The 56,657-nt window shown below is 70.4% G+C and carries 49 protein-coding genes (1 of these 49 running past the window's edge); 26 read left to right on the forward strand and 23 right to left on the reverse strand.

Going from position 1 to position 56,657, the window contains the following annotated elements; all coding sequences use genetic code 11:
• The coding region (locus tag D9C15_RS25990) for a propionate--CoA ligase (protein WP_128001609.1) at positions 1-1,873 on the forward strand (1,873 nt) is incomplete at its 5' end.
• A 116-nt stretch (positions 1,874-1,989) separates the two neighbouring features.
• On the forward strand, positions 1,990-2,847 hold the full coding sequence (locus D9C15_RS25995) for a DNA ligase (protein ID WP_128001611.1): 858 nt from the start codon (positions 1,990-1,992) through the stop codon (positions 2,845-2,847).
• 12 nt (positions 2,848-2,859) lie between these two features.
• Here D9C15_RS25995 and D9C15_RS26000 read toward each other — a convergent pair whose 3' ends face one another.
• The 3 genes from D9C15_RS26000 to D9C15_RS26010 form a co-directional block, all read right to left on the reverse strand.
• A complete protein-coding gene (locus tag D9C15_RS26000) occupies positions 2,860-4,548 on the reverse strand; it encodes a PhoH family protein (protein ID WP_128001613.1) in 1,689 nt (562 codons plus the stop codon).
• A 191-nt stretch (positions 4,549-4,739) separates the two neighbouring features.
• Positions 4,740-5,207, reverse strand: coding sequence for a peroxiredoxin (locus D9C15_RS26005; protein WP_128001615.1), 468 nt, complete (start codon positions 5,205-5,207; stop codon positions 4,740-4,742).
• A gap of 93 nt (positions 5,208-5,300) precedes the next feature.
• Positions 5,301-5,681 (reverse strand): Mth938-like domain-containing protein, encoded by a 381-nt coding sequence (locus D9C15_RS26010; protein WP_128001617.1) that lies wholly within the window; start codon positions 5,679-5,681, stop codon positions 5,301-5,303.
• Positions 5,682-5,728: 47 nt separating this feature from the next.
• Here D9C15_RS26010 and D9C15_RS26015 point away from each other — a divergent pair, with 47 nt between their 5' ends.
• The 9 genes from D9C15_RS26015 to clpB all read left to right on the forward strand — a co-directional run bounded on the left by D9C15_RS26015 (position 5,729) and on the right by clpB (position 15,231).
• Positions 5,729-6,955: a pyridoxal phosphate-dependent aminotransferase gene (locus tag D9C15_RS26015; RefSeq protein ID WP_128001619.1), complete on the forward strand. Its 1,227-nt coding sequence runs from the start codon at positions 5,729-5,731 to the stop codon at positions 6,953-6,955.
• 5 nt (positions 6,956-6,960) lie between these two features.
• Entirely contained in the window at positions 6,961-8,271 is a 1,311-nt protein-coding gene (locus D9C15_RS26020; RefSeq protein WP_128001621.1) for a homoserine dehydrogenase, read from the forward strand.
• Complete coding sequence (gene thrC, locus D9C15_RS26025; protein ID WP_128001623.1) at positions 8,268-9,674, forward strand: threonine synthase; 1,407 nt, start codon at positions 8,268-8,270, stop codon at positions 9,672-9,674. Before D9C15_RS26020 ends, thrC begins: the two co-directional genes overlap by 4 nt.
• On the forward strand, positions 9,675-10,280 hold the full coding sequence (gene mobB, locus D9C15_RS26030) for a molybdopterin-guanine dinucleotide biosynthesis protein B (RefSeq protein ID WP_128001625.1): 606 nt from the start codon (positions 9,675-9,677) through the stop codon (positions 10,278-10,280).
• Positions 10,222-11,442 (forward strand): molybdopterin molybdotransferase MoeA, encoded by a 1,221-nt coding sequence (locus D9C15_RS26035; protein ID WP_128001627.1) that lies wholly within the window; start codon positions 10,222-10,224, stop codon positions 11,440-11,442. The genes mobB and D9C15_RS26035 overlap by 59 nt, the downstream gene beginning before the upstream one ends.
• A complete protein-coding gene (locus D9C15_RS26040; RefSeq protein ID WP_128001629.1) occupies positions 11,439-11,690 on the forward strand; it encodes a MoaD/ThiS family protein in 252 nt (83 codons plus the stop codon). The genes D9C15_RS26035 and D9C15_RS26040 overlap by 4 nt, the downstream gene beginning before the upstream one ends.
• A gap of 2 nt (positions 11,691-11,692) precedes the next feature.
• The gene (locus D9C15_RS26045; RefSeq protein WP_128001631.1) at positions 11,693-12,175 is read left to right on the forward strand and encodes a molybdenum cofactor biosynthesis protein MoaE; all 483 of its coding nucleotides are present in this window, start codon (positions 11,693-11,695) and stop codon (positions 12,173-12,175) included.
• Positions 12,172-12,561 (forward strand): fluoride efflux transporter CrcB, encoded by a 390-nt coding sequence (crcB, locus tag D9C15_RS26050; protein ID WP_128001632.1) that lies wholly within the window; start codon positions 12,172-12,174, stop codon positions 12,559-12,561. Before D9C15_RS26045 ends, crcB begins: the two co-directional genes overlap by 4 nt.
• Before the next feature lie 78 nt (positions 12,562-12,639).
• On the forward strand, positions 12,640-15,231 hold the full coding sequence (gene clpB, locus D9C15_RS26055; RefSeq protein WP_128001634.1) for an ATP-dependent chaperone ClpB: 2,592 nt from the start codon (positions 12,640-12,642) through the stop codon (positions 15,229-15,231).
• Between the two features lie 24 nt (positions 15,232-15,255).
• On the opposite strand, the gene D9C15_RS26060 is transcribed toward clpB, so the two are convergent.
• Positions 15,256-16,590: a hypothetical protein gene (locus D9C15_RS26060; protein ID WP_128001636.1), complete on the reverse strand. Its 1,335-nt coding sequence runs from the start codon at positions 16,588-16,590 to the stop codon at positions 15,256-15,258.
• A 176-nt stretch (positions 16,591-16,766) separates the two neighbouring features.
• Here D9C15_RS26060 and nadB point away from each other — a divergent pair, with 176 nt between their 5' ends.
• From nadB to dnaB, 6 genes are all read left to right on the forward strand, one after another.
• Positions 16,767-18,401 carry an L-aspartate oxidase gene (nadB, locus tag D9C15_RS26065; protein ID WP_128001638.1) on the forward strand — a complete coding sequence of 545 codons (1,635 nt, stop codon included), beginning with the start codon at positions 16,767-16,769 and terminating at the stop codon, positions 18,399-18,401.
• Between the two features lie 105 nt (positions 18,402-18,506).
• Positions 18,507-18,869, forward strand: a complete 363-nt coding sequence (gene rpsF / locus D9C15_RS26070) for a 30S ribosomal protein S6 (RefSeq protein ID WP_112183784.1) — start codon at positions 18,507-18,509, stop codon at positions 18,867-18,869.
• 11 nt (positions 18,870-18,880) lie between these two features.
• The gene (priB, locus tag D9C15_RS26075) at positions 18,881-19,150 is read left to right on the forward strand and encodes a primosomal replication protein N (RefSeq protein WP_310734504.1); all 270 of its coding nucleotides are present in this window, start codon (positions 18,881-18,883) and stop codon (positions 19,148-19,150) included.
• Positions 19,151-19,174: 24 nt separating this feature from the next.
• Positions 19,175-19,465 carry a 30S ribosomal protein S18 gene (gene rpsR / locus D9C15_RS26080; protein WP_128001642.1) on the forward strand — a complete coding sequence of 97 codons (291 nt, stop codon included), beginning with the start codon at positions 19,175-19,177 and terminating at the stop codon, positions 19,463-19,465.
• 12 nt (positions 19,466-19,477) lie between these two features.
• Complete coding sequence (gene rplI, locus D9C15_RS26085; RefSeq protein WP_128001644.1) at positions 19,478-19,930, forward strand: 50S ribosomal protein L9; 453 nt, start codon at positions 19,478-19,480, stop codon at positions 19,928-19,930.
• A 139-nt stretch (positions 19,931-20,069) separates the two neighbouring features.
• Entirely contained in the window at positions 20,070-21,491 is a 1,422-nt protein-coding gene (gene dnaB / locus D9C15_RS26090; protein ID WP_128001646.1) for a replicative DNA helicase, read from the forward strand.
• Here the strand turns inward: dnaB and D9C15_RS26095 are convergent.
• From D9C15_RS26095 to D9C15_RS26105, 3 genes are read right to left on the reverse strand one after another with little or no spacing between them, the layout of a single operon-like run.
• On the reverse strand, positions 21,485-21,706 hold the full coding sequence (locus tag D9C15_RS26095; RefSeq protein WP_128001648.1) for a vWA domain-containing protein: 222 nt from the start codon (positions 21,704-21,706) through the stop codon (positions 21,485-21,487). The two genes, dnaB and D9C15_RS26095, sit on opposite strands and share 7 nt — an antisense overlap.
• A 9-nt stretch (positions 21,707-21,715) precedes the next feature.
• Entirely contained in the window at positions 21,716-22,510 is a 795-nt protein-coding gene (locus D9C15_RS26100; RefSeq protein WP_128001650.1) for an IclR family transcriptional regulator, read from the reverse strand.
• A gap of 17 nt (positions 22,511-22,527) precedes the next feature.
• Complete coding sequence (locus D9C15_RS26105; RefSeq protein ID WP_128001652.1) at positions 22,528-23,574, reverse strand: Gfo/Idh/MocA family protein; 1,047 nt, start codon at positions 23,572-23,574, stop codon at positions 22,528-22,530.
• A 101-nt stretch (positions 23,575-23,675) separates the two neighbouring features.
• Between D9C15_RS26105 and D9C15_RS26110 the strand changes: the two genes are divergently transcribed.
• From D9C15_RS26110 to D9C15_RS26120, 3 genes are all read left to right on the forward strand, one after another.
• Positions 23,676-24,836, forward strand: coding sequence for an acyl-CoA dehydrogenase family protein (locus tag D9C15_RS26110; RefSeq protein WP_128001654.1), 1,161 nt, complete (start codon positions 23,676-23,678; stop codon positions 24,834-24,836).
• A 117-nt stretch (positions 24,837-24,953) separates the two neighbouring features.
• Positions 24,954-26,294, forward strand: coding sequence for an argininosuccinate synthase (gene argG / locus D9C15_RS26115; RefSeq protein ID WP_128001656.1), 1,341 nt, complete (start codon positions 24,954-24,956; stop codon positions 26,292-26,294).
• A 37-nt stretch (positions 26,295-26,331) separates the two neighbouring features.
• Positions 26,332-27,438 carry a PA0069 family radical SAM protein gene (locus D9C15_RS26120; RefSeq protein ID WP_128001658.1) on the forward strand — a complete coding sequence of 369 codons (1,107 nt, stop codon included), beginning with the start codon at positions 26,332-26,334 and terminating at the stop codon, positions 27,436-27,438.
• 21 nt (positions 27,439-27,459) lie between these two features.
• On the opposite strand, the gene D9C15_RS26125 is transcribed toward D9C15_RS26120, so the two are convergent.
• The 4 genes from D9C15_RS26125 to grpE form a co-directional block, all read right to left on the reverse strand.
• Positions 27,460-29,091, reverse strand: a complete 1,632-nt coding sequence (locus D9C15_RS26125) for a response regulator (RefSeq protein WP_128001660.1) — start codon at positions 29,089-29,091, stop codon at positions 27,460-27,462.
• Between the two features lie 47 nt (positions 29,092-29,138).
• The gene (dnaJ, locus tag D9C15_RS26130) at positions 29,139-30,296 is read right to left on the reverse strand and encodes a molecular chaperone DnaJ (protein ID WP_128001662.1); all 1,158 of its coding nucleotides are present in this window, start codon (positions 30,294-30,296) and stop codon (positions 29,139-29,141) included.
• Between the two features lie 109 nt (positions 30,297-30,405).
• Entirely contained in the window at positions 30,406-32,352 is a 1,947-nt protein-coding gene (gene dnaK, locus D9C15_RS26135) for a molecular chaperone DnaK (protein WP_128001664.1), read from the reverse strand.
• 86 nt (positions 32,353-32,438) lie between these two features.
• On the reverse strand, positions 32,439-32,996 hold the full coding sequence (gene grpE / locus D9C15_RS26140) for a nucleotide exchange factor GrpE (protein ID WP_128001666.1): 558 nt from the start codon (positions 32,994-32,996) through the stop codon (positions 32,439-32,441).
• An 82-nt stretch (positions 32,997-33,078) separates the two neighbouring features.
• Here grpE and D9C15_RS26145 point away from each other — a divergent pair, with 82 nt between their 5' ends.
• Positions 33,079-34,065, forward strand: a complete 987-nt coding sequence (locus D9C15_RS26145) for an alpha/beta hydrolase family protein (RefSeq protein WP_128001668.1) — start codon at positions 33,079-33,081, stop codon at positions 34,063-34,065.
• Between the two features lie 13 nt (positions 34,066-34,078).
• Here D9C15_RS26145 and D9C15_RS26150 read toward each other — a convergent pair whose 3' ends face one another.
• From D9C15_RS26150 to D9C15_RS26160, 3 genes are read right to left on the reverse strand one after another with little or no spacing between them, the layout of a single operon-like run.
• Positions 34,079-34,519 (reverse strand): Hsp15 family ribosome-associated heat shock protein, encoded by a 441-nt coding sequence (locus D9C15_RS26150; RefSeq protein WP_240668604.1) that lies wholly within the window; start codon positions 34,517-34,519, stop codon positions 34,079-34,081.
• Positions 34,516-35,913 (reverse strand): sensor histidine kinase, encoded by a 1,398-nt coding sequence (locus tag D9C15_RS26155; RefSeq protein WP_128001670.1) that lies wholly within the window; start codon positions 35,911-35,913, stop codon positions 34,516-34,518. Before D9C15_RS26155 ends, D9C15_RS26150 begins: the two co-directional genes overlap by 4 nt.
• Positions 35,910-36,581 (reverse strand): response regulator transcription factor, encoded by a 672-nt coding sequence (locus D9C15_RS26160; protein ID WP_128001672.1) that lies wholly within the window; start codon positions 36,579-36,581, stop codon positions 35,910-35,912. The genes D9C15_RS26155 and D9C15_RS26160 overlap by 4 nt, the downstream gene beginning before the upstream one ends.
• A 138-nt stretch (positions 36,582-36,719) precedes the next feature.
• Between D9C15_RS26160 and D9C15_RS26165 the strand changes: the two genes are divergently transcribed.
• The 3 genes from D9C15_RS26165 to D9C15_RS26175 are packed head-to-tail and all read left to right on the forward strand — an operon-like array spanning position 36,720 to position 39,673.
• Complete coding sequence (locus D9C15_RS26165; protein ID WP_128001674.1) at positions 36,720-37,679, forward strand: Bug family tripartite tricarboxylate transporter substrate binding protein; 960 nt, start codon at positions 36,720-36,722, stop codon at positions 37,677-37,679.
• Positions 37,679-38,173 carry a tripartite tricarboxylate transporter TctB family protein gene (locus D9C15_RS26170; protein ID WP_128001676.1) on the forward strand — a complete coding sequence of 165 codons (495 nt, stop codon included), beginning with the start codon at positions 37,679-37,681 and terminating at the stop codon, positions 38,171-38,173. The genes D9C15_RS26165 and D9C15_RS26170 overlap by 1 nt, the downstream gene beginning before the upstream one ends.
• 9 nt (positions 38,174-38,182) lie before the next feature.
• Entirely contained in the window at positions 38,183-39,673 is a 1,491-nt protein-coding gene (locus tag D9C15_RS26175; protein ID WP_128001678.1) for a tripartite tricarboxylate transporter permease, read from the forward strand.
• 14 nt (positions 39,674-39,687) lie between these two features.
• Here D9C15_RS26175 and hemH read toward each other — a convergent pair whose 3' ends face one another.
• From hemH to argA, 9 genes are all read right to left on the reverse strand, one after another.
• Positions 39,688-40,776, reverse strand: a complete 1,089-nt coding sequence (gene hemH, locus D9C15_RS26180; RefSeq protein ID WP_128001680.1) for a ferrochelatase — start codon at positions 40,774-40,776, stop codon at positions 39,688-39,690.
• Positions 40,773-44,603, reverse strand: a complete 3,831-nt coding sequence (locus D9C15_RS26185; RefSeq protein ID WP_128001682.1) for a hybrid sensor histidine kinase/response regulator — start codon at positions 44,601-44,603, stop codon at positions 40,773-40,775. Before D9C15_RS26185 ends, hemH begins: the two co-directional genes overlap by 4 nt.
• A complete protein-coding gene (locus D9C15_RS26190) occupies positions 44,600-45,553 on the reverse strand; it encodes an adenylate/guanylate cyclase domain-containing protein (protein ID WP_128001684.1) in 954 nt (317 codons plus the stop codon). The genes D9C15_RS26185 and D9C15_RS26190 overlap by 4 nt, the downstream gene beginning before the upstream one ends.
• A gap of 4 nt (positions 45,554-45,557) precedes the next feature.
• Positions 45,558-47,825, reverse strand: a complete 2,268-nt coding sequence (rpoD, locus tag D9C15_RS26195; protein WP_128001685.1) for an RNA polymerase sigma factor RpoD — start codon at positions 47,823-47,825, stop codon at positions 45,558-45,560.
• A gap of 315 nt (positions 47,826-48,140) precedes the next feature.
• The gene (gene dnaG, locus D9C15_RS26200) at positions 48,141-49,862 is read right to left on the reverse strand and encodes a DNA primase (RefSeq protein ID WP_128001687.1); all 1,722 of its coding nucleotides are present in this window, start codon (positions 49,860-49,862) and stop codon (positions 48,141-48,143) included.
• Between the two features lie 38 nt (positions 49,863-49,900).
• Positions 49,901-50,206, reverse strand: coding sequence for an H-NS histone family protein (locus D9C15_RS26205; protein ID WP_128001689.1), 306 nt, complete (start codon positions 50,204-50,206; stop codon positions 49,901-49,903).
• A 43-nt stretch (positions 50,207-50,249) separates the two neighbouring features.
• A complete protein-coding gene (locus D9C15_RS26210) occupies positions 50,250-51,284 on the reverse strand; it encodes an extracellular solute-binding protein (protein WP_128001691.1) in 1,035 nt (344 codons plus the stop codon).
• A 78-nt stretch (positions 51,285-51,362) separates the two neighbouring features.
• Positions 51,363-51,635 (reverse strand): oxidative damage protection protein, encoded by a 273-nt coding sequence (locus D9C15_RS26215; RefSeq protein WP_128001693.1) that lies wholly within the window; start codon positions 51,633-51,635, stop codon positions 51,363-51,365.
• Positions 51,636-51,646: 11 nt separating this feature from the next.
• Entirely contained in the window at positions 51,647-52,984 is a 1,338-nt protein-coding gene (gene argA / locus D9C15_RS26220; RefSeq protein ID WP_128001694.1) for an amino-acid N-acetyltransferase, read from the reverse strand.
• A 115-nt stretch (positions 52,985-53,099) separates the two neighbouring features.
• Here argA and D9C15_RS26225 point away from each other — a divergent pair, with 115 nt between their 5' ends.
• Positions 53,100-53,489 (forward strand): VOC family protein, encoded by a 390-nt coding sequence (locus tag D9C15_RS26225; protein ID WP_128001696.1) that lies wholly within the window; start codon positions 53,100-53,102, stop codon positions 53,487-53,489.
• Between the two features lie 37 nt (positions 53,490-53,526).
• Positions 53,527-56,657, forward strand: the 5' portion of a protein-coding gene (gene hrpA, locus D9C15_RS26230) for an ATP-dependent RNA helicase HrpA (protein ID WP_240668605.1). Its footprint extends 694 nt past the window's final position; 3,131 of the gene's 3,825 nt are visible here — the first part of the coding sequence; its start codon is at positions 53,527-53,529; its stop codon lies off the right edge, out of view.

Here is a 56,657-nt window from a genome sequence, read left to right on the forward strand (position 1 = left end):
GGGTCGAAGGAGCCGCCACCTCAGCTCATGCGTTCAACAGACTCCGGGACATCGCCGGCAGCAACCCTTCGAGCAGGTTTGCGACTACGCCAACGCGCCGTTCGCGCGCTGGTTCGTCGGCGGCAAGACCAACCTGTGCCACAACGCGGTCGACCGCCACCTGAAGGATCGCGCCGACCAGAACGCGCTGATCTTCGTCTCCACCGAGACCGGGCAGGAGAAGGCCTACAGCTTCCGCGAACTGCACGCCGAGGTGCAGCGCATGGCCGCCATCCTGCAGGACCTCGGCGTGCGCCAGGGCGACCGGGTGCTGGTCTACATGCCGATGATCCCCGAGGCCGCGTTCGCGATGCTGGCCTGCACGCGCATCGGTGCGATCCACTCGGTGGTGTTCGGCGGCTTCGCCAGCCACAGCCTGGCCAGCCGCATCGACGATGCCGAGCCGGCCGTGATCGTCAGCGCCGACGCCGGCATGCGTTCGGGCAAGGTGGTGGCCTACAAGCCGCTGTTGGACGAGGCGATCCGCCTGGCGAGCCACAAGCCGGCCAAGGTGCTGCTGGTGGACCGCGGCCTGAGCCCGATGGAGACCAGCCCCGGGCGCGACGTCGACTACGCTGCGCTGCGCGAGAAGCACCGCTCGACCGCGGTGCCCTGCGCGTGGGTCGACGCCACGCATCCGAGCTACACGCTCTACACCAGCGGCACCACCGGCAAGCCCAAGGGCGTGCAGCGCGACACCGGCGGCTACGCCGTCGCGCTGGCCGCGTCGATGAAGCACATCTTCTGCGGCAACGCCGGCGAGACGTACTTCTCCACCAGCGACATCGGCTGGGTGGTCGGCCACAGCTACATCATCTACGGCCCGCTGATCGCCGGCATGGCGACCATCATGTACGAGGGCCTGCCGACACGTCCCGACGCCGGCATCTGGTGGAGCCTGGTCGAGAAGTACAAGGTCACGGTGATGTTCAGCGCGCCGACCGCGGTGCGCGTGCTGAAGAAGCAGGACCCGGCGTTCCTGAGCAAGTACGACCTGAGCTCGCTGCGTGCGCTGTTCCTGGCCGGCGAGCCGCTCGACGAGCCGACCGCCAAGTGGATCGCCGAGTCGCTCGGCAAGCCGATCATCGACAACTACTGGCAGACCGAGACCGGCTGGCCGATCCTGACCATCGCCAACGGCGTGGAGAAGGCGCCCAGCAAGTTCGGCAGCCCCGGCGTGGCGATGTACGGCTACGACGTGCGCCTGATCGACGAGACCACCGGCGAGGAAGTGACAGCGCCGAACCAGAAGGGCGTGGTGGCGATCGCCGGGCCGCTGCCGCCGGGCTGCATGCAGACCGTCTGGCGCGACGACGCGCGCTTCGTCAAGACCTACTGGCAGAGCATCCCGGGCAAGCTGCTCTACAGCACCTTCGACTGGGGCATCAAGGACGAGGACGGCTACTACTTCATCCTCGGCCGCACCGACGACGTGATCAACGTGGCCGGTCACCGGCTCGGCACGCGCGAGATCGAGGAGAGCATCTCCAGCCATCCGGCGATCGCCGAGGTGGCGGTGGTGGGCGTGGCCGACCAGCTCAAGGGCCAGGTGGCAATGGCCTTCGCGGTGCTGAAGGATCCGTCCGTGGCCGCCGACCCGGCGGCGAAGCTGAAGCTCGAGGGCGAGGTGATGAAGACGGTGGACGGCCAGCTCGGCGCGGTGGCGCGCCCGGCGCGCATCCACTTCGTCGCGCTGCTGCCCAAGACTCGTTCGGGCAAGATGCTGCGCCGCGCGATCCAGGCCGTGTGCGAGCAGCGCGACCCGGGCGACCTGACCACCATGGACGACCCGACCGCGCTGCAGCAGATCAAGGAGCTGGTGACGCCGCGCTGAGTAAGTCGTCTGCCGGGGCCCCCGCGCGGGGGCCCCAGTTTCTCGTTCTCCGGAGGGATGGCAGGCGGCTCGTCCGTCGCCGAGCATGCAGGCATGCACCCACATGGAGGCGAGACATGGACATCCGCGGATTCACGCTCAGCCGCCGCCGACTGATCGGCGCCTGCGCCGCCTGGCTGGCGGCACCCCTGACCGCACGGGCGGCGCCGCTGGTGCTGCTGGCGCAGGAGGCCGACACGGAGATCGACCCGTCGGGCTGGCTGGTCAGCGAGAAGCTCGACGGCGTGCGCGCCCTGTGGGACGGGCGCGCGCTGCGCTTTCGCAGCGGTCGGGAGGTCGCGGCCCCGGCCTGGTTCCTGGAGCGCCTGCCGTCGCGTGCGCTGGACGGCGAGCTGTGGCTCGGGCGCGGGCGGTTCGACGAGCTGTCCGGGCTGGTGCGGCGTGCCGCGCCGGATGACACGCTCTGGCGCGACATCCGCTACATGCTGTTCGAACTGCCCGGGGCCCCTGGCGGCTTCGCCGAACGGTCGGCCGCGCTGGTGCGCCTGGCCGTGGCCGCACGCTGGGCGCAGCTGCAGGCCGTGCCGCAGGAGACGCTGCCGGACCGGGCCGCGCTGCGCGACCGGCTCGACGCGGTGGTTCGCGCCGGCGGCGAGGGCCTGATGCTGCACCGGGCCAACGCACCATGGCAGACCGGCCGCAGCCGGGTGCTGCTGAAGCTCAAACCGGTGCAGGATGCCGATGCGGTGGTGATTGGCCATGTGCCGGGCCGTGGCCGCCACGAGGGCCGGCTCGGCGCGCTGGTGCTGCGGCGCGACGACGGGGTCGTGTTCCAGCTCGGCAGCGGGCTCACCGACGCGCAGCGCGACGCGCCGCCGCGCGTGGGCAGCGTCGTCACCTACAGCTACCGTGGCGTCACGCCGCAGGGCGTGCCGCGTTTCGCGAGCTTCCTGCGCGTGCGGCCGGACGCCTGAGCCGGGCCCGCCTCAGAGCACTTCCGACGCGTAGTCCGCCAGGCGCGAACGCTCGCCGCGTGCCAGCGTCACGTGGCCGCTGTGCGGCCAGCCCTTGAATCGGTCCACGGCGTAGGTGAGGCCCGAGCTGCCCTCGGTCAGGTAGGGCGTGTCGATCTGCGCCAGGTTGCCCAGGCAGACGATCTTGGTGCCCGGGCCGGCGCGCGTGATCAGTGTCTTCATCTGCTTGGGCGTCAGGTTCTGCGCCTCGTCGATGATGACGAACTTGTTCAGGAAGGTGCGCCCGCGCATGAAGTTCAGGCTCTTGATCTTGATCTTCGAGCGCACCAGGTCGTTGGTGGCGGCACGGCCCCACTCGCCGCCGCCGCCGTCGCCGCGCGACAGCACCTCGAGGTTGTCGTCGAGGGCGCCCATCCACGGGCCCATCTTCTCCTCCTCGGTGCCGGGCAGGAAGCCGATGTCCTCGCCCACCGGCACCGTCACGCGCGTGACGATGATCTCGGTGTAGCGCCGGTCGTCCATCACCTGGGAGAGCCCGGCGGCGAGTGTCATCAGCGTCTTGCCGGTGCCGGCGGTGCCGGTCAGCGTGATGAAGTCGCACTCCGGGTCCATCAGCAGGTTGAGCGCGAAGTTCTGCTCGCGGTTGCGCGCGGTGACGCCCCACACCGCGTTCTTGGTGTGGGTGTATTCGCGCAGCGTGCGCAGCACGGCGGTCTTGCCGGTGATCTCGGTGACCTTGGCGTACAGCGGCGCGGCGCCCGGCGCCTCGAGGTAGACGAACTGGTTGACCAGCAGCACCGGCACCATCGGGCCGCTGATGCGATAGTAGGTGAAGCCGCCCTGCTGCCAGCTCTCCATCGTCTTGCCGTGGCGCTCCCAGAAGTCGGGCGGCAGCGGCAGCACGCCGGTGTAGAGCAGGTCGCCGTCTTCCAGCGTCTTGTCGTTGAAGTAGTCCTCCGCCGGCAGGCCCAGGGCACGCGCCTTGATGCGCATGTTGATGTCCTTGGACACCAGCACGACCTCGCGGCCCGGCTGCTGCGCGCGCAGCGCCTGCACCACGGCCAGGATCTGGTTGTCGGCCTTGCCCTGCGGCAGGCCGGCGGGCAGGCTCACGTCGACCAGGTTGGTCTGGAAGAACAGCTTGCCCTCGGCCTCCTTGTGCCCGGTGGCGTTCAGCGGCAGGCCGTCGCTCATGCCGGCGGCGTTGCGGCTGGTCATCGTCGCGGCCAGGGCGTCGAGGTCGCGGCTGACCGCGCGCGCGTTGCGCGCCACCTCGGTCATGCCCTTCTTGTGGTTGTCGAGTTCCTCGAGCGTGATCATCGGCAGATACACGTCGTGCTCGGCGAAGCGGAACAGCGAGGTCGGGTCGTGCATCAGCACGTTGGTGTCGAGCACGAACAGGCTGCTCGGCCCGTTCCCGCGCGGCTTGCGCGCCCGGGGCTCAGGCGCGTGGCGCGGGGCGCGCAGCGGCGCGTGGCCGGCCGGCACGGCCGGGGCCGCGGGCTTGGGCGGCGCGGCCTTGGCCACCACCGGGGCGGCCTCGGCGTTGGCGTCGAACAGGTCCATCACGGCGGGCGAGGCGGGTTCGGCCGCGGGACGGGTCTTGGGGGCGCGTTTGCCCGGTTTGGGCGCGGCCTGCGATTCGAAGTCGGCGGGGGAGAGGAGGGCGGCTCGTTTGGCAGGCGGCTTGGGCAGGGGCATGAGGCTCAGCTCGGGTGGCAAACAAAAAAGCCGCACAGTCGGCTGTGCGGCTTGGTGGGCAGAGGTCGGTCACGACGCTCGGGCATGCAAGGATTATGCACAAGCCCCGGGAGGCATCAACTCCAGGGCGCGCCAGGGAAAAGGGGCGCCCGCCTCGACGGCGCGACGGCCCGCGCGACCGGTCACGGCAGTTACTTCAGCGCCTTGACGGCCTTGAGCACTTCCTCGACGTGGCCGGCGACCTTCAGGCCGCGCCACTCGGCGCGCAGCACGCCGCTGCCGTCGATCAGGAAGGTGGAGCGCTCGATGCCCTTGACCTTCTTGCCGTACATGATCTTGTTCTTGACCACGCCGAACATGTGGCAGAGCTTCTCTTCGGTGTCGGCGATCAGCTCGAAGGGCAGTTCGAGGTTCTGCTTGAACTTCTCGTGCGAGGCCATGTTGTCGCGCGAGACGCCGAACACCACGGCGCCGGCCTTCAGGAAATCCTTGTGATGGTCGCGGAACTGCATCGCCTCGGTGGTACAGCCGGGTGTGTTGTCCTTCGGATAGAAGTACAGCACGACGATCTTCCCGGCATAGGCCTGCGGCGTGAACTTCACGCCGCCGGTCGCTAGCGCTTCAAATTCCGGGAGAGGCTTATTGAGGGCTGGCGTCATCGAGTATGCTCTTTTGTTCCGCCCCGGCGGGCGTAGCCGCAGATTATAAGGCGTGCGGCCGTGCCGCCCGGGAGCGCTGCTGCCGCCCCGGCCTCATCCCCCCAGTTCGAAGAGCAGCGCCGCGACCACCGCGCGGCCCTCGGCCAGCAGCACGTTGTAGGTGCGGCAGGCGGCCGGCGTGTCCATGGTCTCGACGCCGATGCGCGCGGCCATCAGCGGGGCGAGCAGCGCTGGCCTGGGAAAGCGCAACCGCGCCCCGCTGCCCAGCAGCACCAGTTCGGGCTTGAGTGCCGCGAGCGCCTCGAAGGCCGCCTCGTCCAGCGCGTCGAAACGCGGCACGCCCCAGGGCCGGATCTCGCCGCGCCAGGGCACGATGACGCTGGCGCGGTACTCGGTGCCGTTGACGATCACGCCCTCGGGGCCGTGACGGGAGATCGCGTTGCCGCCTTCGAGGCGGTCGGCCTGCATTTTCATGGTCAAATTCTAGATTCGCTGCCACCTTCCCCCCTGCCGGAGGCCTTTTGAAGCCCATCGCGAAATCGAGCAAGCTCGCCAATGTCTGCTACGACATCCGCGGACCCGTGCTCGACAAGGCCCGCCAGATGGAGGAGGAGGGCCACAAGATCATCAAGCTGAACATCGGCAACCTCGCCGTGTTCGGCCTCGAGCCGCCCGACGAGATCGTGCAGGACATGATCCGCAACCTGCCGCACGCAGCCGGCTACACCGACAGCAAGGGCCTGTTCGCCCCGCGCAAGTCGGTGGTGCACTACACGCAGGAGAAGCACATCGCCGGCGTGACGGTAGACGATGTCTACCTCGGCAACGGCGCCTCCGAGCTCATCACGATGAGCATGAACGCGCTGCTCAACAGCGGCGACGAGATCCTGGTTCCGGCGCCCGACTACCCGCTGTGGACGGCCTCGGTGTCGCTTTCGGGCGGCACGCCGGTGCACTACCTGTGCGACGAGCAGGCCGGCTGGCTGCCCGACCTCGACGACATCCGCCGCAAGATCACGCCGAACACGCGCGGCATCGTCGTCATCAACCCGAACAACCCGACCGGCGCGCTCTACCCCGAGGCCTTCCTGAGGGAACTGGTCGAGGTGGCGCGGCAGCACAGGCTGATCGTGTTCGCCGACGAGATCTACGACAAGACCCTCTTCGACGGCAACACCCACACCAGCATCGCATCGCTGGCCGACGACCTGCTCTTCGTCACCTTCAACGGCCTGTCGAAGAACTACCGTTCCTGCGGCTACCGTGCCGGCTGGATGGTGGTGTCGGGCGACAAGCGCCAGGCGAAGGACTACATCGAGGGCCTGAACATGCTGGCCTCGATGCGCCTGTGCGCCAACACGCCGGGGCAGCTCGCGATCCAGACCGCGCTGGGCGGCTACCAGAGCATCAAGGACCTGGTCGCCCCCGGCGGGCGGCTGTGCCGCCAGCGCGACCTGGCCTACGAGTTGCTGATGCAGATCCCGGGCGTCAGCGTCGTCAAGCCCAAGGCGGCGCTGTACATGTTCCCCCGGCTCGACCCCAAGGTCTACCCGATCGAGGACGACCAGCAGTTCGCCTACGACCTGCTGGCCGAGGAGAAGGTGCTGATCGTGCAGGGCACCGGCTTCAACTGGCCGACGCCCGACCACTTCCGCCTCGTCTTCCTGCCCAATTCGGACGACCTCACCGAGGCCGTGGGCCGCATCGCCCGCTTCCTCGAGCACTACCGCAAGCGCCACTCCCAGTAAACGTCATGCAACCCATCCAAGTCGGCCTGCTCGGCATCGGCACCGTCGGCAGCGGCACCTTCAAGGTGCTGCAGCGCAACCAGGAAGAGATCCAGCGCCGCGCCGGCCGGGCCATCCGCATCACCATGGTGGCCGATCTCGACACCGCCCGGGCGCGCGCCATCGTCGGCGACGCCGCCGAGGTGGTGAACGACGCACGCGCGGTGATCGCCAATCCGGCGATCGACGTGGTGGTCGAACTGATCGGCGGCTACGGCATCGCCCGCACGCTGGTGCTGGAAGCCATCGCGGCCGGCAAGCACGTGGTCACGGCCAACAAGGCGCTGCTGGCGGTGCACGGCAGCGAGATCTTCGCCGCGGCGCGTGCCAAGGGCGTGGTCGTCGCCTTCGAGGCCGCGGTGGCCGGCGGCATCCCGATCATCAAGGCGCTGCGCGAGGGGCTGACCGCCAACCGCATCGAGTGGATCGCCGGGATCATCAACGGCACCACCAACTTCATCCTGTCGGAGATGCGCGCCAAGGGGCTCGACTTCGACACCGTGCTGAAGGAGGCGCAGCGCCTGGGCTACGCCGAGGCCGACCCCACCTTCGACATCGAGGGCGTGGACGCCGCGCACAAGGCGACCATCATGAGCGCCATCGCCTTCGGCGTGCCGGTGCAGTTCGACAAGGCACATGTCGAGGGCATCACCAAGCTGCAGGCGGCGGACATCCGCTACGCCGAGCAGCTCGGCTACCGCATCAAGCTGCTGGGCATCACCAAGCGGCGCGAGCACGGCATCGAGCTGCGCGTGCACCCGACGCTGATTCCGGCGACGCGGCTGATCGCCAACGTCGAGGGCGCGATGAATGCGGTCGTCGTGCAGGGCGATGCGGTCGGCAGCACGCTCTACTACGGCAAGGGCGCAGGCTCCGAGCCCACCGCCTCGGCCGTGATCGCCGACCTGGTGGACATCGCCCGCCTGGCCACCGCCGACCCCGACCACCGCGTGCCCTCGCTCGCCTTCCAGCCCGGGGCGATGCAGGACACGCCGATCCTGCCGATGGAAGAGGTGGTCACCGCGTTCTACCTGCGCCTGCGCGTGGTCGACGAAGCCGGCGTGCTGGCGCGCATCACCGGCATCCTGGCCGAACACGACATCTCGATCGACGCGCTGCTGCAGCGCGAGCCCGGCGAGGGCGAGAACCAGACCGACGTGATCATCCTGACCCACGACACGCTCGAGGGCGAGATGAACAAGGCCATCGCGCAGATGCAGGCGCTGCCGACGGTGCTGGCGCCGATCGTGAAGATCCGCAAAGAAGAACTGAAGTGAAGTACATCAGCACCCGCGGCGACCGCACGCCGCGCGGCTTCTCCGAGATCCTGCTCGAGGGCCTGGCGCCGGACGGCGGCCTGTACCTGCCGACGCACTACCCGACGGTCGACAGCGCGACGCTGGCGCGTTGGCGCGGCCTGCCGTATGCGGAACTCGCCTTCGAGATCCTCTCGCTCTACATCGACGACGTTCCGGCCGCCGACCTGAAGCGGCTCGTCTCGAGCACCTACACCGAGCAGGTCTACGGCACGAAGGAGATCACGCCGCTGAAGCAGCTCGAGGACGGCCTGTACCTCGAGGCGCTGTCCAACGGGCCGACGCTCGCCTTCAAGGACATGGCGATGCAGCTGCTCGGCGCCTTGTTCGAGTACGAGCTCGGCCGGCGCGGGCAGACGCTCAACATCCTCGGTGCCACCTCGGGCGACACCGGCAGCGCGGCCGAGTACGCGATGCGCGGCAAGCGCGGCGTGAAGGTGTTCATGCTCAGCCCACACGGCCGCATGAGCCCGTTCCAGCAGGCGCAGATGTTCAGCCTGCAGGACCCGAACATCCACAACCTCGCCGTCGAGGGTGTGTTCGACGACTGCCAGGACATCGTCAAGGCCGTCTCGAACGACCTGGAGTTCAAGCGCCGCTGGAAGATCGGAACGGTCAACTCCATCAACTGGGCGCGCCTGCTGGCCCAGGTCGTCTACTACTTCGCCGGCTACTTCCAGGCGACGAAGACGAACGACGAGCGGGTCAGCTTCGCGGTGCCCTCGGGCAACTTCGGCAACATCTGCGCCGGCCACGTGGCGCGCATGATGGGCCTGCCGATCCGCCGCCTGGTGCTGGCCACCAACGAGAACAACGTGCTCGACGAGTTCTTCCGCACCGGCACCTACCGGGTGCGCGGCGGCGCCGAGACCTACGAGACCTCGAGCCCGTCGATGGACATCAGCAAGGCGAGCAACTTCGAGCGCTTCGTGTTCGACCTGCTCGGCCGCGATGCGGCGCGCACGCGGCAGCTGTTCCACGACGAGATCGGCGCCAAGGGGTCGTTCACGCTGGCGCCGGCCGAGTTCGCGCGCATCGCCGACTACGGCTTCGTCTCCGGCAGCAGCACGCATGCCGACCGCCTGGCGACGATCCGCGACACCGCGCAGCGCTGCGGCGTGGTCGTCGACACCCACACCGCCGACGGGCTGAAGGTGGCGCGCGAGCACCGCGAGGCCGGCACGCCGATGATCGTGCTGGAGACCGCGCTGCCGGCCAAGTTCTCGGCCACGATCGTCGAAGCGCTCGGGCGCGAGCCCGACCGGCCCGCCGCGCTCGTGGGCATCGAGCAACTCCCCAAGCGGTTCAAGGTCATGCCCGTCGATGTGCAGGCGGTGAAGGACTACATTGCCAACAATGGCTGAATGAAGGTCATCGGCTTCTGCGGCTACTCCGGGTCCGGCAAGACCACGCTGGTCGAGCAGCTGATCGCGCGGCTCAAGCTGGCCGGCCAGCGCGTGTCGGTGGTCAAGCATGCGCACCACGACTTCGACATCGACCACCCGGGCAAGGACTCGTACCGGCACCGCGACGCGGGCGCCTTCGAGGTGCTGATCGCGTCGGATCGCCGCCTGGCCAAGATCCGCGAGTACGAGCTGCGCAGCGACCCGACGGTGCACCAGCTGGTCGCCGAGCTCTACGAATGCGATTGGGTGCTGGTCGAGGGCTTCAAGCATGCCGACGTGCTCAAGCTCGAGGTCTGGCGTGCGGACACCGGCAAACCGGTGCAGTATCCGTACGATCCGTACGTCGTCGCGTTGTGCACCGACAGCCCTGACCGTCTGCCGGAGCCGACCGGCCTGCCGCTGCTGGATCTGAACGATCCGGACGCGGTGACCCGCTTCCTGCTCGCGAGTGCCGACCGATATGAGTACCGTTCCCCCTACGACCTCGGCCGCGAGCCGGCCGCCGATGCTGAGCCTGGACGAGGCGCTGAGCCGCCTGCTCGGCGCGATCCGGCCGCTGGCTGAGACCGAGCAGGTCGCCACCTTCGACGCGCTCGGCCGTGTGCTGGCCGAGGACGTGCCGTCGGTGCTCGACGTGCCGCCGCAGGACAACACCTCGATGGACGGCTACGCGCTGCGCTGCGCCGACGTGCCGGCCGCCGGCACGCTGCTGCGCGTGACGCAGCGCATCCCGGCCGGGCAGGTGGGCCGGGCGCTCGAGCCGGGCAGCGCCGCGCGCATCTTCACCGGTGCGCAGATTCCGCCCGGCGCCGATGCGGTGGTGCCGCAGGAGCAGTGCGTGGCCGAGGGCGAGAACGTGCGCGTCGGCATCGTGCCCGTGCCCGGCCAGTGGATCCGTCGCCGCGGCGAGGACGTGCAGCGCGGCGCCGTGGTGCTGGCGGCCGGCCAGCGGCTCGGCCCGGCGGGCATGGGGCTGGCGGCCTCGGTCGGCGCGGCGCGCCTGCGCGTGGCGCGCCGGCCGCGCGTGGCGGTGTTCTCCACCGGCGACGAGCTCGTGATGCCGGGCGAGGTGCCGCCCGAGCAGATGCGACCGGGCGCGATCTACAACTCCAACCGCTTCACGCTGCGCGGGCTGGTGCAGGCCCTCGGTGCCGAGTGCAACGACCTGGGCATCGTGCCGGACCGGCGCGAGGCCACCCGCGCCGCGCTGCGCGAGGCGGCGCTGGGCAACGACCTGATCGTCACCTCCGGCGGCGTCTCCGTCGGCGAGGAGGACCACCTGCGCCCCTCGGTGCAGGCCGAGGGCCACCTCGACCTGTGGCAGGTGGCCATCAAGCCCGGCAAGCCGCTCGCTTTCGGGGCGGTGCGCCGCCCGGACGGCTCGAGTGCCTGGTTCGTCGGCCTGCCGGGCAACCCGGTGTCGAGCCTGATCACCTTCGCGCTGGCGGTGCGGCCGCTGCTGCTCAAGCTGCAGGGGGCCACCGCGCTGGCCCCCGTGCCGCTGCGCCTGCGCGCCGATTTCGACTGGCCCGGGCCCGACAAGCGGCGCGAGTTCCTGCGCGTGAGGCGCAATGCCGAGGGAGGACTGGACCTGTTCCTGAACCAGAGCTCGGGCGTGCTCACCTCCACGGTCTGGGGCGACGGCGTGGTCGACAATCCGCCCAACCAGGTGATCCGGCGCGGCGACCTCGTGGCCTACCTCGCCTTCTCGGAACTGCTGGCATGAAGATCCAGGTGCGCTACTTCGCCTCCCTCCGCGAGGCGCTCGGCCCGGGCGAGATGATCGAGTTGCCCGCTGGCAGCACCGTCGGCGTGGCCCGCGATGCGCTGATCGGGCGCGGCGGCGCGCATGCGGCGGCGCTGGCGCGCGGCAGGGCCGTGCGCAGCGCGCTGAACCAGGCGCTGTGCGACGAATCGGCCGCGCTGGCCGATGGCGCCGAACTCGCCTTCTTCCCGCCGGTGACGGGAGGCTGAGCATGGGCGCCCCGCGGGTGACCATCCAGACCGCCGACTTCGACCTCGGCGTCGAGGTGGCGGCGCTGCGCGCGCACGACCCCGGCGTGGGGGCCGTGGCCAGCTTCGTCGGCACGGTGCGCGACCGCAACGACGGCAGCGGCGTCAGCGCGATGGAACTGGAGCACTATCCCGGCATGACCGAGAAGTCCATCGAGGCGATGATCGACGAGGCCTTCCGGCGCTTCGACATCCGCGCCGCGCGGGTGATCCACCGGGTCGGGCCGCTCAAGCCGCTCGACCAGATCGTGCTCGTGGCCGTGACCTCTGCGCACCGCGGCGCGGCGTTCCAGGCCTGCGAGTTCCTGATGGACTACCTGAAGACCCAGGCGCCGTTCTGGAAGAAGGAGACCACGCCCGAGGGCGCACACTGGGTCGATGCCCGCGTGGCCGACGACGCCGCGCTGGCGCGCTGGGGCATCGAGGCGGGCAACGCGGCGCCATGAACTCGGCCGCGCTCGGCTGGCAGGTGGCCGCGGTGGCGGCCGGGTCGGCCGTCGGCGCGCTGGCGCGCTGGGGCGCCGGGCTGTGGCTGAACGCCCGCTGGGGCGGCTTCCCGCTCGGGACGCTGGCCGTGAACGCCGTCGGCGGCCTGCTGATCGGCATGGCGCTGGCCTGGTTCGAGCGCAGCCCGAACGAGATGCTGCGCCTGCTGCTGGTCACCGGTTTCCTCGGCGGGCTGACCACCTTCTCGGCCTTCTCGGCCGAGTCGCTGCTGATGCTGCAGCGCGGCCAGTTCGGCCTGGCTGCGGGCCACACGCTGGCCCATGTGCTGGGGGCGCTGGCCTGCGCGGCGCTGGGATTCGTGGCGCTCGACCGGCTGCTCGGTTGATCTGAATCACCCCCGGCCACGGTGCGGCTTGAAATGCCGGCCGGGCCGCCTCAAATCCGACGCAATCGGAGGTTATCCATGCGACCGGACAAGTTCACCAGCCCCTTCCAGCAGGCCCTCAGCGAGGCCCAGAGCCTCGCCGTGACGCGCGACAACCCGTACATCGAGCCGGCCCACGTGCTGGCCGCGATGCTGGCGCAGGACGACGGACCCAGGGCCCTGCTGCAGCGCGCCGGCGTGCGTGTGCAGCCGCTGCAGACGGCAGTGGAGACGGCGCTCAACGGCCTGCCCCAGGTGCAGGGCGGCGAGCCGGTCGGTGCGGGTCGCGATCTGGTCTCGCTGCTGCAGGCGGCCGAGAAGGAGGCCAGCAAGCGCGGTGACCAGTTCATCGCCAGCGAGATGTTCCTGCTCGCGCTGGCCGACGCGAAGACCGACCTGGCCGGCATCGTGCGCGGCCACGGCCTGACGCGCAAGGCGCTCGAGGCGGCGATCGACGCGGTGCGCGGCGGCCAGACCGTCGACAGCCCCGAGGCCGAGGGCCAGCGCGAGGCACTCAAGAAGTACACGCTCGACCTGACCGAGCGCGCCCGCAACGGCAAGCTCGACCCGGTGATCGGCCGCGACGACGAGATCCGCCGCGCCATCCAGGTGCTGCAGCGGCGTACCAAGAACAACCCGGTGCTGATCGGCGAGCCGGGCGTGGGCAAGACCGCGATCGTCGAGGGCTTGGCCCAGCGCATCGTGGCCGGCGAGGTGCCGGATTCGCTCAAGGGCAAGCGCGTGCTGGTGCTCGACATGGCGCTGCTGCTGGCCGGTGCCAAGTACCGCGGCGAGTTCGAGGAGCGCCTGAAGAACGTGCTGAAGGAGCTGGCGCAGGACGAGGGCCAGACCATCGTCTTCATCGACGAACTGCACACGATGGTCGGTGCCGGCAAGGCGGAAGGCGCGATGGACGCCGGCAACATGCTCAAGCCGGCGCTGGCGCGCGGTGAACTGCACTGCATCGGCGCGACCACGCTCGACGAGTACCGCAAGTACATCGAGAAGGACGCCGCGCTCGAGCGCCGCTTCCAGAAGATCCTGGTCGGCGAGCCGACGGTGGAGGCGACCATCGCCATCCTGCGCGGCCTGCAGGAAAAATACGAGGTGCACCACGGCGTGGAGATCACCGACCCGGCGATCGTCGCCGCGGCCGAGCTGAGCCACCGCTACATCACCGACCGCTTCCTGCCCGACAAGGCGATCGACCTGATCGACGAGGCGGCCAGCAAGATCAAGATCGAGATCGACTCCAAGCCCGAGGCGATGGACAAGCTCGACCGCCGGCTGATCCAGCTGAAGATCGAGCGCGAGGCCGTGAAGAAGGAGAAGGACGAGGCGTCGCAGAAGCGCCTGGGCCTGATCGAGGACGAGATCGCCAAGCTCGAGCGCGAGTACGCCGACCTGGAGGAGATCTGGAAGTCGGAGAAGGCGGCCGCACAGGGCTCGGCGCATGTCAAGGAAGAGATCGACCGCATCCGCACGCAGATCGAGGAGTTCAAGCGCAAGGGCGACTTCAACAAGGTGGCGGAGCTGCAGTACGGCAAGCTGCCCGAACTCGAGAAGACGCTCAAGGACGCGCAGGCCAAGGAGCTGAAGAAGGGCGCCGACAAGAGCAAGCCGCAGCTGCTGCGCACGCATGTCGGCTCGGAGGAGATCGCCGAGGTGGTGGCACGTGCCACCGGCATCCCGGTGTCCAAGCTGATGCAGGGCGAGCGCGAGAAGCTGCTGCAGATGGAAGGCAAGCTGCACGAGCGCGTGGTCGGCCAGGACGAGGCGATCGGCGCGGTGGCCAACGCCATCCGCCGCTCGCGCTCGGGCCTGTCGGACCCGAACCGGCCCACCGGCTCGTTCCTGTTCCTCGGGCCCACGGGCGTGGGCAAGACCGAGCTGTGCAAGGCGCTCGCCGCATTCCTGTTCGACAGCGAGGAGCACCTGATCCGCCTGGACATGAGCGAGTTCATGGAGAAACACTCGGTCGCGCGCATGATCGGCGCGCCGCCGGGCTACGTGGGCTACGACGAGGGCGGCTACCTGACCGAGGCGGTGCGGCGCAAGCCCTACAGCGTGCTGCTGCTCGACGAGGTGGAGAAGGCGCACCCGGACGTGTTCAACGTGCTGCTGCAGGTGCTCGACGACGGACGGCTCACCGACGGCCAGGGCCGCACGGTGGACTTCAAGAACACCGTCATCGTGATGACCAGCAACCTCGGCTCGCACCAGATCATGCAGATGGCGGGCCGGCCGAGCGAGGAGATCCGCGACGCGGTGTGGGTCGAGGTCAAGCAGCATTTCCGGCCCGAGTTCCTGAACCGGATCGACGAGACCGTCGTGTTCCATGCGCTCGATGCGAAGAACATCGAGGCGATCGCGAAGATCCAGCTCAAGGTGCTCGAGTCGCGCCTGGAGAAGATGGACATGCGGCTGGACGTGTCGCCCAAGGCGCTGGCCGAGCTGGCCAAGGCCGGCTTCGATCCGGTGTTCGGCGCGCGGCCGCTCAAGCGGGCGATCCAGCAGCGCATCGAGAACCCGGTGTCGAAGCTGATCCTCGAGGGCCGGTTCGGGCCCAAGGACGTGATCCCGGTCGACGTCGAGGACGGCGAGTTCCGCTTCGGGCGCGTGGTGCACTGAGCACCCGCGGAAGCCGGCGGCGGTTCAGGCGGCCGTCGGCTCGTCGAAGATCGCGTCCATGCGCTGGACCTGCAGCCGCGCCAGCGTCAGGTTGGCGTGGCTCTTGTCCAGCACCGCGTGCAGCGCCAGCCCCGGGTGCTTGGGCACGGCGCGCAGCAGCAGGTGGTGCGCGCCCAGCGTGATCGCCGCGTCGGGCAGGGCATGGCCCAGGCCGAGCTGCCGGCAGGTCGCGCTGATCGACGCGAGCAGTTCGGTGCCGGCGGCCGCCAGGTCGGCCGGCCCGGGGCTCGCGCCGGCATGGGCCACCGGCCGGCCGCTCGACAGCTCGAGCACGCAGACGCTCACCATGCCGGTCAGCTCGCCGAGCTGGTGCACGTAGCGGTCGAGCAGGCCCGAGGCCGTGGCACGCGCCTGGGCCTGTGCCTTGGTGGTGGGCACCTCCGGCATCGGCCGCATCTCCAGCGGCATCGGCATGGTCGGCGCCATGGCCCGTTCGGGCATCGGCGGCGGGGCGCCGCGTACCGGCATGACCGGCTCTTCCGAGATGCGCGGGAAGCGGCTGCCCGCCGCCGGCGCGCTCGGGGCCCGGGCCGGCGCAGGGGACTGCTCGCGGATGCGCGCCCAGGTGCCGTTGATGAAGCTCCAGGCGTCGGCCGGGCGTGTCACCAGCGGGGTGGTGCGCACCTCGACGCGGGTGTCGCGGCCCAGTTCGGCGCCCTGGCTGGACACCGCCGCCGCGCCGGCCAGCGGCAGCAGCAGCAGGTGACGGTTGTGCCAGGTGCCGCCCAGCATGTCGTCGCGCAGCGGCTTGAAGGCCGCCTCCAGCGCATGCACGGGCAGGTCGCCCACCATCACCACGCCGAGGCGGCTGAAGGCGAGCAGGGTGCGCGCCAGGCCATGGCGCGACACGGTGTCGGCGTCCGCCTCGGTCGAGTACATGCGCAGCGCCGAGCCGTCGGCGGTCGGCAGCTCGACGTATTCCAGCGTCGCCAGCGGGGTGCCGTAGCCCTGGCGGCGGATGAACAACCGCTGCACCGAGCGCTTGCTCGCCGCCGCGATGCCGGCCAGCAGCTTGCGCGACGAGGTGGTGCCGATGTCGTGGACCGCGATGAACTCGGGGTTCAGGTGCTCGAACTGCTGCTGCAGGGCCTCCGGCGGGGCGCAGGAGACGAACAGTTCGCGTTCGTTGTTGCCGACCTGGCGGCCGATGTCGCGCGGGCCGAGGGACTCGAGTTCCTCCGGCCGCATGATCTGCGTGGCCAGCGCGGTCTGGGCCCGCGTGGCCTGCCACGCCTCCGGCGTGTCCTGGCTGCCGGCCTCGTTGCCGATCCACGGGCTGCCGGGGGGGCTGCTGCTCATCGTGGTCTCCCTCTCCAAACCTGCGCCCAGCCCAGTGTAAGCGGCTGGCGCCGCCCCGATCGTCGCCGGCGCGCCGCATTTGACGTGCATTTCCCCGTTTCGGCCCCGGCGCCGTTGCACCCTGGCCCCGCAGTGGTGCGTCGATAGAATGCCCCGTTCCGCTGCCCGATCCTTCCATGAACCGACCTGCCGACACCTCCTCCCAGCCCGTGGTGATCGTCGGCGCCGGGCTGGCCGGGCTGACCGTTGCGCTGCACCTGGCAAAGACCCTGCCGGTGGTGGTGCTGGCCAAGCGGCAGCTCGACGAGGGCGCGACGGCCTGGGCCCAGGGGGGCATCGTCGGCGTGCTGGGCAGCGACGACAGCATCGAATCGCATGTGCGCGACACCCAGGAGGCCGGCGCCGGGCTGGTCGACGAGGACACCGCACGCTACATCGCGCGCCACAGCGCCGAGGCGGTGGCCTGGTTGGTGGAGCGCGGCGTGCCGTTCTCGGCCGACCCGGAAGGCCCGCTCGGCCTGCACCTGACGCGCGAGGGCGGCCACGCGGTGCGTCGCATCGCCCATGCCGCGGATGCGACGGGCAAGGCCATCCACGACGTGCTGCTCGCCGAGGTGAAGCGCCACCCGAACATCACGCTGCGCGAGCGCTGGATGGCGCTGGACCTGATCACCTCGCGCCACCTGCGGCGCGAGGAGTCGCCGCGCTGCTACGGCATCTACGCGCTGGACATCGACCGCCAGCGGGTCGAGACGCTGCCCGCGCGCGCGGTGGTGCTGGCCACCGGCGGCGCCGGCAAGGTGTACCGCTACACGACGAACCCGGACACCTCCACCGGCGACGGCATCGCGATGGCCTGGCGGGCCGGCTGCCGGGTGGCGAACATGGAGTTCGTGCAGTTCCACCCGACCTGCCTGTACCACCCGCAGGAGCGCAACTTCCTGATCACCGAGGCGCTGCGCGGCGAGGGCGGCCAGCTCAAGCTGCCCGACGGCACTCGCTTCATGCCGAACCACGACGCGCGCGGCGAACTCGCGCCGCGCGACATCGTGGCCCGGGCGATCGACTTCGAGATGAAGAAGCATGGCCTGGACTACGTGCTGCTGGACGCGACCCAGCTCGGCGCCGCGTTCCTGAAGGAGCATTTCCCGACCATCCACTCGCGCTGCCTGCAACTCGGCATCGACATCACGAGCCAGCCCATCCCGGTGGTGCCGGCCGCGCACTACACCTGCGGCGGCGTGGTCACCGACCTGAGCGGGCGCAGCGACCTGCCGGGCCTGTATGCCGTCGGCGAGACCACCTACACCGGCCTGCACGGCGCCAACCGGCTGGCCAGCAACTCGCTGCTCGAGTGCGTGGTGCTCGGGCGCAGCTGCGCCGACGACATCCTCTCGCATCCCGCCGCCGACGAGCCCGGGCTGCCGCCCTGGGACGAAAGCCAGGTCGAGAACGCCGACGAGCAGGTCGTCATCGCGCACAACTGGGACGAGCTGCGCCTGCTGATGTGGAACTACGTCGGCATCGTGCGCACCACCAAGCGGCTGGAGCGGGCGCTGCACCGCATCAAGCTGCTGAAGACCGAGATCGACGACTACTACGCCAACTTCCGAGTCAACCGCGACCTGCTCGAGCTGCGCAATCTGGTCGACTGCGCCGAGCTCATCGTGCGCTCGGCGCTGATGCGGCAGGAGAGCCGTGGCCTGCACTACAGCCGCGACTTCCCGAACACGCTGCCCGTGAGCTTTCCCACGGTGCTGGTGCGGCGCGCCCGCAGCCGCAAGGACAAGGTCTACGGCCTGTCGGGCTGAACCGGGGTATACTCGCAGGCTTTTCCTGCCACACCTACCTTGCCACACCTGCGAAACGACGCTGCGGGGTGGCTTCCAAACCCCTTGGAAACCCGAAGGAGAACCATGCGTCACTACGAAATCGTCATGCTGATCCATCCGGATCAGAGCGAGCAGGTTCCAGCCATGCTGGAGCGCTACAAGGGCATCGTCACCGCCGGCGGCGGCAAGGTGCACCGGGTGGAGGACTGGGGCCGGCGCCAGCTGGCCTACATGATCCAGAAGCTCGCCAAGGCGCACTACCTGTGCATCAACATCGAGTGCGGCAAGGCCGTCCTCGACGAGCTGGAGACCGCCTTCCGCTTCAACGACGCGGTGCTGCGCCACCTGACCGTCGTGAAGGCGCAGGCCGAGACCACGCCCTCGGTGATGATGAAGATGGTCGAGAAGGAAGAAGCCCGTAAGGCGCCGCAGGAGTCGGCGGCCTGAACCGGCTGCTGCTGACGGCCACGCTGGTCGAACGCGCCGCACTGCGCTTCACCCCCGCCGGACTGCCCGCCCTCGATCTCGTGCTCCGGCACGAATCCCAGGTGACGCAGGACGGACAGCCCCGCAAGGTGTCCCTGGACATCAAGGCAAGGGCGATCGGAGCGGAGATCACGCAGCGGCTCGCCGGCCTGGACCTCGGAAGCGAACACGGTTTCTCCGGCTTCCTCGGTTCGCAGCGCAACGGCCGCGGCATCGTCTTCCACGTCACCGAACTCGATTGAACAGATTTCTGAAAGAGGTACACCATGCCCCCGCCCCGTGGTAAAGGCCGTTTCGGCAAGGATCGCAAGCCCAAGCGCAACCAGCAGTCGCTGCTCTTCCGTCGCAAGCGGTTCTGCCGCTTCACCGTCACCGGCGTGAAGGAGATCGACTACAAGGACATCGACACGCTGCGCGACTTCATCAGCGAGAACGGCAAGATCACGCCCGCCCGCCTGACCGGCACGCGCGCGTTCTTCCAGCGCCAGCTGACCACCTGCATCAAGCGCGCGCGCTTCCTGGCCCTGCTGCCCTACAGCGACCAGCACAAGGTCTAAGGAGCCGACACCATGCAAGTGATCCTGCTCGAGAAGGTGCACAACCTCGGCAACCTCGGCGACGTCGTCAAGGTCAAGGACGGTTATGCCCGCAACTTCCTGATCCCGACCAAGGCCGCGCGCCGTGCGACCGAGGCCGCGATCAAGGAATTCGAAGCCAAGCGCGCCGAACTGGAGAAGGCGGCCGCCGACAAGCTGGCCGCCGCGCAGGCCCTGGGCGAGAAGCTCAACGGCCGCACCGTGCACATCACGCAGAAGGCCGGCGTGGACGGTCGCCTGTTCGGCTCGGTGACCAACTTCGACATCGCCGAGGCGCTGAACCGCATCGACTTCAAGGTGCAGAAGTCGCAGGTGCGCCTGCCCAACGGCCCGCTGAAGCATGTCGGCGAGCACACGGTCGGCGTGGTGCCGCACAGCGACGTGGTGGTCGAGGTCAAGGTGGTGGTGGTCGGCGAGACCGACTGACGCCGTCGACCGCAACGCGCGAACGGGGCCGGCCATGCCGGCCCCTTCTCTTTTCGGGGCACGGTTTTCAACAGATGACCCCCGAATTTCCACAGGCTTGCGCACAGGCGATCCGCTCCGTGCGCCCTATGATGTCCTGATGTCCGCAGTGTTCTCCTCCAGCGCGTCGAACGACGTGCGGACCGACGACGACGTCGCCCGCCTGCGCATCCCGCCCCACTCGATCGAGGCCGAGCAGAGCGTGCTCGGCGGCCTGCTGATCGACAACAGCGCATGGGACCGCGCCGGCGACCTGCTCACCGAGAGCGACTTCTACCGCTACGAGCACCGCCTGATCTACCAGGCGATCGGCGGGTTGGTGAATGCCACCAAGCCGGCCGACGTGATCACCGTCTACGAGCAGCTGCAGAGCCTGGGCAAGGCCGAGGAGTGCGGCGGGCTCACCTACCTGAACGCGCTGGCGCAGAGCGTGCCGAGCGCGGCCAACCTGCGCCGCTATGCCGAGATCGTGCGCGAGCGCGCGGTGCTGCGCAAACTGGTGGCCACGGCCGACGAGATCGCCACCAACGCGTTCAACCCGCAGGGCCGCGCGGTCTCGGAGATCCTCGACGAGGCCGAGGGCAAGATCTTCCGCATCGGCGAGGAAGGCTCGCGCTCGAAGCAGGGTTTCCAGAGCATGGACCAGCTCGTGGTGCAGCTGATCGACCGCGTCAACGAGCTGCACGAGAACGGCGCCGAGGAAGTGACCGGCGTGCGTACCGGCTTCTACGACCTCGACCGCATGACCGCCGGCCTGCAGCCCGGCGACCTGATCATCCTGGCGGCGCGCCCGTCGATGGGCAAGACCGCGTTTGCGCTGAACATCGGCGAGCACGTGGCCGTCAACGAGGGCCTGCCGGTGGTGGTGTTCTCGATGGAAATGGGCGCGGCGCAGCTGGCGCTGCGCATGGTCGGCTCGCTCGGCCGCATCGACCAGCAGCACCTGCGCACCGGCGCGCTGCGCGACGACGAATGGGGGCGGCTGTCGGAAGCGGTCGAGAAGCTCGGCAAGGTCAGCCTCTACATCGACGAGAGCCCAGGCCTGACGCCCAGCGAGGTGCGCGCGCGTGCACGTCGCCAGGCGCGGCAATGCGGCCAGCTCGGCCTGATCATCGTCGACTACCTGCAGCTGATGAGCGGCAGCGGCGGCACCAGCGAGGAGAACCGCGCCACCGTGATCGGCGAGATCTCGCGCGGCCTGAAGTCGCTCGCCAAGGAGCTGAAGTGCCCGGTGATCGCGCTCTCGCAGCTCAACCGCAGCGTCGAGACGCGTACCGACAAGCGCCCGATGATGAGTGACCTGCGCGAGTCCGGCGCCATCGAGCAGGACGCCGACGTCATCATGTTCATCTACCGCGACGAGTACTACACCAAGGAAGCCTGCAAGGAGCCGGGTGTGGCCGAGATCATCATCGGCAAGCAGCGCAACGGGCCGACGGGCACCTGCAAGCTGACCTTCCTGAAGCCGCTGACCAAGTTCGACAACCTCGCGCCCGGCAGCGCCGGCAGCGACGACTACTGAGCCCCTCGCCCCGGGGCCGATGCCGGGTTCGACGGCTCGGTCAGGCCGGGCAGCGAGCGCGCGCCGTCAACCATGCCGATCGCGGCGCTGTGCACCCGCATGTCGCCGACGATCGGCACCAGGGCAGCCCCGAGCCGGCGCGAGAGGGATTCGATCTCGCCGGCAAACTGCGTCGGTAGCGGCGTCTCGACCGAGCCCGACACGTCCACCACCACGAGCGACGTTCAGCGGGCGGGGGCGTAGGCGCGGTCGAACAGCGGGGAGGCCGCGCTCGCGTTCGCGATGTCGGCCGCGGCGGCCAGCAGGTCTGGCGCCAGGGCGAGCATCTTCTGCTCGGTCAGCCGCACCGAGGGCCCGGAGATCGCCAGCACCCCGACCGCCCCGCGCCCGGCCGGCCGGATGGTGGTGGCGATGGCCGACAGCCCCTGCGCATAGGATTCGGCCGTGATCGCATAGCCCTGCTTGCGCGCCTGGCGGATCGCCTTGAGCACCGCCTGGATCGAGCCGGGGGCGTTGGGGCCGAACTGCGCCGGCTTCGCCAGGCCCTGCCGCGACAGCAGCGCGATCGCGTCGTCCTCGGGCAGGGTGGCGAGCCAGGCGTGGCCGGAGGAGGTGCAGGACAGCTGCACGTCGGTGCCCATGTCCGGGTCGTAGCGCAGGCCCTGGCGAGCGCCCTGCGACAGCGCCACCCACGTGATGTGGTCCACGTCGACCACGCCGAGCCGGCACAGCTCGCCGCTGGCCTCGGCGAGCCGGTCGAGGATGGGCTGCGACAGGTCGACCACGCCGGAATGCTTCAGGTAGTTCAGCCCGAGCGAGACCAGCTTGGTGGTCAGCACGTAGTCGCCGCGCTCGCGCGTCTGGCGCACGTAGCCCTGGGCGGCGAGATCCGACAGCAGACGGTGCATCGCGCTGCGCGGGATGTCGAGCTCGTCGGCCAGCGTGGCCAGCGGCACGCCGCGCACGTCGCCGGCGAGCCGCTCGAGGATCGCTAGGGTCCGTTCCATCACGCCGGACATCGTCGGCCCCCGCTCGTTCAGCCGGCCGCAAGGCGCACCGGCGCCTGCGTGCGGGCCGCCTCGAGCACCGCGAGCGTGGCCTGCAGCGTGCGCAGGCCGTCGCGGCCGGGGCACAGCGGCGCCTCGGTGCCCTCGGCCACGGCGCGCAGGTGGCGCAGCTGCTCGAGGTAGGGGTCGGCGCGGTGCACGATGGTGCGCTCCTGCGTCAGCTCCTCGTGCCAGCCGCGCCGCTCGCGGTAGCGGTAGATGTTCAGCCGCGGCAGCGTCAGCGACGCCTCGGTGCCGCTGAAGTAGTGCGAGTCGATGTCCTGCGGCGGGTAATGCGCGGCCTCGCCGGCGGCCAGGTCCCAGTTCCAGGGCGCAACCGCCGCATCGGTGACGCCCATCGTGCCGAGCGCGCCGTTGGCGAAGCGCAGCGCGATCGCCGCGGTGTCTTCCACCGCGAAGCCGCGTTGCGCGTTCGAGGCGATCGCCTGCACCTCGACGATCTCGCCGACCAGCCAGCGCAACATGTCGACGTCGTGGATCAGGTTGATCAGCACCGGCCCGCCGCCCGGCTCGCGCCGCCAGGCCACGTCGAAGTAGGCATCGGGCTTGAGCCACACCGCCATCGCATGCACGCTGACCGGCCGCCCGAGCACGCCGCCCACGATCAGCTGCTTGGCGCGCCGCAGCGTCGGGCTGTGGCGGCGCTGGTGGCCGACGAGCAGCGGCACGCCGGCAGACTCGGCCGCGGCGCACAGGCGCTCGCCCTCGGCCACGCTGTCGGTGATCGGCTTTTCCACCAGCACCGGCACGCGGTGCTCGATGCAGGCGAGTGCCGCGTCCGCATGTGCCTGGTTGGGCACGGCCACGATGGCCGCGCGCACCGGCACCGCGTCGAGCAGCGCGCGGGCGTCGGCGAAGTGCGGCACGCCGAGCTGCGCACCGAGTGCGGCGGCGGCGGGGCCGGGGTCGCAGACCGCGGCCACACGCACGTCCTGGCCGCGCAGCGCATGCCCGGCATGGGCCCGGCCGATCTGGCCGCAGCCGATCAGCGCGACGGGGAGGGGAGGGGTGTTCATGGGTGCATTATGGAACATACTTCGAAAGTGGAAAACTATTCCAAGAATGCCCGACAACTGCTACCCTGCGCGGCACGCTCCACCTTTCGAAGGCCCACGGCATGGATTTCTCGCTCGACGACGAGCAGCGCATGCTCATCGACACGCTGCGCCGCTTCATCCGCACCGAACTGCAGCCGCTGGAGGAGCGGGTCGAGCGCGACGGCGCACTCGACCGCGACAGCGCGCTCGCGATCCAGGAAAGGGCCCGCGCGCTCGGCCTGTACGCGCTGAACATGCCGGCCGAACACGGCGGCGGCGGCCTGTCCTGCGTGGACCGCATCCTGTGCGAGGAGCAGTTCGGCCACACCACCGACATCCTGGTGCGGCGCGCGTTCGGCAATGTCTACGAGCCGCTGCTGGAATGCCGCGGCGAGCAGGTCGATCGCTGGCTCAAGCCCACGGTGGCCGGGCGGCGCACCTGCTCGATCGCGATCACCGAGCCGGGCGCCGGTTCGGACGCCGCCGGCATCACGACCCATGCCCGGGAAACGCCCACCGGCTGGGTGCTCAACGGCGCCAAGCATTTCATCAGCGACGGCGAGTGGTCCGACTTCTTCCTCGTCTCGGCCCGCACCGGCGAGAAGGAGATCAGCCTGTTCATGGTCGACAAGGGCCTGCCCGGCTTCGACGTCGGCAAGGACCAGCAGATGATGGGCCTGCGCGGCACCCCGCACGTGGCGCTGTACTTCGCCGACGTGCCGCTGGAGCGCATGGCGCTGCTGGGCGAGCGTGGCCAGGGGTTCAGGCTCGCGATGGGTGCGCTGAACGTGGTGCGCCTGGCGCAGGTGGGCGCCCGTGCGGTCGGCAAGGCCTCGCACGTGCTGGAACTGATGACCGCCTACGCCGCCGAGCGCCGCCAGTTCGGCCAGCGCATCGGCGACTTCCAGATGGTGCAGCAGCAGATCGCCGACAGCGTGATCGAGGTGAACGCGGCGCGCTGGATGGTGCTGCACGCGGCCTGGCTGATCGACCAGGGGCACGACGCCCGCGAGCAGATCGCGATGGTCAAGGTGCATGCCGCCGAGACGCTCGGCCGCGTGGTCGACCGTGCGGTGCAGGTGTTCGGCGGCATGGGCTACTGCAAGGAGCTGCCGATCGAACGCTACTACCGCGACGCGCGCGTCTACCGCATCTTCGACGGCACCTCCGAGATCCACCGCGGCGTGATCGCCCGGGCGGCGATGAAGACGGGCGCTGCCCTGCACGACCTGCACCGCTGAAGAGCACGTTCGCCGAGCGGCGCTTCCTGGCCACCGGCGCGCGCTCGAACCTCGCCTGACCGGCGGGGCGCGGCTTTTGGCGACAATCGGGGGTTCGCTCCCGAGGACCGCATTTCCATGTCAGCCACGATCCTGCAATCGCTTCCCGCCGGCCAGCGTGTCGGCATCGCCTTCTCCGGCGGCCTGGACACCAGCGCCGCGGTGCACTGGATGCGCGCCAAGGGCGCCATTCCCTGCGCCTACACCGCCAACCTCGGCCAGCCCGACGAGAGCGACTACGACGCGATCCCGAAGAAGGCGCTGGCCTACGGTGCCGAGACGGCGCGCCTGGTCGACTGCCGCGCGCTGCTGGTGGCCGAGGGCATCGCGGCGATCCAGTGCTCGGCCTTCCACATCAGCACCGGCGGCTCGACCTACTTCAACACCACGCCGCTCGGCCGCGCGGTCACCGGCACCGCGCTGGTGGTGGCGATGAAGGAGGACGGCGTCAACGTCTGGGGCGACGGCAGCACCTACAAGGGCAACGACATCGAGCGCTTCTACCGCTACGGCCTGCTCGCCAACCCGGCGCTGAAGATCTACAAGCCCTGGCTGGACCAGACCTTCATCGACGAGCTCGGCGGCCGCAAGGAGATGAGCGAGTACCTCATCGCGCACGGCTTCGACTACAAGATGAGCGTCGAGAAGGCCTACTCGACCGACAGCAACATGCTCGGTGCCACGCACGAGGCCAAGGACCTGGAGTTCCTGAACGCCGGCATGGCCATCGTCAACCCGATCATGGGCGTGGCCTTCTGGAAGGACGAGGTCGAGGTCAAGCGCGAGACGGTGTCGGTGCGCTTCGAGGAGGGCGTGCCGGTGGCGCTGAACGGCCGCACGTTCGCCAGCGCCGTCGAGCTGTTCGCCGAGGCCAACGCCATCGGCGGCCGGCACGGCCTGGGCATGTGCGACCAGATCGAGAACCGCATCATCGAGGCCAAGAGCCGCGGCATCTACGAGGCCCCGGGCATGGCGCTGCTGCACATCGCCTACGAGCGCCTGGTCACCGGCATCCACAACGAGGACACGATCGAGCAGTACCGCATCAACGGCCGCCGGCTCGGCCGGCTGCTCTACCAGGGCCGCTGGTTCGACCCGCAGTGCCTGATGCTGCGCGAGACCGCGCAGCGCTGGGTGGCGCGCGCCATCACCGGCGAGGTGTGGCTGGAGCTGCGGCGCGGCAACGACTGGTCGCTGCTCGACACGCAGAGCCCGAACCTGACCTACGCGCCCGAGCGGCTGTCGATGGAGAAGGTGGAAGGTGCGTTCACGCCGGCCGACCGCATCGGCCAGCTGACCATGCGCAACCTCGACATCCAGGACACACGCGGCAAGCTCGGCGTCTACACGCGCTCCGGGCTGCTCGGCGGCGCGTCGGACGGCGCGATCCCGCTGCTCTCGGGGCCCGGCAGCGAGTGAGCTGGCGCCGCCGGCGCATACTGTATATATTCACAGCATGCGTCACCGCCGCCACATCGAGCTGATCCCGGCCGAGTCGATCAAGGGCCGCGGCACGGCCGGGCGCATCGAGCACCGCTTCAGCGCCGCCACCCACGTGCCGGAGGACGACGGCTGGGGCCTGCTCGACCAGCAGGCGAGCGAGCAGCACCTGCCGCCTCGCACCCAGGTGATCGAGGAGCAGGTGAAGAGCATCGTCGCGAGCAACGACTCGCCCGACATCTCGTTCGACTTCTCCATCAACCCCTACCGCGGCTGCGAGCACGGCTGCGTGTACTGCTACGCGCGGCCCACGCACAGCTACCTGAACCTCTCGCCCGGGCTCGATTTCGAGACCCGCATCATCGCCAAGGTGAACGCCGCCCAGCGCCTGCGCGAGACCTTCGGCAAGCGCGGCTACCGGCCCGCGCTGATCAACATCGGCGCGGCGACCGACGCCTACCAGCCGGTCGAGCGCGAGCTGCGCATCACGCGCTCGATCATCGAGGTGATGCACGACTGGCAGCACCCGTTCTCGGTGGTCACCAAGTCGGCCGGTGTCGAGCGCGATCTCGACTTGATCGCCCCGATGGCCGCGCAGCGCCTGGCCGCGGTCTACGTCTCGGTCACCTCGCTGGACGGGGAGCTCGCGCGCATCCTCGAGCCGCGCGCCGCCGCGCCGCACCGCCGGCTGCGCACGATCGAGACGCTCGCCAAGGCCGGCGTGCCGGTGGGCGTGAGCGTCTCGCCGATGATCCCGTTCATCAACGAGCCCGAGCTCGAGCGCATCCTCGAGGCTGCCGCCGCGGCCGGCGCCAGCTCGGCGTTCATGGTGGTGCTGCGCCTGCCCTGGGAGGTCAACCCGATCTTCCAGGACTGGCTGCAGCGCCACTACCCGCAGCGTGCCGAGCGCGTGATGGCGCGCGTGCGCGAGATGCGCGGCGGGCGCGACTACGACGCCGATTTCTCGCAGCGCATGACGGGCGAGGGTGTCTGGGCGCAGCTGCTGGCGCAGCGGTTCCGCAAGGCGGTGGCGCGCCTGAAGCTCGACCGCGAGCGCGAGGCGCTCGACACCACGCGGTTCCGCCCGCCGCCGGGCGCGCACCCGCAACGCGAACTGTTCTGAACGGCGAGCGGGGCGGCGCGCTCAGGAGCGCAGGGTCAGCCCGCCGGCGGACCGGCCGACGGCCGAGCCCAGCGCCACCTGCGTGCCCTGGTGGCAGAAGCGCCGGCGCAGGTCGCCGATCATCTCGCTCAGGTCCGCATGCGCGGCCACCTTCTCGCCGTGGCGCTGCAGCATCAGCGCGGCCATCTCGATGAGCTTGCCGTTCAGCGTCTCGCGGCCGCGCACCAGCAGCGCCTTCACTGCCGCCTCGGGCGAGCCGGTGACGCTGTGGGTCATGGCCTTCTCGGCCATGCCCATCACACCCTGGTGCGCGGCGCGCACCAGCGCCTCGACCGTTCCGTCGGCGCGGGACGCCTGGCACAGCAGTTCCGTGGCGGCGCGCGAGACGCAGAAGCGCAGCGCGATGCGGTTGATCCACTCCTCCCGGTCGGGCAGGGCGATCTCGGTGCTCGCCAGGCGCGCCAGGGTGGCCAGCAGGTTGCTCGCGGCTTCGAAGTCGAAGTCCTCGGCGCCGATCTCGGCGCTCAGTTCCCGCACCTTGGCCACCGCCTCGGGCACCTGGCGCTGCATCAGCGCCCGGAACACCTCGGCCGTGCGCAGGAAGCGGCGCAGCCGCGCACTCTCCGGCCGGCGCTCGACGGCCTGCGACAGGTTCGCGATGTCGCGGCCGAAGGCCTTGCTGTCGCGCTTGTCGAAATGGATCAACGCCAGCAGCAGCAGCGATTCGCAATCGAACATCTTCGAGCTGATGCCGATGCGCACGGCACGCTCCAGGCAATCCTGCGCCTCGTCGGCCTGGCCGACGAGAAAGGCCAGCAGCCCCTGCTTCTGCAGCCGGGTGATGCTGGCCGGGGTCAGCTTGGTGGCGTTGCGGTAGGTGTCCAGCGCCGCGTCGAACTTGCCCTGCTCGAGCTGTGCGCGCCCCATCACGTCGTAGGCGTCGGCGTACGACGGCTGCTCGGCGATCAGGCTTTCTAGCGTGCGGCGGGCCTGCGTGTGCTGGCCGGTCTCGATCTCGACGCGTGCGATGCCGAGCTTGGCCCAGGGCAGGGCGCGTGTGTCCTGCACGGCCTCGTACAGGCGGCGCGCGGACGGGTGGTCGCCCAGGCGCAGGAACAGCTCGGCGCCGATGCGGGCGGCATACAGCCAGTACTCGCCGCGCTGCTCGAAGCGCTGCTGGCACAGCGCCGCCGCGGTGGCGAAGTCACCGGCCTCGATGGCCTCGAACACCCCCGCCAGCACCTTCTTGCGGTGGCGCGCCTGCAGCAGGCGCTCCTCCAGGGCGGTGGCGGTGTGCGGCTTGAGCAGGTAGCTGTCGAGCGCTGCCTCGGCGGCCTCGGCCACGCGCGCGTACGAGGCCTCGCCGGTGACCATCACGAACACCGTGGAGTAAGGCAGCAGCTGGGCGCGGCGCAGGTCGTCCAGCAGGTCCTGGCCCGACATCGCCGACTGGTCGAAGTGGTAGTCGCACAGCACGATGTCGAAGCGGCGGTGTTCGAGCACCCGCCGGGCATCGTCGGCCTTGGCGGCCTGCGCCACCTCGCCCACGCCCATGTCGCGCAGCATCGCGGCGAGGATGCTGCGCGAGGTCGGGTTCGGGTCGACGATCAGCGCGCGGCAGTCGCCGATGTCGGGGTAGAGCAATCGGGCCATCGAGGCGGGGCAGGGTGCCAGTGCCTCGATATCGGCGCCCGGCGCGCTTACTTGAACAGGTCGCGCACCCGGTCGGTCCAGCTCTTGGCGTTGGGCGAGTGTTTCTCCCCGCCCTTGCGGAACGACTCGTCGAGTTCCTTCAGCAGCTTGCGCTGGTGTTCCGTCAGCTTGATCGGCGTCTCCACCTGAACGTGGCAGTACAGGTCGCCCGGGTAGCTGGAGCGCACACCCTTGATGCCCTTGCCGCGCAGCCGGAAGGTCTTGCCGTGCTGGGTGCCCTCGGGCAGCTCGATCTCGGCCTTGCCGTTGAGCGTCGGCACCTCGATGCTGCCGCCCAGCGCCGCGGTGGTCAGGCCCACCGGCACGGTGCAGTGCAGGTCGTCGCCGTCGCGCTCGAAGATGTCGTGCTGCCTGATGCGGATCTCGATGTAGAGATCACCCGGCGGGCCGCCGTTGGTGCCCGGCTCGCCGTTGCCGACCGAGCGGATGCGCATGCCCTCGCCGATGCCGGCCGGGATCTTCACCTCCAGCGTCTTGTGGCGCTTGATCTTGCCCTGGCCGCTGCAGGTGGTGCAGGGCTCGGGGATGATCTTGCCGCTGCCGTGGCAATGCGGGCAGGTCTGCTGGATGCTGAAGAAGCCCTGGCGCATGTGCACCGTGCCGGCGCCGCCGCAGGTGCTGCAGGTCTTCGGGCTGGTGCCCGGCTTGGCCCCGCTGCCGTGGCAGGTGTCGCAGGTGTCCCAGCTCGGGATGCGGATCTGCGTCTCCTTGCCGGAAGCGGCCTCCTCGAGCGTGATCTCCATCGCGTAGCTCAGGTCGCTGCCGCGGAAGACCTGCTGGCCGCCCGCGCCGCGCCGGCCGCCCTGGCCGCCGCCGAAGATGTCGCCGAAGATGTCGCCGAAGGCCTCGGCGAAGCCGCCGAAGCCGTCCGCGCCCGGGCCGCCGGGGCGGAAGCCGCCGCCGGCCATGCTCGGATCGACCCCGGCGTGGCCGTACTGGTCGTAGGCCGCGCGCTTCTGGGCATCGGAGAGCATCTCGTAGGCCTCCTTGGCCTCCTTGAACTTCTCTTCCGCCGTCTTCGCGTCGTCACCCTGGTTGCGGTCAGGGTGGTACTTCATGGCCAGCTTGCGGTAGGCCTTCTTGATGTCGTCCTCGCTGGCGTTCTTGGCCACGCCGAGGACGTCGTAGTAGTCGCGCTTTGCCATGTTTGTCGATGCTGCCTCAAGAGCGGGACCGCCGCGTTGACGTGCAGGCGCAGCCTGTCACGTCGAACGCGGCGAGAGAGGAGGGCATGCCGCTCGCGGCATGTCCGGCTTATCCCTTCTTCACTTCCTTGAACTCCGCGTCGACCACGTTGTCGTCCGCCGGCTTGGCCTGCGCCGAGGCCTGCGCGCCCTGCGGCGCTTCCGCACCGCCGCCGGCCGCACCCGCCGCGGCCTGCGCTTCCGCGTAGACCTTCTCGCCGAGCTTCTGGCTGGCGGCCATCAGCGCCTCGGTCTTGGCCTCGATGGCGGCCTTGTCCTCGCCCTTGAGCGCCTCCTCGGCCTCCTTCAGCGCGGCCTCGACCTTCTCCTTCTCGCCGGCGTCGAGCTTGCCGCCGTGCTCGGCCAGGCTCTTCTTCACGCTGTGCACCAGCGCGTCGGCCTGGTTGCGCGCCTGCACCAGCTCGAACTTCTTGTGGTCCTCGGCGGCATTCAGCTCGGCGTCCTTCACCATCTTCTGGATCTCGTCCTCGGTGAGGCCGGAGTTCGCCTTGATGGTGATCTTGTTCTCCTTGCCGGTGCCCTTGTCCTTGGCGCTGACGTGCAGGATGCCATTGGCGTCGATGTCGAAGGTCACCTCGATCTGCGGCAGGCCACGCGGCGCCGGCGGGATGCCCTCGAGGTTGAACTCGCCCAGGCTCTTGTTGCCCGAGGCCATCTCGCGCTCGCCCTGGTAGACCTTGATGGTCACCGCCGGCTGGTTGTCGTCGGCCGTGCTGAACACCTGCGAGAACTTGGTCGGGATGGTGGTGTTCTTCTTGATCATCTTGGTCATCACGCCGCCGAGGGTCTCGATGCCCAGCGACAGCGGGGTGACGTCCAGCAGCAGCACGTCCTTGCGCTCGCCGCCCAGCACCTGGCCCTGGATGGCCGCGCCCACGGCGACGGCTTCATCGGGGTTGACGTCCTTGCGCGGCTCCTTGCCGAAGAACTCCTTGACCTTCTCCTGCACCTTGGGCATGCGCGTCATGCCGCCCACCAGGATGACGTCGTCGATCGCGCTGGCGCTGACGCCCGCGTCCTTGATCGCGATGCGGCAGGGCTCGATCGTGCGCTCGATCAGGTCCTCGACCAGGGCCTCCAGCTTGGCGCGCGTGAGCTTGATGTTCAGGTGCTTCGGACCCGAGGCATCGGCCGTCACGTAGGGCAGGTTGATGTCGGTCTGCGTGCTGTTCGAGAGTTCGATCTTGGCCTTCTCGGCGGCTTCCTTCAGGCGCTGCAGGGCGAGCACGTCCTTGCTCAGGTCGACCCCTTGCTCCTTCTTGAACTCGGAGATGATGTAGTCGATGACACGCTGGTCGAAGTCCTCGCCGCCGAGGAAGGTGTCGCCGTTGGTGGAGAGCACCTCGAACTGCTTCTCGCCGTCGACGTCGGCGATCTCGATGATCGAGATGTCGAAGGTGCCGCCGCCCAGGTCGAACACCGCGATCTTGCGGTCGCCCTTGCCGTGCTTGTCCAGGCCGAAGGCGAGCGCGGCCGCGGTCGGCTCGTTGATGATGCGCTTGACCTCCAGGCCGGCGATGCGGCCGGCGTCCTTGGTGGCCTGGCGCTGGCTGTCGTTGAAGTACGCGGGCACCGTGATCACGGCCTCGGTGACCGTCTCGCCCAGGTAGTCCTCGGCGGTCTTCTTCATCTTGCGCAGCACTTCCGCAGACACCTGCGGCGGCGCGAGCTTCTTGCCGCGCACCTCGACCCAGGCGTCGCCGTTGTCGGCGGCCGAGATCTTGTAGGGCATCAGGTCGATGTCCTTCTGCACTTCCTTCTCGGTGAACTTGCGGCCGATCAGGCGCTTCACCGCATACAGCGTGTTGCGCGGGTTGGTCACCGCCTGGCGCTTGGCCGAGGCACCGACCAGCACCTCGCCGTCTTCCTGGTAGGCCACGATCGACGGCGTGGTGCGCGCACCCTCGCTGTTCTCGATCACCTTGGTCGAGTTGCCTTCCATGATCGCCACGCACGAGTTGGTCGTGCCGAGGTCGATGCCGATGATCTTTGCCATGTCGAGTTCTCCTGGGAGCTGAATCGGGTTGTCTTCGAATTGTGGATAACCGGGGCTATTTCAAGGCTGGCGGGCCTGTGGATGGCTCATTTCGGCGCGGCCACCGTCACGAGCGCCGGGCGCAGCACGCGTTCGGCGATCAGGTAGCCCTTCTGCAGCACCATCACCACGGTGTTGGGCTCCTGCTCGGCCGGCACCATGCTGATGGCCTGGTGCTGGTGCGGGTCGAACCGGCTGCCGGGTGCCGGGTTCAGCTCGACCACCTTGTTGCGCTCGAGCGCCGAGGCCAGCTGGCGCAAGGTGGCGTGCACGCCCTCGAGCAGCTGCTCGTTGGTGGCGTTCTGGATCGCGATGGCCGCCTCCAGGCTGTCCTTCACCGGCACCATGCTCTCGGCAAAGCTCTCGACGGCGTACTTGCGCGCCTTCGAGATCTCCTCCTCGGCGCGGCGGCGCACGTTCTCGGTCTCGGCCTTGGCGCGCAGGAAGGCGTCGTTCAGCTCGCGGTGCCTGGCCTCCAGCTCGGCCAGGCGGGCGGCGTCGGACGTGGCCGTCTCCGGCGCGGTGGCGGCCTCGGCGGCCGGGGCGTTCTCGGGGGCGGCGCCGGCCGGCGGCAGGTCGGTGGCGGGGTTCTCGTTGGGTGTCATGACACGGAGCGAAACAAGGTCAGCCGGCCACCTTGGGGTGCTTCTCCCCGGTTTCAAGAGGGCTTTCGAAAATAATCCGGCCATGCGGCGCCGCCACCTGCTGACCCTGGCCCTCGTCGGCCTGCCGAGGCGGGCGCGGCCGGCCGCGGCCTTCGTCGACGAGACCTGGACCGATCCCGGCCGGTCGGGCCGGGCCCTGCCGCTGCGCCTGCGCTGGCCGGCCGGCGACGGCCCCTGCGCCGCGGTGATCCACTCGCACGGCCTGGGCGGCAACCGGGCCGGCGGCGCGGCCTGGGGCGAGGCCTGGCAGGCGGCCGGCTTCGCGGTGATCCACCTGCAGCATCCGGGCAGCGACACCGACACGCTGCGCGAGGACGGCCTGCGCGGCCTGCGCCGCGCGGCCGGGCTCGAGGCCTACCTGCAGCGCGTGCGCGACGCGCAGTTCGTGCTGGACGAACTGCAGCGCCGGCGCGCGTCCGGAGGGCCGTGGGCGCGCCTGCGGCCGGAGGCGATCGGCTTCTCGGGCCACTCCTTCGGCGCGCGGCTGACCCAGGTGCTGGCCGGCGAGCGTCCGCCGCGGGCGCCGGCGCAGGCGCTGGAGCGCCTGGCCGAGCCGCGCCTGCGGGCGTTCATCGCGTTCAGCCCGGGCTTCGGCGAGCGCGACGGGCTGGACGAGGCCGCCGTGCAGCGCCGCTTCGGCGCGATCACGCGGCCCTTCCTGTGCGTCACCGGCACGCGCGACGACGCGATGGTCGTCGGCGACGCCAGCAACGCGGCCCGGCGCGCCGTCTACCGCGGCCTGCCGCCGGGCCGGCGCGCCCAGCTGGTGCTGGACGGGGCCGACCACATGACCTTCGGCGGCGGCTCGGGCGTGGCCGAGCGCCCCGGCAGTGCGCGGCTGCTGCGCCGTGCGCCCGGGGCGGCGGATCTGGAGCCGGAGCACCAGCGCGTGGTCGCGGCCGTGACCACGGACTGGTGGCGCTGGACGCTGCTCGGCGACGGTGCCGCCCGCGGGCGGCTCGACCGGCCCGCCGGGCTGGCGCCCGGGGACCTGTGGCAGATCGGGTGAGGGCCGCGCGTGGTCAGCGCCCGCGCCGCGGCGTTTCGGCCGTGGCGCTCCAGCGCTCCCACTCGGCCAGCTTGCGGCGGTCACGCTTGGTCGGCCGGCCCTGCTCGATGGCCAGCGCGGGCTCGGCGGCCAGGCGCTGCTGCTCGGCCAGCCGGCTGCGCAGGGCCAGGCTGTCGGCCGTTTCCTCGTAGAGCGCCTGCGCCACCGGCGCGGGCCCGCGCACATTGGCGAGACGGCGCACGACCACCGTGCGCGGCACCTGGCCCTGGCGCAGCGCCACCGTGTCGCCCTCGTGCAGCTCGCGCGAGGCCTTGGCGGCCTGACCGTTGACCTGCACGCGGCCCTTGGCGGCCTCCTCGGCCGCCAGGCTGCGCGTCTTGAAGAAGCGCGCGGCCCAGAGCCACTTGTCGAGCCGCACCCGGCCGTCGCCGCTGTCGTCGTCCTCGTCCTTCACGGGGCGGGATTCTGCGCCAGCGGCAGCCGCACCACCGCGGCCAGTCCGCCGCCCTCGCGGTTGACGAGGGCGATGCTGCCCCCGAGCGTGCGCACGATCTCGTGGCAGATCGCCAGCCCGAGCCCGGTGCCGCCGCCCCTGCCCGCGGCGAAGGGCTGGAACAGCCGCGCCTGCTGCTCGGCCGAGAGGCCCGGGCCGCGGTCCTCCACGCGCAGCTCGGCCATGCCGTCGCGGGCCGCCAGGCGCAGGGTCAGCGGGCTGCCCGGCGGTGCGTGGCGGATCGCGTTGTGCAGCAGGTTGCGTGTCAGCTCGCGCAGCGCCCAGTCGTGGCTGCGGATCGGCGCCGGCACCGTCTCGATGTCGAACTCCAGCGCGGCCTGCGCGATCAGCGCGCCGAGGTCGAGCGCGACCGTGCGCGCGGCCACCGCCCAGTCGCTGACCGGCGCGTCGCCCTGCTGGCGCATCTGCTCGACCTTGGCCAGCGCGAGCATCTGGTTGGCCAGCTCGGTGGCGCGGTCCACGGTGTGCGCCACCTCGGCCAGCGCCTGGGCCGGCTCGACGTCGCCGCGGCGTGCCGACTGCAGCTGCGCCTTCAACACCGCCAGCGGCGTGCGCAGCTGGTGCGCGGTGTCGCGCACGAAGCGCTTCTGGTGCTCGAGCAGCTGGGCCAGCCGGCCCATCACGTGGTTGGTCGCGTCCAGCAGCGGCTGCAGCTCGCGCGGCGCGCGCCCGGCCTCGATCGGCGAGAGGTCGTCCTCGGCGCGTTCGCGCAGCTGCGCGCTGAGCGCACGCACCGGGCGGGTGGCGACCTGCACGACGAGCAGCACCACCGCCGTCAGCACCGCCAGCAGCGCGGCCTGGCGCCACAGCGTGTCGACCAGGATCTGGCGCGCCAGCGTCTGGCGCAGCTCGAGCGTCTCGGCCACCTGCACGGTGGCCATGCCGCGGCCCTCGGGCCCGGCCACCGGCTGCAGCAGCACCGCCATGCGCACCGGCTCGCCGCGGTAGCGCTCGTCGTAGAAGTCGACCAGCGCCGCGTACGGCCCCTTGGCCGGGATGCGGCCGTGCCAGGCCGGCAGGTCCTCGAAGCCGGAGACCATCTCCCCGCGGAAGCCGCTCACCTTGTAGTAGAGCCGGCTGCGGTTGTCGGCCTCGAAGGCCTCCAGCGCGGAGTAGGGCACGTTGGCCTGCAGCACGGCGGCGTCGCCGCGCCCGACCACGGCGAGCTGTTCGCCGATCGACTTGGCCGAGGCCAGCAGCGTGCGGTCGTAGGCCGTGTCGGCGGCACGCAGCGCCTGGCGGTACAGGCTCGCGGTGTTGATCGCCACCCCCAGCAGCACCGGCACGAGGATGCCGATCAGCAGCTGGCTGCGCAACGACAGACGCAGGTTCACCCCTCGGCCTTCAGCAGGTAGCCGAGCCCGCGCAGCGTCACCAGCTGCACCCCGGTGGCGGCGAGCTTCTTGCGCAGCCGGTAGGCCACCACCTCGATCGCGTCGGCCTGCACGTCCTCACCCGGGAACACCGCCTCGACCAGCTGCTCCTTGGCCACCGCGCGGCCGCCACGCGCGAGCAGGGCGCGCAGCAGCGCGCCTTCGCGCGGGGCCAGCTCCAGCGGCGCGCCGCGGAAGTAGACCGCACCGCTGGCGGTGTCGCAGCGCAGGCCGGCGAACTCGGTGTGGTCGGGCTCGGTGGCCTCGGCGCCGGCGCGGCGCGCCAGCGCGCGCACGCGCGCCTCCAGCTCGTCGAGGTCGAAGGGCTTGGGCAGGTAGTCGTCGGCGCCGGTGTTCAGGCCGAGGATGCGGTCGCCCACCGTGCCCCGCGCCGTGAGGATCAGCACCGGCGTGCGCAGGCCCTCGGCGCGCGCCTGGCTGAGCACCTGCAGGCCGTCGAGGCCGGGCAGGCTCAGGTCGAGCACGATCACGTCGGGCAGGCTGGCGCGCCAGCGGTCGAGTGCGCGGGCGCCGTCGGCGCACAGCAGCACCTGGATGCCGCGGCGCTCGAACGAACGCTGCAGCGTGGTCTGCATCGCCGGGTTGTCCTCGATCAGCAGCAGCTTCATCGGCCGGGCGAGTCTCGGGCATCGCGCGCACGGCAGCGGGTGCTCCGGCCCCGGGGTTTTCCCGGCCCCGGTGGACAGCCGACTGACAGCTTGCGCCACGACCATCATCATCGAGATTCCCACCACGGAGACCCGCCCATGCGTCGCGACACCTTCCTGCGCAGCCTTGCCGCCCTTGCCGCCACCGGCGCCCTGCCGCTCGCGGCCCGCGCGGCCGGCGAGAACCTGAAGATGATGATCCCCGCCAACCCCGGCGGCGGCTGGGACACCACCGGCCGCGCGCTCGGCAAGGCGCTCCAGGAGGCCGGCGCGGCCTCGGTGCAGTACGAGAACAAGGGCGGCGCGGCCGGCGCCATCGGCCTGGCGCAGTTCGCCAACGGCAGCAAGAACGACCCGAACGCGATGATGGTGATGGGCGCGGTGATGCTGGGCGGCATCATCACCGGCAAGCCGCCGGTCAGCCTCTCGCAGGTCACGCCGATCGCGCGGCTGACGAGCGAGTACAACGTCTTCGTGCTGCCGGCCAACTCGCCCTTCAAGACCATGAAGGACGTGATCGAGCAGCTGAAGAAGGACCCGGGCAGCGTCAAGTGGGGCGGCGGCTCGCGCGGCTCCACCGAGCACATCGCCGCGGCGATGATCGCGCGCGAGGTCGGGGCCGATCCGGCCAAGATCAACTACGTCGCCTTCCGCGGCGGCGGCGAGGCGGTGGCGGCCATCCTGGGCGGCAACGTCTCGATCGGCGGCAGCGGCTACAGCGAGTTCGCCGAGTACATCGCGGCCGGCAAGATGCGTGCGATCGGCGTCACCTCCGACAAGCGCATCAAGGGCATCGACGTGCCCACGCTCAAGGAGCAGGGCGTCAACGTGGTGATCGGCAACTGGCGCGGCGTGTACGGCGCCAGCGGCATCACGCCCGATCAGCGCAAGGCCCTGACCGAGCTGGTCACCAAGGCCACCAAGACCAAGTCCTGGGCCGAGGCGATGGAGAAGAACGGCTGGACGCCCGCCTTCATGGCCGGCGCCGACTTCGAGAAGTTCGTCGACGACGAGTTCGCGAGCCTGCGGGCGGTGATGGCCAAGTCGGGAATGATCTGATGCACGCCCGGCACGCCGCGGTCGCGGCCGGCACGTTGTTGCTGGCGGCGACCATCGTGGTCGGTGCGACGCAGATCAGCGGCGAGGCCGGCTACGGCGGCGTCGGGCCGAACTTCCTGCCCTGGGTCGTCGGCCTGGCGCTGCTGGCCTGCGGCGCCGGCCTCGCCTGGCAGGCGGCCACCGGCGGCTTCCGCGACTTCGACACGCCCTCGGGCAGCGAACGCGGCCACTGGCCCGGTTTCGTCTGGGTGTCGGCCGGCATCCTGCTGAACGCCGCGCTGATCACCACGATCGGTTTCATCCTCAGCTGCGCGCTGTGTTACCTGCTCGCGGTGCGCGGCTTCAAGTCGGCCGAGGGGCGGCTGAGCTTCACCCCGCTGTCGTGGCTGGCCGACCTGCTGGTGGGCGCCGCGATCGCCGCGCCGGTGTACTGGATGTTCGGCAAGCTGCTGGCGATCAACCTGCCGGGCCTGACCACCACGGGCTGGATCTAGGAGCGGCGCGTGGACATCCTGAACAACCTGATGCAGGGCTTCGCGACTGCCGCGACGCCCGTCAACCTGCTGTGGGCGCTGCTGGGCTGCACCATCGGCACCGCGGTGGGCGTGCTGCCGGGTATCGGCCCGGCCACCGCGGTGGCGATGCTGCTGCCGATCACGCTCAAGGTCGACCCGACCGCCTCGATGATCTTCTTCGCCGGCATCTACTACGGCGCGATGTACGGCGGCTCGACCACCTCCATCCTGCTGAACACGCCCGGCGAGGCCGGCTCGATGGTGACGGCGATGGAGGGCAACCTGATGGCCAAGCACGGCCGCGCCGGCGCGGCGCTGGCCACCGCGGCGATCGGTTCCTTCGTGGCCGGCACCATCGCCACCGTGCTCGTCACGCTGTTCGCTCCGCTGATCGCCACGCACGCGGTCAAGCTCGGCCCGCCCGAGTACTTCATGCTGATGCTGCTGGCCTTCTGCACCGTCAGCGCGGTGCTGGGCAAGAGCACCCTGCGCGGTCTGACCTCGCTGTTCGTGGGCCTGTCCATGGGCCTGGTGGGCCTGGACCAGATCTCCGGCCAGGCGCGCTACACCGCCGGCGTGCCCGAGCTGCTCGACGGCCTGGAGGTGGTGCTGATCGCGGTGGGCCTGTTCGCGGTGTCGGAGGCGCTCTACGTGGTGCTCTACGAGGGCCGCGTCGACGAGTCGCAGAACAAGCTGACCAAGGTGCACATGACGGGCGCGGAGTGGCGCCGCTCCTGGCCGGCCTGGCTGCGCGCCACCTTCATCGGCTTCCCGTTCGGCACCGTGCCGGCCGGCGGCAGCGAGATCCCGACCTTCCTGAGCTACGCCACCGAGAAGAAGCTCAGCAAGCACAAGAGCGAGTTCGGCACCACCGGCGCGATTGAGGGCGTGGCCGGGCCCGAGGCGGCCAACAACGCCGCCATCACCGCGACGCTGATCCCGCTGCTGACGCTCGGCATCCCGACCTCCAACACCACCGCCATCCTGCTCGGCGCGTTCCAGAACTACGGCATCAACCCCGGGCCGCAGCTGTTCGACACCAACGGCGCGCTGGTCTGGGCGCTGATCGCCTCGCTGTACATCGGCAACGTGATGCTGCTGGTGCTGAACCTGCCGCTCGTCGGGCTGTGGGTGAAGCTGCTGAAGATCCCCAAGGCGCCGCTGTACGCCGGCATCCTGATCTTCGCCACGGTGGGCGTGTACGGCATGCGCCAGTCGGCCTTCGACCTGGTGCTGCTGTACGCCATCGGCCTGCTCGGCCTGGTGATGCGGCGCTTCGACTTCCCGGCCGCGCCGGTGGTGGTGGGCATGATCCTCGGCCCGCTGGCCGAGGCGCAGCTGCGCAACGCGGTGTCGATCGGCGAGGGCAGCTTCGCCGTCTTCGTGCAGCGCCCGGGCTCGCTGTTCCTGCTCGTGGTGATCGTCGCGGTGCTGGTGCTGCCGCGGCTGATCCGCATGCGGCGCCGGCACCGGTTCTGATACTGGCGCGCCGTTCAGTCCGCGGCGCCGGCCGCCAGCGCCCGTTCGCGTTGCGCGGCCAGCAGACCGGCCGCCGGCGGTTCGACCGGCCAGCCCTGCATGTGGCGGATCGCGATCGCGGCCAGCGCGGCAATCCAGGCCGGGTCGTCGTTCAGGCAGGGGATGTAGTGGTAGGCCTGGCCGCCGGCGCCCAGGAAGGCCTCGCGCACCTCCTGGTCGATCTCCTCCAGCGTCTCCAGGCAGTCGGAGGTGAAGCCGGGGCACATCACGTCGACCCGCTGCACGCCGGAGCGGGCGAGTTCGATCAGCGTCGGCTCGGTGTAGGGCTGCAGCCACTCGGCCTTGCCGAAACGGCTCTGGAAGGTGACGAGCATCTGGGCCGGGTCCAGGCCGAGGCGCTCGCGCAGCAGCCGTGCGGTGACGAGGCATTCGCAGTGGTACGGGTCGCCCAGCAGCAGCGTGCGCTTGGGCACGCCGTGGAAGCTCAGCACCAGGCGCTCGCCGCGGCCCTCGCGCTGCCAGTGCGCCTCGACGCGCCGCGCCAGCGCCTCGATGTAGAGCGGGTCGTCGTGGTAGCGGTTCACGGCACGCAGCTCGGGCAGGTGGCGCACCTGGCGCATCCAGTCGGTCACCGCGTCGAGCGCGCTGGCGGTGGTGGAGCCGGCGTACTGCGGGTACAGCGGCAGCACCAGTACCCGCGTGGCGCCTTCGGCCTTCAGCGCGTCGAGCTGGCTAGCGATCGACGGGTTGCCGTAGCGCATCGCGTGGCGCACCAGCACCGGGTGGCCGCGTTCGCCGAGGAAGCCGCGCAGCAGCGTGGCCTGCTTCGCGGTCCAGACGGCCAGCGGCGAGCCGGCCTCGGTCCAGATGCTGGCGTACTTCTTCGCCGAGCGCGCCGGGCGCACGCGCAGGATGATGCCGTGCAGGATCGGCCACCAGGCCCAGCGCGGGATCTCCACCACGCGCGGGTCGCTCAGGAACTGCGCCAGGTAGCGGCGCAGCGCCGCGGGCGTGGGCGCATCGGGTGTGCCGAGGTTGACCAGCAGCACGCCGGTGCGCCCGGCGCTGCCGTGCCGGTACGGGGGTTCGGGGGCGAAGGTCATGGGGCGGGAGTGTCGCCCAGGCGGCGCCGCAGCGCCTCGAGCTCGGCGTTGACGACGCCCAGCTCGATCGGCTTGGTCCAGTAGCCGTCGAAGCCGGCCTGGCGGGCGCGCGCCAGGTCCTCGGGCATCGCATCGGCCGAGCACATGTAGGCCGGCACGCCGGCCAGCTCGGCGCGCTCGCGCAGGCGCCGCAGCACCTCGTGGCCGCTCATGTCGGGCAGGTGGGCGTCGAGCACCAGCACCTCGGGCGTCCAGTCGCGCACCAGCGCGAGGGCCTCGGCGCCGTCCTCGGCGACGCGCAGCTCGCAGCCGCCCAGCACGCGCATGGCCTCCTCGAACAGCAGCGCGTTGATGCGGTTGTCCTCGACGTAGAGCAGGCGCAGCGGGCGTGCCGCCACGGCCGGGCCGGGCGCCGGCTCGGGCGGCAGCGAGGCGACCGGGCGCTCGGGCGGCTGCGCCGCCGGCAGCTCGATGCGCGCCAGCGTGCCGGCCTCGGGCACGCTGGACAGCGTCAGGCTGCCGCCCATCTGCTCGGTCAGGCCGCGTGCGATCACCAGGCCCAGGCCGGTGCCCTCGATGCCCGAGGTCTCGTGGCCGAGGCGCTCGAAGGGCTGGAACAGCCGCGCCAGCTGGCCGTTGGACAGGCCGACGCCGGTGTCCTCGACGCCGATCACGCAGCGCCCCGGGGCGGACTCCAGCAGCGTGACGCAGACCCAGCCGCCGGGTCGGTTGTACTTCACCGCGTTGGAGATCACGTTGACCAGCACCTGGCGCAGCGCGTGCGCGTCGGCGGCCAGCCAGCGGCCCGGGCTCACGCGGCTGTCCAGCGCCACGCGGCGCTGCTGGGCGATCGGGCGCACCAGCTCGAGGGTGTCCTGCACCAGCGGCGCCAGTTCGATCGGCTCGACGTTCAGCGGGACGCGTCCGTCCTCGACGCGCTGCAGGTCCAGCACCTCGTTGACCAGCGCCAGCAGGTGCTCGCTGGCCCGCAGCACGTGGTCGGCGTACTCGGCCACCTTGCCCGGCGGGCTGTCGGGCTGCAGTCGCAGCAGCTGGCTGAAGCCGATCACGGCGTTCAGCGGCGTGCGGATCTCGTGGCTCATGCGCGAGAGGAACTCGCTCTTCGCGCGGCTGGCCAGCTCGGCCGCCTGCTTGTCGAGCAGGGCCTGCTCGGCGGCCTTCAGCAGCGTGATGTCGGTGTGCGTGCCGACCACCCGGCGCGGCCGCCCGTCGGCATGACGCTCGACGATCTTGCCGCGGTCCAGCACCCAGACCCAGCGCCCGTCGCGGTGCTGCAGCCGGTGTTCGGTGCGGTACTGCGCCAGCGACCCGGCGCGGTAGCGCTCGATCGCCTGGCGCACGGTGTCGACGTCGTCGGGGTGGATGCGGTCGAGCCACTCGTTCAGCGACTGGCCGAGCTCGTTCTCGGCATAGCCGAGCATCTCCTTCCAGCGCGGCGAGAAGTAGGCGATGCGACTGTCCTCGTCGTAGTCCCATACGCCGTCGCCGGCGCCGTCGAGCGCGAACTTCCAGCGCGCCTCGGCGGCCGCCAGCGCGCGTTCCGCGGCGCGCTGGTCTGTGATGTCGCGGAAGGTGACCAGGCACGATGCCGGCAGCCCGCTGGTGGAGACCTGCAGCGCCATCACGCTGACCAGCATCAGCCGCTCGTAGCCGTCGCGCCCGCGCAGCAGGTAGGGTTCGTCGCGCACGGCGCGCTGGTTGACCAGCACCTGGCGCACCGGGTGCTCGGACGGCGTGATGGGCTCGCCGTCTTCGTGGTGCAGGCTGAAGCCGTGGTGGCGCAGCCCGTGGCCGACCAGGTCGGCCGCCGCCACGCCCAGCATCTCGCAGGCCGACGGATTGCTGGCGATGATCGTGCCGTTCGGGCCGATCACCAGCAGGCCGTCGCTGATGGTCGCCGCCACCGAGCGGTACAGGTCTTCGCTGATGCGCAGCCGTTCGGCGGCCCGCACGCGCTCGCTGACGTCGTGCAGCACGCCGATGTACTGCACGGTGCGGCCGCCGTCGACGATCGGCGCCACGTGCAGCTCGTTGTAGAACGGCGTGCCGTCGCGCCGGCGGTTGCGCAGCAGCACCGTGCAGGCCTCGCCGGCGCGCAGGGCGGCGCGCAGGGTCTGCAGGCCGGGCTGGTCTGCCTCGTCGCCCTGCAGGAAGCGGCAGTTGCGGCCCAGCACCTCGTCGCGCGGGTAGCCGGTCATGCGCTCGAAGGCCGGGTTGACGTAGACCACCGGCTGGTCCGGCCGGGTGGCGTCGGCCACCACGATCGGCAGCGCGGCGTCGGCCTCGACGGCGCGCTTCATCAACTCCACGTCGCGCTCGAGCCGGCGGATCTCGGAGATGTCGCGCGTCAGGAACAGCAGCTGGCCGTCGGCCATCGGCACCACACGCGCCTCGAAGGTGCGGCGTGCGCCGTCCATGGTGTCGAGTTCGTACTCGACGCGCTGCAGCTCGCCGGACTCGCGCGCGCGCCGCAGCGCCGCACGGTTGAGCTCGGCCAGGCAGGGCTCCAGCGTGGAGCCGAACGGCCGCCCGCGCAGGAGTTCGAACGGGGCCACCAGCCAGGGGTGGGCGTCGTCGCTGCAGTACAGGTAGCGGTCCTCGGCGTCGACCACGATCCACAGGTCGGGCACGGCGCGCAGCACGGCTTCCAGGCGGGCCTGGCTGGCCCGCAGCGCACGCTCGGCCGCGCGCCGCTCGGTGACGTTCAGCGACAGGTGCACGATGCTGCCGTCGGGCAGCTGCTGGTCGCTGACGATCACGTCCTGGTCGACGAAGCGCAGTTCGTGCGGCGTCGCCGCGGGCGAGGCGAGCGAGAGGCGCCAGCGCACGAACGCCTCCTCGCGACCGACGGCATCCGGGTAGGCGCCCTGGCTGACCATCTGCCGCAGCAGCTCCTCCCAGGTGCTGCGGTCGACGTCGCCGAAGCGGCCGATCTGCTCGCGCCAGGCCTGGCTGCAGACCAGCACGCGACCGTCCGGCCCGCTGATCATCACGCCGGCGCGCACCGCGTCGACGGCCCGCAGCAGCAGCTCCTGGGCACGCTGCGAGGCGGCGCGCTCGGCCACCTCGTGGGTGATGTTGCGCGCCGCGCCCCGGTAGCCGGCGAAGCGGCCGGCCGCATCGAAGTGGGGCTGGCCGCTGATGGACAGCAGCATCGGGCCGTGCGCCGAATCGCGCAGCGCGACCGCGTCGCGGAACGGCTTGCGCTCGGCGCGCTCGGCGCGGAAGCGGTCCCAGGCCACACGCAGCTCGCCGGGCGGCGGGAAGTTGATCTCGAGGTTGTGGCGGCCGATGTCGCGGCTGGCGGGCCAGCCGGTGTGCGCCTCGACGCTGTCGGAGACCCAGGTCAGCACGCTGTTCTCGTCGGTCTCCCAGAACCAGTCGCTGCCGGCCGCGCTCGCCGTGCGCATGCGCTCGACGAGCAGGGCCTGGCGCTGCTCGCGCAGGCGGGCTTCGAGCAGGCCGGCGGCAGCCTCGGCCAGCGCGCGCAGCTGCCGGGCGCGGGGTGCACCGGGGGCCGCCGGCGCCTCGCCGCCGACGCCGAGGACGGCGAAGGGCAGGCCCTGCAGCTCGATGGTCTCGCGGTCGACCAGCTGCGCCGGCACGGGCAGCCCGTCGTCGGCGCGAACCACCCAGGCGTCGTCCGGGCCGCCGACGACGACGACCGCCTGGCCCGCCCCGGCGGCCAGCGCGGCGGCCCGTGCCAGCGCGGCCAGCGCGGCGCCCAGGTCCGGGTCGGGCACTCGGAGTTCGCGCTGCAGCGCCCGCCGCAACTCCTCCGGCCCGGGCGCGTTCGCGTCGGTCATGGGCGACGCGGCAGGTCCTGCGGCTGGGTGTCGGCGAACTTCATGACCTCGAAGCGCACGCTCGGGCTCTGCTCGTCCACCGGCGGCGTGCCGAGGCCGATCACGCCACTTCCGTGCAGGGTGCAGGTGCCGCGCCGCAGGCTGATCACTTCGGGGTCGTTGTCGAACCGGACGTAGGTGCCGTTGTAGCTCAGGTCGGTGAGCTGGAAGGTGCCGCCGTGCCAGTCGACCCGTGCATGAAGTCGCGACACCCGCGTGTCGTCGATGCAGTAGGTGGCCTGCGGGCTGCGGCCGAGCACGACCGGCAGGCTGGCGCCGCTGTAGATGCGGTTGACGTCCAGCCAGACCAGCCGGATGCCCTCGGGCTCGGCCGCCGGTGCAATGTCGCCGAAGGCGGTGGCCGCCGGGTCGAAGCCCTGCCGGCGCGCCTCCAGCAGGTGCACGTGCACCGGTTCGACCCGGCCGCGCAGCTGCATCTTGTCCAGGCTGCGGAAGCGCGCGCGTTGTTCGTCGTCCAGCCCGGCCAGCACGTTGGCGGTGAGCAGCGTCTCGTTGTCGCCGGCATGGTCGAGCAGCCGGGCGGCCACGTTGACGGCGTCACCGAACACGTCGCCGGCCATCTCGACCACCTCGCCGCGCGCCAGCGCCACCTGCAGCTTCAGCGGCTGCGGCAGGTTGACGACCGGGCGCGCGCCCGGGCCGATGCGCTCCATCGACTCGTGCATCTCGTCGGCCGCCTGCACCGCCTCGGACGGCGCGGCGAACATGGCCATCAGCCCGTCGCCGAGCGTCTTGACGACCTGGCCGCCGAGGTTCTCGACGATGCGCGCCAGCAGCGCGACGCTCTGCGTCACGACCGCCGTCGCCTCGGCGTTGCCCATGCTCTCGTACAGCGCGGTGCTGCCGCGCAGGTCCGCGAACAGGATGGTTCGTTCGACCAGCGAGGTCACGGGCTCAGAGGTTGTCGAGGTAGGTGCGCAGCTTGTCCGATCGGCTCGGGTGCTTGAGCTTGCGGATCGCCTTGGCCTCGATCTGGCGGATGCGCTCGCGCGTCACGTCGAACTGCTTGCCCACTTCCTCCAGCGTGTGGTCGGTCGACATCTCGATGCCGAAGCGCATGCGCAGCACCTTGGCCTCGCGCGGGGTCAGCGAGTCGAGGATGTCCTTGACCACGTCGCGCAGGCCGGCCTGCATGGCGGCGTCGATCGGCGCGGTGTTGTTGGTGTCCTCGATGAAGTCGCCCAGGTGCGAATCGTCGTCGTCGCCGATCGGCGTCTCCATGGAGATCGGCTCCTTGGCGATCTTCATGATCTTGCGGATCTTGTCCTCGGGGATCTCCATCTTCTCCGCGAGCGTCGGCGCATCCGGCTCGAAGCCGAACTCCTGCAGGTGCTGGCGGCTCAACCGGTTCATCTTGTTGATCGTCTCGATCATGTGCACCGGGATGCGGATGGTGCGCGCCTGGTCGGCGATCGAACGCGTGATGGCCTGGCGGATCCACCAGGTGGCGTAGGTCGAGAACTTGTAGCCGCGGCGGTATTCGAACTTGTCGACCGCCTTCATCAGGCCGATGTTGCCTTCCTGGATGAGGTCGAGGAACTGCAGGCCGCGGTTGGTGTACTTCTTCGCGATCGAGATCACCAGGCGCAGGTTGGCCTCGATCATCTCCTTCTTCGCGTCGCGCGAGGCCTTCTCGCCCTCGTTCATCTTGCGGTTGATGTCCTTGAGGTCCTCCAGCGGCACCACCGCGCGCGCCTGCACGTCGATCAGCTTCTTCTGCAGCTCCTGCACCGGCGGCAGGTTGCGCTGCATCACCACGCTGTACGGCTTGCCCGAGGCGGCCTCCTTCTCGGCCCACTTCAGGTTCAGCGCATTGGGCGGGAAGTGCTTGATGAAGTACTCCTGCGGCATGCCGCACTTGTCGACCAGGATCTTGCGCAGCTCGCGCTCGTAGCGGCGCACGTCGTCGACCTGCGAGCGCAGGATGCCGCACAGCTTCTCGATCGTCTTGACCGTGAAGCGGATCGTCATCAGCTCGCTGCTGATGGCATGCTGGGCGCGGTCGTAGGCCGGCGAGCGGTAGCCGTCCTTCTCGAAGGCCTTGCGCATCTTGTCGAAGTTCTGGCGCAGCGCGTCGAACTTGACCATCGCGGCGGCCTTCAGCTCCTCGAGCTTCTTGGTCAGCGCCTTGCTGCCGCCGGCGCCGTCGTCGTCGTCGTCGTCGTCGAAGAAGTCGACGTCCTCCTCGGCGACGTAGTCGTCCGCCTCGTCCTCCGAGACGAAGCCGTCGACCACCTCGGAGATCTGCATCTCGCCGGCGCCGATGCGGTCGGCGTAGCTGAGCAGCTCGGCGATGGTGGTGGGCGAGGCGGAGATCGCCAGCATCATGGCCTGCAGGCCGCTCTCGATGCGCTTGGCGATCTCGATCTCGCCTTCGCGCGTGAGCAGTTCCACCGTGCCCATCTCGCGCATGTACATGCGCACCGGGTCGGTGGTGCGGCCGAACTCGGAATCGACCGTGGACAACGCGGCCTCGGCGGCCTCCTCGGCCTCTTCCTCGGTCGCGGTGGTGGTGCCGCCGCCGGCGATCAGCAGCGTGGCCGCGTCGGGCGCCTGCTCGTAGACCGCGATGCCCATGTCGTTGAGCATCGAGACGATGGCCTCGAGGATCTCGTTGTCGACCAGCTTCTCGGGCAGGTGGTCGTTGATCTCCTGGTGCGTCAGGAAACCCCGCGTCTTGCCCATCTTGATGAGGGTCTTCAGCTCCTGGCGGCGCTTGGCGACTTCCTCCTCGGTGAGCGCGGTCTCGTCGAGGCCGAACTCGCGCATCAGCGCGCGCTCCTTGGCGCGGCTGACCTTCATGCGCAGCGGCTTGGCCTTCTCCGCCTTCTCGTCGACGGCCTCGACCTCGGGCTCGGCCTCGATCTCGACTTCGTCGTCGGCGAAGTCCTCCTCCTCGATCTCCTCCTTCTTGGCCTTCTCGTCGACCTTGCCCTTCTTGGCCGCCGGCGCCTTGCCCTTGGGCGGCTCGACCGCCTTGGCACCCTTGGCCGCCGGCTTGGCGGCCTCGGCGGCCTTGCCCTTGACCGGTTCGGCCGCGGCCTTGGCGACGGGCTTCTTCTTGTCCTCCGGCTCGGCCTTGGCGTGCTTGCCGGCGGCCTTGGCGGGCGCGGCGGCAGGCTTCGCGGCCTTGGCGGGGGCGGCGGTCTTCTTCGCGGTCATGCGGATCCTCGGATGGTGGGTAGCCAATTCAGGCGCTGCCCGCGGCACAGGTGGTGCGTGACGTGGACATGCGCAAGCCGGCCGGCGGCTCGCTGGGCGGGCTGCCGGTCGGCGGTGTGCGGGCAAGCTGGCGTGGACATTCCGAACGGTGCAGCCCTTGCGGGGAAGGGGTGGCCTTTGGATGAACCCTGTGTCGCAGGGTGGCCGGGGCCCGGAGGTGCTGCTGTCACTCTTGCCGCGTACGAAGCCCGAAATTATAGGCGACGGCGCCGCGGTCCGCTGTGGCGCGGAAGCCGCGTCGCATCTCCCCGGCGCTCAGCGCCAGCCGAGGATGCGCATGCTTTCCTGCCGCTGGGCGTTCAGGCGCAGCTGCCGGATCGAGTTGCGCAGGTCGTCCAGCGTCGGCTCGATGGCCGGGTCCTCGCTGTCGACCAGTGCGACGGCGCGCGGGCCCCAGTCTTCTGTCCCCAAGCGTTCGCGCAGCGCCGCCCAGGGCAGGGCGCCTTCGTCGTGCGCCGCCCGGTCGACCAGGCGGAAGGCCTCGCCGTGCCAGCTCGCCAGCTGGCACAGGGTGTCGTGGTCCTCGGCGCTCAGCTCGGCCCACCAGCCGCATTCGAGCAGCAGGGCCCAGAGCGCCCGGTCCTCGGGCTGGCGCGGCATCGGGCGGCGCGGACCGGCCGGCGGCCGGCGCGGGGGCGCGGGGCTGCGTGCCGGGACCGGTGCCGCCTGGGTCTGCCAGGCCTGCGCCAGTTCCTCGACCGGCAGGGCGGCCTCCGAGGCGATCTGGCCGAGCAGCTGGCGCTTGAGCATGCCCTCGGGCAGCGCTGCCCAGAGCGGGCGGGCCTGCACCACGAAACGGGCGCGGCCCTCGGCGCTGGCCAGGTCGGCGTCTTCCTTGGCGGCCTCGACCAGCTGGCGCGACAAGGGCACCGCCTGTGCGACGCATTTCTCGAACGCCTCGGCACCGAGCTCCCGGACATAGGAATCCGGGTCGTGCTCGGGCGGCAGGAACAGGAAGCGCACGGTGCGGGTGTCGCTGGCATGCGGCAGGCTCGCCTCCAGCGCACGCCCCGCGGCGCGGCGCCCGGCGGCATCGCCGTCGAAGCTGAACACCACCGAATCGGTGAAGCGGAACAGCTTCTGCACATGTTCGGCGGTGCAGGCGGTGCCCAGCGTCGCCACCGCATTGCCGAAGCCGGACTGGGCCAGCGCGACCACGTCCATGTAGCCCTCGACCACCAGCGCATAGCCGCGCTGGCGGATCGCCGTGCGGCCCTCGTACAGGCCATACAGCTCGCGGCCCTTGCTGAACACCGGTGTCTCCGGCGAGTTCAGGTACTTCGGTTCACCCTGGTCGATGACCCGCCCGCCGAAGCCGATCACCTCGCCCTGCACCGAGCGGATCGGGAACATGACCCGGTCGCGGAATCGGTCGTAGCGCTTGCGCTCGGCCTCGTCGCCGCTGTCGGCCTCGCGCACGATCACCAGCCCGCTCTCCTCGAGCAGCGGGTCGTCGTAGTGCGCGAAGGCGCTGGCCAGGTTGCGCCAGCCCGGGGGCGCGTACCCGAGGCCGAAGCGGGCGGCGATCTCTCCGGTCAGGCCGCGGCGCTTCAGGTAGTCGATCGCGCGCGGGTCGGCCTTGAGCGCCTTGCGGTAGTGCTCGGCGGCCTTGGCGAGCACCTCGGTCAGCGTGGCCTGGCGCTGCTTCTGCGCCGCGGCGCGCTCGCGCTCGGCCGGCGAGGCATCGTCCTCGGGCACCGTCATGCCGAGCTGCTGGGCCAGGTCACGCACCGCGTCCGGGAAGCTCAGCCCGGCGTGCTCCATCAGGAAGCCGACCGCGTTGCCATGCGCGCCGCAGCCGAAGCAGTGGTAGGTCTGGCGCGACGCGTTGACGATGAAGCTGGGCGTCTTCTCGCCGTGGAAGGGGCACAGCCCCTTGTGGTTGATGCCGGTCTTCTTGAGCTGGACGTAGCGACCCACCAGGTCGACGATGTCGACCCGCGTCAGCAGTTCCTGGATGAAGCCCGGTGGGATCACCCGGCAAGTCTACCGAGGGGCGCGGACGCCCCGGGCCGTCAGACGGCGAAGTCCTCGAGCCGGCGGCCTGCCGCCAGTTCCTTCTTGAGCCAGTTCGGCTGCAGGCCGCGGCCGCTCCAGGTGTCGCCGGTGGCGGCGTTGCGGTACTTCACGGCCACCTTGCCGCCGGGTTTGCCGGCCGCCTTCGATCCGGCGCGCATGCTCAGGTCGGCCACCGTCAGGCCGTACTCGTCCATCAGCGCGCGCACCTTGGCGATCGCCTCGGCGCGGTCCTGCTTCTTGCGCAGTTCGATCTCGCGCTCGAGCGCTTCCTTCTGCGCCAGCAGTTCCTGCAGCGTGGCCATGAAAACCTCCCGTCGAAAATGTCGGCGGGAGTTTATCGGAAGGTTACTTGTAGCCCACCCGGTCGAGCATCTGCTGCACCTTGGCCTGGTTCATGCCGATCACCGAGACGGGAATCGTCTCGGCCCGGAAATCCCCGAGTGCGGCCAGGGCCGGGTTGGCGCTGCGCACCGCGCTGACCGCCGGCCATTCGTTGTTGCCGTCGGCGAAATAGGTTTGTGCCGAGTCGCTGGCGAGGTATTCGAGGAATTGCACGGCCGCCGCGCGATTCGGCGCATTCTTCGCCACGCCGGCGCCGGCGATATTCACGTGCGTGCCCCAGCTCGACTGGTTCGGAAACACCACGGCGACCTTTTCCACCACCGCGCGGTCGTCGGGATTGGTCGAACGCATCATGCGCGCGAGGTAGTAGGTGTTGGTCACGCCGATCTGGCATTCGCCGCTGGCCACGGCCTTGATCTGGTCGGTGTCGCCGCCCTTGGGCGCCCGCGCCATGTTGTCGACCAGCCCCTTGAGCCACGTCTCCGTGGCCGGCTCGCCCAGGTGCTGCAGCACGGCGCCGAACAGGGACAGGTTGTACGGGTGCGAGCCCGAGCGCGTGCAGACCTTGCCCTTGTTCTTCGGGTCGGCCAGTTCCTCGTAGGTGTCGACGTCCTCGCGCTTGACGCCGACCTTGTTGTAGACGATCACGCGGGCGCGGGTCGAGAAGCCGTACCAGGCCGAGCCCGTGCCCTTGTCCTCGCCGCGCAGGTTGGCAGGGATGCGCTGCTCGAGCAGCGCCGACTTGACCGGCTGGAACAGGCCGTCGGCCTCGCCGCGCCACAGCCGCGCCGCGTCGACCAGCAGGATCACGTCTGCCGGGCTGGAACTGCCTTCGCTCTTCAGGCGCGCCAGGATGCCGGCATCGTCGGCGTCGATGCGGTTGATGCGGATGCCCGTCGCCTTCGTGAAGTTGGCGTACAGCGCCTCGTCGGTCTGGTAGTGGCGGGCCGAATAGAGGTTGAGCACCTTCTCCTGGGCCGTGGCGGCCAGGGGCAGGGCGAGGGCCGCGACGGCGGCGAGGGCACGAAGGGCAGACATGCGGGCTCCAGGGGGACGGAAGCCCGCATTCTAACCACGAACGCGAATGGTTCTCAGTTGCGCGCGATCAAGGCGCGATCACGCCGCTGGCGGCACGTAGCCCGCCGGCTGCTCGGCGCCTTCGCCGAAGAAGAAGCGCTCCATCTGGCGCGCCAGGTACTGGCGGGCGCGCTGGTCGGCCAGGTTGAGCCGGTTCTCGTTGACGAGCATGGTCTGGTGCTTCATCCACAGCTGCCAGGCCTCCTTGCTGATCTCGTTGTAGATGCGCTTGCCCAGTTCGCCCGGGTAGGGCGCGAAGTCCAGGCCCTCGGCCTCCTTCTTCAGGTAGCTGCATTGGATGGTGCGCGGCATGGCGTGTCCTTTCAGAGTTTCTTGACCAGCACCTGCGAGCGCCGGTCCCAGTTGTACTTGCGCTTGCGCGCCTCGGGCAGCCAGTCGGGGTCGACCGGCGCGAAGCCGCGCTTCTTGAACCAATGCATCGTGCGCGTGGTCAGCACGAAGATGCTCTCCAGCCCCATGGCCTTGGCACGCTGCTCGACGCGCTTGAGGATGCGCTCGCCGTCGCCCTGGCCCTGCACCTGCGGCGAGACGGTCAGCGCGGCCAGCTCCGCGGTGCGGGCCTCCGGGTAGCCGTACAGCGCGGCGCAGCCGAAGATCACGCCGTCGTGCTCGATCACCGTGTAGTGGCCGATGTCGCGCTCGATCTCGGTGCGGCTGCGCTTGACCAGCGTGCCGTCGGCCTCGAAGGGCTCGATCAGCTGCAGGATGCCGCCGATGTCGTCCACCGAGGCCTCGCGCAGGCTCTCGAGCTTCTCGTCCACCACCATGGTGCCGATGCCGTCGTGCGTGAACACCTCCATCAGCAGCGCACCGTCCACCGCGAAGGGCAGGATGTGCGAGCGCTCCACGCCGCCGCGGCAGGCCTTGACGCAGTGCTGCAGGTAGAACGCGGTGTCGGTCGGCTGGGTCGGGTTGGGCAGCCCGGCGAGCAGGCGCTCGGCGTCGGCCAGGGCGAGCTCGGTGTCGATGCCGCTGTCCGGGTCACCCGGCTTCTCCTGGATGCCCGGCACCTCGGTGATGAAGAGCAGCTTGTCGGCCTGCAGGGCGACGGCGGTGCTCGTCGCCACGTCCTCCATCGTCAGGTTGAAGGCCTCGCCGGTGGGCGAGAAGCCGAACGGCGAGAGCAGCACCAGCGCGCCGATGTCGATGGCGCGGCGGATCGCGGTGGCGTCGACCTTGCGCACCACGCCGCTGTGCATGAAGTCGACGCCGTCGACGATGCCCACCGGGCGCGCGGTGAGGAAGTTGCCCGACACCACGCGCACGATCGCGTTGGCCATCGGCGTGTTCGGCAGGCCCTGCGAGAACGCGGCCTCGATCTCGAAGCGCAGCTGGCCAGCGGCCTCCTGCGCGCAGTCCAGCGCCACCGCATCGGTGATGCGCATGCCGTGGCTGAAGCGCGCCGGGTGGCCCTTGACACGCAACTGCTCGCTGACCTGCGGCCGGAAGCCGTGCACCAGCACCAGCTTGATGCCCATCGCGTGCAGGATCGCCAGGTCCTGCGCGAAGCGGTCGAGCTTGCCCGCGGCGATCAGCTCGCCGGCGATCGCCACCACGAAGGTCTTGCCCCGGTAAGCGTGGATGTAGGGCGCGACGTGGCGGAACCACGGCACGAAGGTGTGGGGAAAGACGAGGTCCATCGGCGCGGTTCGGGAGGCTGGCGCGATTGTGCCGCAGCCCTTGACGGCGGGCCGTTGACGGGCCTGCCGGCGCGGCGCAGGATGGGTCTCTCCCCCGCAGTACCCGGAGTACCCGATGGACCCATTCACCACCCCGGGCGCCTTCAGCTGGTCCGAACTGATGACCAAGGACCCGCAGGCAGCCGCCAGCTTCTACGCCAGCCTGTTCGGCTGGACGATCGAGGTCATGGACATGCCCACCGGGCCCTACCGGGTGGTCAAGGCCGGCGGCGCGCCGGTGGGCGGCATCATGGGCATGCCGCCGGGCACCGGCGCGATGCCGCCGAACTGGTGCCCGTACGTGACCGTGATGGATGTCGATGCGACGGTCGCGCATGCCGCCTCGCTGGGCGGCATGGTGCTGCACCCGCCGACCGACATTCCCGGCGTCGGCCGGTTCGCGGTGATCGCCGACCCGCAGGGCGCGCCGCTGAACGTCATGGCCTACCTGCCGCAGCCGGGCTGAGACGGCCGCCGTGCGCGGCGCGGATAATCCGCGCCCCGTGACCTCCGCCACCGCGGCCGCAGCGGCCGCCATTCCGCCGATCAGCTTTCCCGAGGCGCTGCCCGTCTCGGCGCGGCGCGACGAGATCGCGCAGGCGATCCGCGAGCACCAGGTCGTGATCGTCTGCGGCGAGACCGGCTCGGGCAAGACCACCCAGCTGCCGAAGATCGCGCTGGCGCTCGGTCGCGGGCGCGGTGCCGGCGGCAAGGGCCTGATCGGCCACACGCAGCCGCGCCGCATCGCCGCCTCGAGCGTGGCCAAGCGCATCGCCGAGGAACTGCAGTCGCCGCTCGGCGAGGTGGTCGGCTACAAGGTGCGCTTCCAGGACCGGCTGCAGCGCGGCGCCTCGGTCAAGCTGATGACCGACGGCATCCTGCTGGCCGAGACGCAGACCGATCCGCTGCTGCGCGCCTACGACACGCTGATCATCGACGAGGCGCACGAGCGCAGCCTGAACATCGACTTCCTGCTCGGCTACCTGAAGCAGATCCTGCCGCGCCGGCCCGACCTGAAGCTGATCGTCACCTCGGCGACGATCGACGCCGACCGCTTCGCGCAGCACTTCGCCTCGGCGCGCGGCCCGGCGCCGGTGATCCAGGTCTCGGGGCGGCTGTATCCGGTCGAGCAGCGCTGGCGAGCGTTCGAGGAGTCGAAGGAGTTCGACCTGAACGACGCCATCGGCGAGGCGGTGGACGAACTCTGGCGCGAGGGCAGCGGCGACGTGCTCGTCTTCCTGCCCGGCGAGCGCGAGATCCGCGAGGCGGCGGAGCACCTGCGCAAGCACCACCCGCCGGGCGTGGAGGTGCTGCCGCTGTTCGCGCGGCTCTCGCAGCAGGAGCAGGACCGGGTGTTCGAGCCGCACGGCGCGCCGCGCATCGTGCTGGCCACCAACGTGGCCGAGACCTCGCTGACGGTGCCGGGCATCCGCTACGTGATCGACGCCGGCACGGCGCGGGTCAAGCGCTACAGCTACCGCAACAAGGTCGAGCAGCTGCTGATCGAGCCGGTCAGCCAGGCCGCGGCGAACCAGCGCGCCGGTCGCTGCGGCCGCGTGGCCAACGGCATCTGCATCCGGCTCTACGACGAGAAGGAGTTCGCCGCCCGGCCGCGTTTCACCGATCCGGAGATCCTGCGCTCCTCGCTGGCCGGCGTGATCCTGCGCATGAAGTCGCTCGGCCTGGGCAACGTCGAGGACTTCCCCTTCCTCGAGCCGCCGCCGCGCCGCGCGATCGCCGACGGCTACCAGCTGCTGTCCGAGCTCGGTGCCGTCGACGACGCCAACGAGCTGACGAAGATCGGCCGCGAGCTGGCCAAGCTGCCACTCGACCCGCGGGTCGGCCGCATGATCCTGGAGGCGCGCGAGCGCCAGGCGCTGACCGAGATCCTGGTGATTGCCGCGGCCTTCAGCCTGCAGGACGTGCGCGACCGCCCGCTCGAGCAGCAGCAGGCCGCCGACGCGGCGCACAAGAAGTTCGACGACGAGCGCTCCGAGTTCATGGGTGACCTGAAGCTCTGGAAGTGGCTCGAGGACAGCAAGGGTGGCCACGGCGAACACAAGCTGAGCGTGCGCAAGCAGGAGCAGCTGCTGCGCGAGCACTTCGTCTCGCCGCGCCGTGTGCGCGAGTGGCGTGACCTGCACGCCCAATTGCACACCGTGGTGGCCGAACACGGCTGGCGGCTGAACGCCAGCCCGGCCACCTACGAGCAGATCCACCTGTCGCTGCTGGCCGGGCTGCTGGGCAACATCGGCTGCAAGAGCGACGACGACGAGTGGTACCTCGGCGCGCGCGGCATCAAGTTCTGGCGCCATCCGGGCACGCACCTATCGAAGAAGCCGGGCCGCTGGATCGTCGCCGGCGAGCTGGTGGAGACCACGCGGCTGTACGCGCGCGGCATCGCGGCGATCGACCCGCAGTGGCTGCCCGGCATCGCCGCGCACGTGATCAAGACCCAGCTGCTCGAGCCGCACTGGGAGAAGAAGGCCGCCGAGGTGGTGGCGCTGGAGCGCGCCACGCTCTACGGCATCGTGGTCTACAACAACCGGCGCGTGAACTTCGGCAACGTCGACCCGAAGGCTGCGCGCGACATCTTCATCCGCGAGGCGCTGGTCCACGGCGAGTGGGAGTCGAAGCTGCCGTTCCTCGCGGCCAACCGCAAGCTGATCGCGCAGGTGGAAGAGCTGGAGCACAAGTCGCGCCGCCAGGACGTGCTGGTCGACGACGAGCTGATCCACGCCTTCTACGACCAGCAGATCCCGGCCGAGGTGGTGAGCGGCGCGACGCTCGAACGCTGGTACCGCGAGGAGTCGAAGAAGCAGCCCCGGCTGCTGCAGCTCACCCGCGAGGAGCTGATGCGGCACGAGGCGGCCGGCATCACCACCGCGGCCTTCCCGAAGACCATCCGCCTCGGCGGCATCGACTGCGCCGCGAGCTACCTGCACGAGCCGGGCGACCCGAAGGACGGCCTGACCGTCACCGTGCCGATCTACGTGCTCAACCAGGTGAACGAGGAGCGCTGCGACTGGCTGGTGCCCGGCATGCTGAAGGACAAGGTGCTGGCGCTGGTGAAGACGCTGCACCAGCGCCCGCGCTCGCGCCTCGTGCCGCTGCCGGCCTATGCCGAGGAGTTCGTTGCCGAGACGCCGTTTGCGCAGGGCGACCTGCTCGATGCGCTGCTGCGCCATGTGCGCGAGCGCACCCAGCTCGCGGTGCAGCGCAACGACTTCAAGCGCGAGCAGCTCAGCCCGCACCTGGCGATGAACTTCCGCGTCGTCGATGAACATGGCCGCCAGCTCGGCACCGGCCGCCACCTCGCGGCGCTGAAGGCCGAGCTGGGCGGCCAGGCGCGCTCGGCGTTCCAGGCGCTGGCAGCGTTGAAGGTGCCGGCGGTCGCTGCCCCGTCCGCGACCCCGGCGCCTGCACATGCCGCGTCCGCCGCCCGCATGCGCGAGCCCGAGCCGCCGCCCGAGCGCCCGGCCGAGCGCTACACCGCCTGGACCTTCGGCGAGCTGCCCGAGCTGCTGGAGCTGCGCAAGGGCGGCCAGTCGCTGGTCGGCTTCCCGGCACTGATCGACCAGGGCGACCATGTCGAGATCGAGGTGTTCGACGAACCCGAGGTGGCCGCTGCGAA

Origin of the sequence: Piscinibacter defluvii (assembly GCF_004011805.1) — a bacterium.
GTDB lineage: Bacteria > Pseudomonadota > Gammaproteobacteria > Burkholderiales > Burkholderiaceae_C > Piscinibacter > Piscinibacter defluvii.

What these genes read in the sequence shown, in the direction of transcription:
- D9C15_RS25995 (WP_128001611.1), top strand. Translation starts at nt 1,990, where the DNA reads ATGGACATCCGCGGATTCACGCTCAGCCGCCGCCGACTGATCGGCGCC.
- D9C15_RS26000 (WP_128001613.1), bottom strand. Translation starts at nt 4,548, where the DNA reads ATGCCCCTGCCCAAGCCGCCTGCCAAACGAGCCGCCCTCCTCTCCCCC.
- D9C15_RS26005 (WP_128001615.1), bottom strand. Translation starts at nt 5,207, where the DNA reads ATGACGCCAGCCCTCAATAAGCCTCTCCCGGAATTTGAAGCGCTAGCG.
- D9C15_RS26010 (WP_128001617.1), bottom strand. Translation starts at nt 5,681, where the DNA reads ATGAAAATGCAGGCCGACCGCCTCGAAGGCGGCAACGCGATCTCCCGT.
- D9C15_RS26020 (WP_128001621.1), top strand. Translation starts at nt 6,961, where the DNA reads ATGCAACCCATCCAAGTCGGCCTGCTCGGCATCGGCACCGTCGGCAGC.
- mobB (WP_128001625.1), top strand. Translation starts at nt 9,675, where the DNA reads ATGAAGGTCATCGGCTTCTGCGGCTACTCCGGGTCCGGCAAGACCACG.
- D9C15_RS26035 (WP_128001627.1), top strand. Translation starts at nt 10,222, where the DNA reads ATGCTGAGCCTGGACGAGGCGCTGAGCCGCCTGCTCGGCGCGATCCGG.
- D9C15_RS26040 (WP_128001629.1), top strand. Translation starts at nt 11,439, where the DNA reads ATGAAGATCCAGGTGCGCTACTTCGCCTCCCTCCGCGAGGCGCTCGGC.
- D9C15_RS26045 (WP_128001631.1), top strand. Translation starts at nt 11,693, where the DNA reads ATGGGCGCCCCGCGGGTGACCATCCAGACCGCCGACTTCGACCTCGGC.
- crcB (WP_128001632.1), top strand. Translation starts at nt 12,172, where the DNA reads ATGAACTCGGCCGCGCTCGGCTGGCAGGTGGCCGCGGTGGCGGCCGGG.
- clpB (WP_128001634.1), top strand. Translation starts at nt 12,640, where the DNA reads ATGCGACCGGACAAGTTCACCAGCCCCTTCCAGCAGGCCCTCAGCGAG.
- D9C15_RS26060 (WP_128001636.1), bottom strand. Translation starts at nt 16,590, where the DNA reads ATGAGCAGCAGCCCCCCCGGCAGCCCGTGGATCGGCAACGAGGCCGGC.
- nadB (WP_128001638.1), top strand. Translation starts at nt 16,767, where the DNA reads ATGAACCGACCTGCCGACACCTCCTCCCAGCCCGTGGTGATCGTCGGC.
- rpsF (WP_112183784.1), top strand. Translation starts at nt 18,507, where the DNA reads ATGCGTCACTACGAAATCGTCATGCTGATCCATCCGGATCAGAGCGAG.
- rpsR (WP_128001642.1), top strand. Translation starts at nt 19,175, where the DNA reads ATGCCCCCGCCCCGTGGTAAAGGCCGTTTCGGCAAGGATCGCAAGCCC.
- rplI (WP_128001644.1), top strand. Translation starts at nt 19,478, where the DNA reads ATGCAAGTGATCCTGCTCGAGAAGGTGCACAACCTCGGCAACCTCGGC.
- dnaB (WP_128001646.1), top strand. Translation starts at nt 20,070, where the DNA reads ATGTCCGCAGTGTTCTCCTCCAGCGCGTCGAACGACGTGCGGACCGAC.
- D9C15_RS26100 (WP_128001650.1), bottom strand. Translation starts at nt 22,510, where the DNA reads ATGTCCGGCGTGATGGAACGGACCCTAGCGATCCTCGAGCGGCTCGCC.
- D9C15_RS26105 (WP_128001652.1), bottom strand. Translation starts at nt 23,574, where the DNA reads ATGAACACCCCTCCCCTCCCCGTCGCGCTGATCGGCTGCGGCCAGATC.
- D9C15_RS26110 (WP_128001654.1), top strand. Translation starts at nt 23,676, where the DNA reads ATGGATTTCTCGCTCGACGACGAGCAGCGCATGCTCATCGACACGCTG.
- argG (WP_128001656.1), top strand. Translation starts at nt 24,954, where the DNA reads ATGTCAGCCACGATCCTGCAATCGCTTCCCGCCGGCCAGCGTGTCGGC.
- D9C15_RS26120 (WP_128001658.1), top strand. Translation starts at nt 26,332, where the DNA reads ATGCGTCACCGCCGCCACATCGAGCTGATCCCGGCCGAGTCGATCAAG.
- D9C15_RS26125 (WP_128001660.1), bottom strand. Translation starts at nt 29,091, where the DNA reads ATGGCCCGATTGCTCTACCCCGACATCGGCGACTGCCGCGCGCTGATC.
- dnaJ (WP_128001662.1), bottom strand. Translation starts at nt 30,296, where the DNA reads ATGGCAAAGCGCGACTACTACGACGTCCTCGGCGTGGCCAAGAACGCC.
- dnaK (WP_128001664.1), bottom strand. Translation starts at nt 32,352, where the DNA reads ATGGCAAAGATCATCGGCATCGACCTCGGCACGACCAACTCGTGCGTG.
- grpE (WP_128001666.1), bottom strand. Translation starts at nt 32,996, where the DNA reads ATGACACCCAACGAGAACCCCGCCACCGACCTGCCGCCGGCCGGCGCC.
- D9C15_RS26145 (WP_128001668.1), top strand. Translation starts at nt 33,079, where the DNA reads ATGCGGCGCCGCCACCTGCTGACCCTGGCCCTCGTCGGCCTGCCGAGG.
- D9C15_RS26160 (WP_128001672.1), bottom strand. Translation starts at nt 36,581, where the DNA reads ATGAAGCTGCTGCTGATCGAGGACAACCCGGCGATGCAGACCACGCTG.
- D9C15_RS26165 (WP_128001674.1), top strand. Translation starts at nt 36,720, where the DNA reads ATGCGTCGCGACACCTTCCTGCGCAGCCTTGCCGCCCTTGCCGCCACC.
- D9C15_RS26170 (WP_128001676.1), top strand. Translation starts at nt 37,679, where the DNA reads ATGCACGCCCGGCACGCCGCGGTCGCGGCCGGCACGTTGTTGCTGGCG.
- hemH (WP_128001680.1), bottom strand. Translation starts at nt 40,776, where the DNA reads ATGACCTTCGCCCCCGAACCCCCGTACCGGCACGGCAGCGCCGGGCGC.
- D9C15_RS26185 (WP_128001682.1), bottom strand. Translation starts at nt 44,603, where the DNA reads ATGACCGACGCGAACGCGCCCGGGCCGGAGGAGTTGCGGCGGGCGCTG.
- rpoD (WP_128001685.1), bottom strand. Translation starts at nt 47,825, where the DNA reads ATGACCGCGAAGAAGACCGCCGCCCCCGCCAAGGCCGCGAAGCCTGCC.
- D9C15_RS26205 (WP_128001689.1), bottom strand. Translation starts at nt 50,206, where the DNA reads ATGGCCACGCTGCAGGAACTGCTGGCGCAGAAGGAAGCGCTCGAGCGC.
- D9C15_RS26210 (WP_128001691.1), bottom strand. Translation starts at nt 51,284, where the DNA reads ATGTCTGCCCTTCGTGCCCTCGCCGCCGTCGCGGCCCTCGCCCTGCCC.
- D9C15_RS26215 (WP_128001693.1), bottom strand. Translation starts at nt 51,635, where the DNA reads ATGCCGCGCACCATCCAATGCAGCTACCTGAAGAAGGAGGCCGAGGGC.
- argA (WP_128001694.1), bottom strand. Translation starts at nt 52,984, where the DNA reads ATGGACCTCGTCTTTCCCCACACCTTCGTGCCGTGGTTCCGCCACGTC.
- D9C15_RS26225 (WP_128001696.1), top strand. Translation starts at nt 53,100, where the DNA reads ATGGACCCATTCACCACCCCGGGCGCCTTCAGCTGGTCCGAACTGATG.